Here is a 57,438-nt window from a genome sequence, read left to right on the forward strand (position 1 = left end):
TATGCCTTTCCCTGTGGGGCCTGGCTTGCCAGCGCTTGGTTTGGCCTGGGCACCTTGCGGTGCCATTCGCCGGCAAGCCGGCTCCCACAGGTGTTGAGGCGCTGGTATGCCTTTCCCTGGGGGGGCTGGCTTGCCAGCGCTTGGTTTGCCCTGGGCACCTTACGGTGCCATTCGCCGGCAAGCCGGCTCCCACAGGTGTTGAGGCGCTGGTATGCCTTTCCCTGTGGGGCCTGGCTTGCCAGCGCTTGGTTTGGCCTGGGCACCTTGCGGTGCCATTCGCCGGCAAGCCGGCTCCCACAGGTGTTGAGGCGCGGGTATGCCTCCCCCTGTGAGACCTGGCTTGCCAGCGCTTGGTTTGCCTTGGGCACCTTAAGGTGCCATTCGCCGGCAAGCCGGCTCCCACAGGTGATGAGGCGCTGGTATGCCTTTCCCTGTGGGGCTTGGCTTGCCAGCGCTTGGTTTGGCCTGGGCACCTTGCGGTGCCATTCGCCGGCAAGCCGGCTCCCACAGGTGTTGAGGCGCTGGTATGCCTTTCCCTGGGGGGCTGGCTTGCCAGCGCTTGGTTTGCCCTGGGCACCTTACGGTGCCATTCGCCGGCAAGCCGGCTCCCACAGGGATGAGGCGCTGGTATGCCTTTCCCTGGGGGGGCTGGCTTGCCAGCGCTTGGTCTGGCCTGGGCACCTTACGGTGCCATTCGCCGGCAAGCCGGCTCCCACAGGGATGAGGCCCTGGTATGCCTTTCCCTGTGGGACCTGGCGAAGCCAGGGAACAGGGCCACAGGCGCCTGCGTCGCGGAGGCTTACCGCGTCTGCACAGGCTTGGCGTCGATCTTCACGCGCATCAGGCTATAGGGTTTTTCGCGCAGGTCCTTGCCGCCGTGGAAGAGGGCCTGGCGGTGGAGCTGGTTGGCGATAAAGTACAGGTAGCCGTCAGCACCCACCGACAAGGTATCGGGCCACAGCACGCGCGGGTCGTGAACAATGGTCTGCCAGCTGCCGTCGGCCAGGCGCTTGCGGATGCTGTTGTCTTCATAGTCGCCTGCGTAAACGGCGCCCTGGCTATCAGCCTCCAGCCCGTCGGAGGGGCCTTTTTCGCCTAGGTCCTGCACGGCGGCGGCGAGCTGTTGCTCGGTGGCTTTCGGGTCACGCAGCAAGGCCGTAGGCACTGAGAAGAGGTGGCGGCTGGACAGCGGGCAGAAGTACAGGGTTTGGCGGTCCGCCGATAACGCAATGCCATCCGCGGCGACGGCAAAGGGTTTGGTACTGCCATCGGCCCCACGGATCTTCAACACCTGGCCTTCTACCCTGGGCACGAAGCCGGGGTCTGCCGAGGTGGACGCTGCACCATTCAGGCGCCGTACGGCCGTGCCCGTGGCCAGGTCCAGCACGATGATCGCGCCGGGCCCGCTCAGGGACGAGTCGGTGACGTAGGCCACACCCTCTTTGCCGGCGCTGAAGTCAAAGCGTACGTCGTTTACGTAGGTGCTGGGCAAGATCACATTCTTGGGGAACACCACGGTCTTCACGACTTTGTTGGTCTTGAGGTCCACCGCAATCAGCTTGGCGCCGCCGGTCACCGGCTCGGAAAATTGAGGCGCGGCGGTGTCCAGTATCCACACATGCCCTAGCCCGTCGGCGACCACACTTTGTACGCTGATAAGCCCTTTTTCCGGGTGCTCAGCGTTGGCCTGGTTTATCGCCAGGTCAGGGTAGGGTACTACCTTGCCGTCACGCAGCTCACCCACGGTAAAGGGTACGTCATCGCCCCAGCGTGGGAAGTTGACGAACAGGCGGCCCTGTTCACTCACCGTCACGCCCGTGGGCATGGCGGCAGGGAAAGCGAATACCTGTTCCAAGTGGCCCACCGGGGTGTCTTGAGGCAGGGTGCTCGACGCCGCAGCGGCTGCCGTCTGGCTGCCAAGCGCTACCGCTAATGCCAGAGAGGTGAGCGGTACGAAGTGTTTAAACGACACAGCAAGTTTCCTTAGCCCCAGATCGTGAGGCGGCTGTCATAAATAGGCGAAACCATCGGCTTCCGTGTACTGGCGGCCAGCTTGAAGGCTTCGGCTAGGTTCTGACAGCTACAAAATGCGATAACGCTTTCACTGCCACAGAGAAAGCCGACGGTTACGGCGAAACCTCGTTCAGAAACTCACGGATGACCGGAATAATGGCCTGCCATGGGTTTCCAGCGCCAAGTGCCCATTCAGGATGTGAGCAAATCCCACCGCCGCCGCTGGTGCAGCATGGCCACGTGTGGCAACCGCATGAAGGTGGCGGCGTTTCGCGCTCGCAAGAAACCTGAATAACGAGCAGTGCATGCCGCCACCGCCTTCGTCAGTGCCCCACCTGCAAATCCATCGCCCCAGGCTTGTCATGCACACCAAACCGGTCCACTAGGGTAGTGGTGGCGCGGTTCATGCCAATGACATCTACCGTGAGCCCGGCCTTGCGCAACTTCAGCACCACCTTGTCCAGGGCCGCCACGGCGGTGATATCCCAGAAGTGAGCCTCTCGCAGGTCGATGGTGAGGGTGTCCAACGGTTCCTTGAGGTCGAACGCGGTGCTGAACCGGTCTGCCGAGCCAAAGAACACCTGCCCACGCACGTAGTAGGTGCGGTGGCTGTGGGCCGGGTCGCGTTGGGAGCTCACGTCCATGAAGCGGGCGATCTTGTTGGCGAAGAACATCGCAGCCAGGAGCGTGCCGGCGATCACACCATAGGCCAGGTTGTGGGTGGCGACCACCACTACCACGGTCACCACCATCACGATGTTGGTGGACAGCGGGTATGCCCTCATGTCACGGATCGACGCCCAGCTGAAGGTGCTGATGGACACCATGATCATCACAGCGACCAGGGCCGCCATGGGAATACGCGCCAGCCAGTCGCCCAGGAACAGCATCATCACCAGCAGGAGCACCCCGGCACTGAGTGTGGACAGTCGAGTTCTGCCGCCAGACTTCACGTTGATCATCGACTGCCCGATCATGGCACAGCCTGCCATGCCTCCGATCAGGCCAGACGCAATGTTGGCAATCCCCTGGCCCTTGCATTCGCGGTTCTTGTCACTGGGGGTATCGGTAAGGTCATCCACGATGGTAGCCGTCATCATAGATTCCAGCAGGCCCACCACTGCCAAGGCCGCTGAGTAGGGCAGGATGATAACCAGGGTGTGCAGGGTGAGCGGCACACTGGGCCACAGGAAGATCGGCAAGCTGTCTGGCAGCGCTCCCATATCACCCACCGTATGAACGTTCAGGCCCAAATACACCGCAATGGCCGTAAGTACAACGATGCACACCAGCGGCGATGGCAGAAGCCGGCCTAGCACCGGAAGGCGCGGGAATAGGTAAATGATTGCCAGGCCGCCGGCTGTCAGGGCATACACAGGCCAGGTAACCCCAGTCAGTTCTGGCAGTTGTGCCATGAAAATAAGAATGGCCAGCGCATTCACAAACCCTGTGACCACCGAGCGCGACACAAACCGCATCAGCGCGCCCAAGCGCAAGTAGCCAGCCAACAGCTGAAACACACCACACAAAAGCGTCGCGGCCAGCAGGTACTGAAGGCCATGGTCCTTGACCAGGTTTACCATCAGCAAGGCCATGGCGCCGGTGGCGGCAGAAATCATGGCGGGTCGGCCGCCGACGAAGGCGATGACCGTGCAGATACAAAACGAGGCATACAGGCCCACTTTAGGGTCCACGCCAGAGATGATGGAGAAGGCGATGGCCTCGGGAATAAGGGCAAGGGCTACCACTAAGCCGGCCAGTACGTCCGCGCGGACGTTGCCCAGCCAGTTTGATTTCAGGTTTTGAAACATTGAGTCACCCATAGCAGGCGCACCACGGCACAGAGCGCTACGCGCTGCCCGATGCAGGTACGTCTGTTCGATAGTGTTGGAGAACGCTGTGGGCAAATACAGGCGCACAGAAGGGTGCGGCTTCCCCTAGGGGGCCGGCTGAGGTGTGGCGAGGGGGGGGAGCGCTATGGCGGCGTAGGCAGCCAGTTGGAACGAGGCAAGGCGATTATCCAAGGGTCGGTTTAGGTTCAACGCGGTCATTCTAGAAAGGCAGCAGTACAGGATCAAGTCAGGGCGACGAGCGTACCTGCGTGGGTAAAAAATAGTTCAGCCGACAGGCCTTAATGAGAATATTTCTCTGTATCATCCGCGCTGATTTTGACCTTGTAGCTGAACGAGACCTTTACATGCGTTATGCGTTTGCTTCGCTGTGCGTGCTACACACCTTCTCGCTGAGTGTCTGGGCGGACAGCCCGGCAGCAGTCGACCTGCCTTCGATCGACGTGCAGGCCAGCAGCCTGGAGCCTGAGGGCGATGAAGCAGGCTATCGAGCCACGCACACTTCAAGCGCCACTCGCACCGACACGGATCTGCACGAGGTACCGCAGTCTGTGTCGGTCATTTCCGCCCAAGTGCTGAAAGACAGCAATGTTACCCGCTTGCAGGATGCCCTGGACTATGGCGGCGGCATTGGCAGGGCCAACAACTTCGGAGGGCAGGGCCTTACCACGTATACCGTGCGCGGCTTCACCACGGGTGAGTTCTACCGCAATGGCTTCCCGGTCAATCGTGGTTATCCCAATGCACCTGATGCCAACACCCTCGACCATGTGGATATCCTGCGAGGCCCGGCAGCGACAATGTATGGTCGCAGTGACCCCGGGGGGACGTTCAACATTGTCAGCAAACAGCCACAGGCCGAGCAGAAAACCACCGTGGGTGGGCAAGTGGACAATGAGGGCTTGTACCGGGGGACTCTAGACACCACCGGTGCCGTGAATGCCACCAAGACGCTCACGTACCGCCTGAACCTGATGGGCGAAGGCGGCGATACTTTTCGAGACTCTGTGGACACCGAGCGCTATGACCTGGCCCCGGTCATCCAGTGGCAAGCCACAGACAGCACCCGTGTGACCTTCGAAGGTGACTACCTGCGCAACAATCATCCACTGGACCGAGGCAATACCCATTACCCAGGCCAGTCGGTAACTGCCGGTCGCCATACCTATGTCTGGGAAAAGGGCGCCGACAACCTGTTGCACAATGATAACAACATGACGCAGTTGCGCTTCGAACACCTGCTCAATGACAACTGGACGCTCAGCGGTGGGGTGCAGTGGATAGACGGTCGGCTCAAGGGCAATGCCGTGGAAGCTAATGGTATTCAGGTGGATGGGCGTACCCTGGACCGCAACTTCAACTGGCGCCAGTTGGACTGGAAGGACCAGGATATTCAGGTGAACCTGTCCGGCCAGTTCAACACTGGCCGTATCGAGCACACCTTCCTGGCTGGTTTGGAGTATGAAACCTACGACTACACTTCGATCATCCGGCGCTCCAACCCGCTGAGCCCCTACCCGATTGACCTGCTCAATCCGGTGCTAGGCCAGCCGCGGCCGGCGCTCACGCGCACCACTACCCATGACCATGAGCAATTGAACAGCTTGGCAGCGTTCGTTCAAGACCAGATGCGCCTTACCGAGCGCCTGAAACTGCTGGTAGGTGCACGTATCGAACGCGACGACCACGATTACGACAACAAGCTGCCCCAAAGTGTGGATTGGAACAAGACCGAAAGCGCCATCACGCCCCGCTACGGCCTGGTCTACGATCTCACGCCCCAGGTGGCGGTGTATGGCAGCTATTCCAAGTCCTTCAAGCCAAACACAGGTGCGGCCCGCGAGGGCAGTGGGTTCGATGCAGAAAAAGGCGCGTCCTATGAGCTTGGCGTAAAGTGGAAAGCCCTGGATGACCAGTTAAGCGTGGACGCGGCGATTTTCCACACCGTCAAAGACAACGTGCTCACCCTGGACCCAGTGGACCCAACCTACAGTGTGGCAGCAGGACGTGTGCGCAGCCGGGGCCTGGACCTGAACGTGGCAGGCAACCTCACAGCACAATGGCGCATACTCGCAGGTTATTCCTATGCCGATGCGCAAGTGGTCAAAGACAATTCACTGGCTACGGGTACCCGCCTGGCCAACATTCCCCGCAGCAGCTACAACCTGCTCAACGTGTATGAGTTCCACAATGGGGCCCTTAGTGGTCTAGGCCTGGGGCTGGGCGTACGTCATGTGGCCGAACGCGCCGGGCAAACCGCCAATGCCACCTATTCCATGGCCAGCTACACCGTAGCGGATGTACTGAGTTTCTATCAAGTTACCCCCAAACTGCGCGTTAACCTGGACCTTAAAAATCTCTTCAACGAAGATTACGAGGAGGGTGCGTTCAACCTGTACGCTTACCCGGGAGCGCCACGCACCGTCCAGACAGGGTTTACATACACATTTTAAGCGGGCGGGATGTCGGGCGCAGGGGCTACCGAGCTACTGGAAAGGGTGTAAAGGATGAGCCAGGGGCGACCCTTCACAGTCAGGGACGCCGTGGCATCGGACGCCCTGTGTATTGCAGCACTTGGCCTGCAGGTATTTCTGGATACCTATGCCACCGAGGGCATTCGTACCGCCCTCGCGCAGGAAGCGTTGGAAGCGTTTTCGCTGGAAAACGTGGCAAGCCTGCTAGGCACGCCTGGCGTCATGCTGCTGGTCGCCGACTACAAAGGCCATATGGTGGGCTTTGCACAGCTGGCCTTGAACACTGCTCACGACCTGATTGCCTGCCCCCACGCCTGCGAACTTCAGCGCCTTTATGTTCAGGAGCGCTTCACAGGAAAGGGCGTAGGGGCTCGCTTGTTAACCCAGGCCGAAAGGCGGGCCCACGCCGAAGGTGCCTCCTCGCTCTGGGCGACAGTGTGGGTCGAAAACCAGCGAGCCCTGGCGTTCTACCCTCGCCAGGGGTATGAACACCGGGGGTCGCCCTCTTATACCTTTCAAGGGGAAACCCACGGGAATGTGCTGTTTGCAAAGCGCCTGCTTGTTTAGTGGCTGGCTACGTTCGTAGGCAAAGACATGCGCAGCAGCACCAAGAGCCGCGCACGGCTGGGTTGGCAGCCAAGCGGCCTTGGCCTGCTGGCCGATATCCACCAAGGCCTCAACCCTTGATCAGGACCCGAGGGCGTCAGGGCCTACGAAGGCGCGCCATGCTCAGCGCATCCACATAGGTTCCATCGCGCACAGCGTAATCGCGCAGCCGGCCTTCATGCTCGAAGCCGAACTTTTCGTACAGCCTGATGGCAGCCTCGTTGTCGGCAAACACCGTCAGCTCCACCCGCCGCAGGTTCATCCAGTCATCGGCCACGGCCAAGGCAGCGGCCATCAGCCGGGTACCGACACCCTTGCCCTGCCAGGCAGAGGCAACGCCCATACCAATGGTGCCCACATGGCTCTGGCGGATACGTGAGTACTGTTCAAGGCTGATGTTGCCCACTACTTCACCTTGGTGCAGCGCCACCAGCGGTATGCGCCGGTCGGTCGTGGCTTCCAGGCGTTTGCGCCACACGTCAATGGATTGATAAGGCATTTGCAGCACCTGGCGGCACACCGCTGGGTCGCGGTACAGCTGGGTGATGCCGGCCAAGTGCACCGCTTGGAGGGGTTCGATAGCGATATGGGGCAGGGAAACAGACACTGCGGTTCATCCTTTGAAAGGGCAGATGGGCCAGCATACCCTTGGTAGAGCCCGCCAGTCTTCTGGATCCTTTCTACAGCCGTTGCTAAAGCCCAGCGCCAGGCAGTCGATACACCTGTTCATGACTAGCCTCGCGGCACTGGCACGGTGCCTGGGCCGCGTCATTTCAGGGAACAGTGACTTGTGATCATCGGCATCGACCTGGGTACTACCAATAGCCTTGTATGCGCCTGGGATGGCGAAAAAGCCCGGCTTCTCCCCAATGCTCTGGGCAACGCGCTTACGCCTAGCGTGGTAGGGCTGGACGACGATGGCCAGTTAGTAGTAGGTGACATTGCACGGGAGCGGCTGCCTACCCACCCGCACCTTACGGCAGCCCTGTTCAAACGCTACATGGGCAGTGACCGGGAAACCCGCCTGGGGGGGCGGGCCTATCGCGCGGAGGAGTTGTCCGCCATGCTGCTGCGAAGCCTTAAAGACGACGCTGAACGCGCATTGGGCGAGCCGGTTACCGAAGCGGTGATCAGCGTACCGGCCTATTTCAGCGACGCACAACGCAAAGCGACCCGTATCGCCGGGGAACTGGCCGGGCTCAAGGTAGACAAGCTGATCAACGAGCCTACCGCAGCAGCCTTGGCTTACGGGCTGGAGCAACGTGGGGAAGCCACTTTCCTGATATTCGACTTGGGGGGCGGCACGTTCGACGTGTCCATCCTGGAACTGTTCGAAGGCGTGATGGAGGTACGTGCCAGCGCCGGAGACAACTTCCTGGGAGGGGAGGATTTCGACGATGCGATCGTGGCGCATTTTATCGCCAAGGTGGGCGCTTCAGACCTGCCGGACACTCAGCAGCCTGCCATTGCCCAACGCTTGCGCCGCGAAGCCCAGCGCGTGCGCCATGCCTTGGGGCAAACCTCACAGGCGCGCTTTACGCTGCGTGAGCAGGACCGGGAATGGCACCTTGAGCTGACCCAGCAAGCCATGGCCGACCTGATGCAGCCCTTGTTGGAACGCCTGCGAACCCCTATTGAACGCGCGCTGCGCGACGCTCGCATCAAGGTTGCCGACCTGGATGAGATTCTGCTGGTGGGCGGTACTACCCGCATGCCGTTGGTGCGCAAACTGGTAGCCACCTTGTTTGGACGTATCCCGGCCATGCAACTCAACCCAGACGAAGTGGTGGGGCAGGGTGCAGCGATCCAGGCGGCGCTGCTGGCGCGTCATGCGTCTCTGGAAGAAGTGGTGCTCACTGACGTGTGCCCCTACACCTTGGGCATTGAAACCACCGTGCAGCACGGGGCTAACTTTCAGGATGGCCATTACCTGCCCATCATCGAGCGCAATACCGTGGTGCCGGTCAGCCGGTCTCGTACGGTCTCTACTCTGCGTGATAACCAGAAAGTCGTGAGGCTCGGTATTTACCAAGGTGAAAGCCGGTTGGTGAAAGACAACATTTTTCTAGGTGAACTGGAGATCCCTGTACCGCTGCGCAAGGCCGGTGAAGTGACCCTGGAGGTGCGCTTTACCTACGATAACAACGGCTTGCTTGAAGCCCAGGTGCATTTGCCGATCAATGGCGAAACACGCCGATTGGTGATCGAAAACAACCCAGGCGTGCTGGCGCCCGAGGAGATTGCCCGCCGCCTGGCTGCTCTGGAGGCGCTCAAGGTGCACCCGCGAGACCAGCAAGCCAATACCGTGCTACTGGCGCGGCTGGATCGTCTTTACCAGGAAACACTCGGCAGCGGGCGCGAATATATCGCAGGGCTGGCCAACCATTTCCAGCAGGCGCTCGATAGCCAGGACGAGCGGCTGATACGCGACGTCCGTGGCGATGTGCAGCTCAGGCTCATGCACCTTGAGCAGGAGGGTTAAGCCATGACAAACCATTGGCAACTGCTGGAACTGCCACCTGACGCCGACGAACGCAGTATCAAGCGCGCCTATGCCCGCTTGCTCAAGACGCACCGGCCTGACGAAAACGCCGACAACTTCCAGCGCCTGCGCGAAGCCTATGAAGCATCGCTGGCGGAAGCACGCTGGCGAGCTGAAGGCGAAGCGGAAGAACCCGTCAATAACATCACCCGTGATTGTTCATCGGTGCAGGCCTCGGCGGCTGAGTGGTCTCATGTTCAGCCTGCTGTTGTGCAAGCAAACACCTCGGTTGCTAGCCCGCCCACGCCCAGCCTAGATCAGATGCAGCAATGGCTGGCTGACGGCCAGGACCGACGGGTGCTTGAAGGATTACGCCACTGGCTGGCCAGCGACTGGCTGCTGCCCTTGGAGCGGCGGCAACAGTTCGACCGCTCAGTGTTCGATTGGCTGGAGGCTGCCGAAGGGTGGTCGCCGGCGTTCTTCGATGCTGTGTGCCAGATGATGCAGTGGGACGATACCCACGGCGATCTGCCGGTAGAGCCCTGGCGCTGGCGTGGGATGATCCGGCGGTGTGAAGTACAGGCCATGGCCGATAGCTTGCGCCTGGAGCTGGAAAGCTACAACGGTGACACGGCCGTGGGCCGAGCGGCGACCCTATTGCTAAAGCCCCTTACAGACTGTCAGCGCCGCCTGTTGGCCGACCGCTGTACTCCACAGGACTGGCAGCGCTTTACCGAACTGGCCAAGAGCATTGAATACTATCCCGAACTACCAGGCCTGTTAGGGTTAGAACCTCTCAAAACGTGGCGTAACTGGCTGCCAGCCGGCAATTACTGGGAGTTACGGGTGTTTCTATGGGCGGCCCTCACTAGTGTGCTGGTGCTGGGAAGCTTGATGCATGCGGGGCTGCGCACGGATCTTCTATCGGTAGCCATCCTGTCATCGATGACCTTCGGAGCAATTATCTTTGGCCAGAAAGCGTACAACGTCTGGGCCAGCGCGGCGATGGGGTCAGCCTCCATGGACATTACCGTCAGCCAGCGGTTGATACCGGCGCGCTGGTACCGGGGTGGGGCAGGCCTGCTGGTTTTCCGCCACGTGATACCGAGTGTAGTGCCGGCGTTGCTGTTGTACCTGATGTCAGGGTCATGGTTGGGTCTCAAAGTGATCAATGCGTTGGTAGCCTACCTAGGCACGCTGTACCTCACTGACATGGCCCTATGTGGCAAGGTGTCAGTGCTTGGTCGTGGCCGCCTTATCATCGAGAAACAGCTTCAGCGGTTGCCGTGGCACTGGCTTCGAAGAGACGCCCTGCTTGGCATAGCTGCCGTAGTAGGCGCTGCAGCGGCCATGTACCTAAGTGTGCGAGGCTAGCGGCTGACAGTGAAACCACTGAAACCGCGGGTGGCCGATCACTGATCCCGCGCTTCACTTGGCGCGCCGCAGGGCCATAACCGACCTGTGTACGTCACGATAGGCCCAAGCAGTGGCATGTTGATTTCTATATTGAAGCAAAAGGCGCCTGCGGCCTCCGCCTCGTAGCTTCTGCCCGAAGGCAGCAGCGCGCGGGGCATTGGAATGCCAGCCAGGTACCAGTGGGTTGGAACGAATAACAGCGTGTCGCCTTCGATCACCAAGGCCAGTGCAAAGGTCGCCAGGCCGAAGCGTTCCATCAGCCAAATGCGGCCCTGTTCCTGTTTGACCCATTGCACCGTGGCCAGGGTGTTTTCGCCGAAACACCGTACCCACCGCTCGATACCCGGTTCTGGCGAACAGGTAAGGGTGACTGGAATGTCACTGCCGGCCTTGGGAAACCTGAACAGGTTAGCGGCCAGCCGTGCGACCAGGCCCGGACCACGGGACACGTTAGCGGTGCCCTCCCATTGCTGGGCTTTCTCCCCTTGATGCATAGCCTTCAGGCAGGGCGACAGGGTATCGAACGCCGGCCCGAGTACCTGCCGGTACAACGCAGTGGCTGAGCCGTTTGAAGACATGTGCATACCGTGTGTGGTGCGTTTAGCCATTGGCCAGTTCCTTTGCTCAGTATTCCTGCGCACGTGCCCGTGAAGTTAAACCCATACACCCCTCAAGATTGCTGTGCCAGGCCGATACCACCACAAACAGGCCCTTTTTCTCGCACAGGAACGTCGAGACATGATTATCCGTCGTCTTAAGCTCGCCCCTCGGGCTTTCGTTTTCTTCTCGGCCATCGTAGCGATCGTGCTGGCCTTGGGCACGCTTTCCATTTTCGAAATGAAAAAGCTCTATGACGCGGAACAGGATGTGGAAACCAATTGGACCCTGGGCATCCGCTATGCCGGCCAGATGCACAGCGGGCTGCTAAGGTTGCGGCTGGAAAGCCTGCGCGGCGCAACCACGTCGGATGAGGGGCTGCGTCAGCAGACGATCGCTGCCTTTGCAGGGTATCGCGCGGCTTTTATGAGTGCCATCAAGCAATATGAAACCACGGTGTCTGGCGATGACGACCAGGCCCTGTATAACGCTATACGCACCAGCGCTACAGGTTACGACCAACTGCTGAACCAGCTTGAGCCGCTGCTGCGCAATGGCGATGGTGCCGCAGCGGTCGCACTGATCAACGGTACCATCCGCCCCCTGACTAACACACTGGAAGGCCAGATCGACAGCCTGGTGGCTTTGAATGACAAAGGTGCCGCCGCTGCAGGCAAGGCCGCGGGTGCCGTGTATGCCTCCAGCCGCGCCTGGGTGGTAGGGTTGATTGCCGCAGCGGTGCTGGCGACCATTGCGCTGGCGCTGTTGCTGATCCGTAGCATCACTCAACCCATCGGAGAGGCTGTTGCCATCGCTCAACGCATTGCCCGCAAGGACCTCACCGAACAGATCAATGCGGTGGGGCAGGACGAAGCGGCCAGCATGCTAGCCGCACTGGCCCAGATGCAGGGCAACTTGCGCCAGACCATCACTCACATTTCGGACAGTTCGGCCCAGTTGGCCGCTGCTGCGGAAGAAATGACAGCGGTCACCGAAGATGCCAGCCGCGGCCTGCTGCGGCAGAACGATGAAGTCGACCAGGCCGCCAGCGCTGTTACCCAGATGAGCTCGGCGGTCGATGAGGTCGCGCGAAATGCTGCAGAGGCCGCGAGTGCCTCGGCCCATACCCAGTCACTGACCAATGAAGGCCTGGGCAAGGTGGCGCAGACCCTTACCGCCATTCAAGCGCTAGCCACTAACGTTGGGAGCACCAGCACCCAGGTTCAGATGCTGTCCACACGTGCCAAAGAGATCAACACCGTAGTGGAGGTGATCCGCTCCATTGCTGAACAGACCAATTTGCTGGCTTTGAACGCGGCCATTGAGGCAGCGCGCGCCGGTGAACAGGGTAGGGGGTTTGCCGTGGTAGCGGATGAGGTGCGTGCGCTGGCTCACCGTACACAGCAGTCTACGCGTGAGATCGAGCAAATGATTGGTTCCATTCAGGCCGACTCCGTACAAGCGGTTCAAGCCATGGAACACAGTCAAGCGATGGCTACCAGCTCCTCTACTGTGGCTCAGCAGGCCAGCACTGCCTTGGCCCAGATATCGGATTCCATCAACCTTATCAACGAACGTAACGTGCTCATTGCTACGGCGGCCGAAGAACAGGCCCAGGTGGCCCGTGAGATTGACCAGAACATCATCAGCATTCGCGATTTGTCTACGCAGAGCGCCGCGGGCGCTAGCCAGACAGCCGTCGCCAGCGGTGAGGTATCTAACCTGGCTACCGGCCTGACCCGCGTGGTGGGTGAGTTCAACCTCTAGACGGTGGACCACCCTGTTGGAGGCCCAGCTTCAGCGCTTCTGAGACGTACTGCTGGAGCTCGGCCGGGTGGCGAATCGCTTTTTCCAAGCCATTGATCCCAGCAATGACCTGGCGCCCAGACCGGGCGGCTATCCATGCGGTCAAGGTGTCGCCTACCAGAGGGTGTGCAAACTGCACCAGTGGAATACAGAGGCGAGCCGCGGCACCTTCGTGCCTGTTGCCCTCAGCGGCTGATGAAGGCGCTGAATAGGTAAGGCCTGCTTTGTCCAATGTGTCGGTGATGTGCCGTAGCTCCGTGCGCGTGCTTTCAGTGGGCGTAGGCTCGTCAGGGCCCGGCATCAAGAGGAGAGTCACCTGGGTTTGATCGGACATCGGGATGCTCCCTATAGGGCATGGTAGGGTCTGGCTAGGGTAACAGACGCCGGCATACGAAAAGCTGAACTGCCGTCGGGATGGTGTACCTAACGTGTGTATACCAATAAGCGTTTCGCTAACAGCCTGCCCGTCAGCTTGAAGCGAGCGCTGCTCCCTACGATGAAAAAGGAACGTCGCCATGACAGACCCACGTAACGTTGCACACGATAAGAAAGTACAGCAGGAAAAGAAGAATCACGGTGAGGAAATTGCGCCAGGTGCAGAGCATGCGCCACAGCCTGGGCACAAGCCTGCCCTGAAGCATGATGAAGACAAGCAAGGCGACGACGAGTAAGCGAAGGGGCAAGCGCCTGTCACGGGTGGGGCTCAGCGCCCCGCCTAGCTGACGTGCCTATTTATCCAAGTTAGCGGGTATCAGGCGGGCTGCTTATGCAGCAAGTGGTTTACCTTGGCCTCGAACACATCCAGTAGCCAGGGTTTGGGGAGCACATGCGCGCCTGGGGGCAGGCTGTGCTGGCTGGTACCTAGGTAGCCGCTGCATACCAGCACAGGCACTTCAGGCGCATTGCTGAAGGCGTCCCAAGCCAAGTCGTGACCTGTGGATTGGCCTGGCGTTGTGAGGTCGGTCAGTACCAAGTCCCAGTGCCTTCCAGGCTCTGCAAACAGGACGCGGCCTTCGTCAGCTGTGGAGGCCGAAACAGGGTGCAGGCCGATGTCCGTCAGTACGTCACAGATAAGATCGCGCAAGACAGGATCGTCCTCTACAACCAGCACGTGATTTAAATGTGTCATAAGCGTCAGGTAATGTTCAGGGCGTGGTACAGCTATGGAGTCTCGTTTGGCTTAAAAGGTCGCCAAGATCTGCCAAACGGGCGCTTTGTAGAGGAAATAGCTGATTACTTGTACGTCTGAATTCTTCCTGTACAGCTTTGGCAGGGCGAGTTGACCGTGGTTTGAGGCAGGGCACTAGCGCTCAGCGAGCGTGTACCCCATCGGTGACGGTCCTCAAGCGCTGGGCTTGTACGGCCTTAGTCGGCGGCCTGGCTGGAAAACTGCTCCACAGCTGCCACTACACTGTTGGCACCTTGCTGGATCTCCTTGATCACCTCATCGGCATCACTGGCCAGCGCCAGCGCGGCCTCGGCCTGCTGCTTGCTGTGCCCGATCATGCTGACTGCGTTGGAGGCCAGGGCCTGGTTTTTCTTGACCACATCCACGATCTCGCCGGTGGCCTGGGTCGTTCGGGAGGCCAACTGCCGTACTTCGTCTGCTACTACGGCGAACCCGCGGCCTTGTTCCCCGGCGCGCGCCGCCTCGATAGCCGCGTTCAGCGCCAGAAGGTTGGTCTGGTCGGCGATGCTGCCAATGGTCTTGACGATGGTACCGATCACTTGGCCTTGGGCGTCCAGGGCTTTGATGCCTTGGGTAGCATCTTCCATCAGCGTAGACAGCTGGTTGAGCACAGTGACCGTGCTCTGGATGACCTCACGCCCTTGGCGGGCGCTGGTGTCGGTGCGCAGCGAGGTGCCGTGGGCCATGTCTGCCGCTTCCGAAACAGCACGCTCCCGGTTCACCTGGTCCGTAATCACAGTGGCGAACTTGACGATTTTATATAAGGTGCCATTGGCATCCAGGATCGGGTTGTAAGACGCCTCCAGCCAGATCTCCCGGCCACTTTTGTCTACCCGGCAGAACCGGCCTGCGACATAGATACCGCGCCGCAACGTGTCCCAGAACTGCTCGTACTTGGCCGACTGGGCTTCCTGCGGCAAGCAGAACATGCGGTGGTGCTTGCCCTGAATCTGCGGCAGCGTGTAGCCCACCCCGTCCAGGAAGTTCTGGTTGGCCGTGAGCACGATACCGTCCAGGGTAAATTCAATCACTGCGGTAGAACGCATCAAGGCGCCCACCAAGGCTTCGTTTTCCCTGGAGGCTTCGATGGTGCGTGTCAACACGCTGGAGTACAACATGACCCGTTCGGCACGCCCGTCCTTGCGCGAAAACGGTATCACCAGGGTCCTCAACCAAACGTGGCCACCTTCACGGCGGCATAGCCGCAGGGTGCCGCTGAAATGCTTGCCCTCGGCAATGGCATCCAGTGCCCGCCGCTGGTGAACGTCATTGGCCAGCTCGGGGGGTGTAAGTTCGCGTAGGGGCCGCCCGCTCAATGCCGCCTTGGTATAGCCCAACTCCTGCTCGAACAGAGTGTTGGCGTCCAGAACGGCGCCGTTCTCGTCCAAGGTCACAGCAACTGTTTCACGGTCCAGGGTTTCCTTTACGTGCTCCAGTGCTGCAAGCCGTTGTTCCAGGCTGTTGATCTTGTCTTTAAGGTGAGCATTGAACATGACGGCGGCTCAAGGGAGGGTGATGTCTAGCTATCGGCCCGGCTTCGTTTACCTTGAGCGCAATCTACCTATTCAGCCAAATAATGTACTCATGCCGCAGTACCCTCTGCTGTGCTCTGCCCAATCAGCTCCACCGCCTGTTCATGGTGCACCGGTGCGAAGTAGAAACTGTTTGGCGTAAGCCCGGCGACCTGGTCGCCCACCAAGGTGACCTGGAACGAGCGGCCTTGGTCATCCGCCGTAAAGTTGCGCACATAGGTGCGGTCCACTGCGGCGTTGTAGCTGACGTTAAGCGTGGTGCCGGTGCCGTCGCCCAGGCTGGTAAAGCCCAGGTCTCGTACGTAGAGCGCGTCCATGCTCTGGCTGTAGTCGGTGATCAGGTCCGAATGGCTTTGGGTGGCGGTGCGGTAGCTGTCTTCCAGGCGGTTGAATATGAACAGGTCGCCACCGCTACCACCTGTCAGCCGGTCGGCCCCGGCACCCCCTGTCAGCTGATCCATGTTGGCACCACCGTCGATACGGTCATTACCAGCACCGCCATTGATCACGTCCCGGTTGTTGCCGCCTACCAGTACATCGTTACTGTCAGTACCGGTGAGGGTGTCACGGTAAGGGGGCAGGCTGTCCACCACCTTGGCGCCGGGAACCAGGGCGAAGTCGATGCCGGTCAGTTGCAGGCCATTCACTTGGTTGCCGTTCACCGCCACTTCAAAGTGGCCCCCCTGGCTGTTCTGTTCCTTGGAGTAGAGTCGAGTCAGGTCGTGAGCGCTGTCGTAGGCCAACGTAAGCGTCGTGCCGGTGCCGTCCCCCAGGCCGGTAAATCCTAGCCGGCTGACGTCAATGCGGTCGGAGGCGTTGAGGTCGAAGTCAGTGATAAAGTCCCGGCCTTGGGTACCGCCAGATCCGGTCACGGTACTGTCCGCCAGCGCACTGAACAGGAACGTATCGGCCCCTGAGCCACCGCTCAAGCGATCACCACCAGCACCACCATCCAAGCGGTCATCGCTGCCCAGGCCGGAGAGGGTGTCACGCCCAGCACCGCCCACCAGGGTCTCTTCACCGTGAGTAGTGCCCTTGAGCGTGTCGGCGCCGTCTGTGCCCGTGATCAAGGTCTGGAAGTTGGCCGCTGTAAGCTGCCCACGGTAATCGCCTTCCAGGCCCACTTCGAAGCGATGGCCTTGGGCATCGGCGTCATAGTTCTTCAGGTAGGTGATGTTCTTGGCCGCGTTGTACACCACGGCCAGGGTGCCGTTGTGACCGTCGCCTAAACCCGTGAGGCCCAGCCCGGCTACGTCGAACTTATCCGTGGTCACGTTGAACTGGGAAATTCGGTCGGCATGGCTGCTGGAGGCGTCGCGATAGCTGTCGTCTACCGTGTCGTAGCGGAAGGTGGTTGTGGTGGTGTAACGCACGCTTGGCAAGGTACCTGACAATAGGTCGATGCCGGCACCCCCTACCAGTACACCATGGCCCACACCCGAAAGCAGGCGGTCATTGCCGTCTCCACCATAGATCACCCGGTTGTTGTAGTTGAAACCATTGTAATAGTCGATGTAGTCATCTCCGGCGGTGCCACTGGTGTAGATGGTCCGCTCGTTCGCCAATAGTCGACTGTCTTCCCCTGTCAATTGAGGGGCGGTGAGGCTCGCGCCAATGTAATTGTCTTCTATACGCGTAGCGTTGCTGCTGCCGGTTTCCTGTACCACAGGCCCCAGTACGGATTTTTCGCCGGAACGCTCGTCCAGGAATTGGTTACCGCGCACAAGCGTGCCCGTACTGTCTTCCAAACCTATGGCCTGCAACTGGTCCTGGTTGCCGCCGTAGTTCAGGAACGTATTGTCGATGACCTGCGTGCCTTGGGCATCTACGGCTTGCAACGCCGCCCCGCGCGCGCTGGTGTGCAGGTCAACCTGCTCAACTACGGCACCCACCGTACCTTGCAGGTGGACCCCATCAAGGCCGTTGGACGATACCTGGCCACCAATCAGTGAACCTGCCGCGCCGGTGGCATCGCCTTCGAAGGCTACGCCATGGCCTTTGTTAGCTGTGATGTAGGTGTCCTGTACGTTGAGCGGCCCGATGACCGTCACCCCGTTCCCACCATTGTCCCTGCTTGTGATGTCAGTGACTTGGCTGTTTACCAATCCAGAAGCAATGATGCCATCGAGTTTATTGTCGGAGATGTACCCGCCGTTGACCGTCACTTGGCTGCCGTTGCCCCGCAGGTCCAGCCCATAGCCGGACATCTGTGCAGCTTGCACCTGCTCCAGGCTTACGTCAGTACTATCGCCCAGCACAAAGCCGCTGACTTCACCCGTGTTATGGGCGCGGTTGCCATCCAGTCGCAGGAAGGCCACACCGGTATGGTCGCCAACACTGCGTACCAAGGCGTCGGTGGTGCTGGCACCGCTGGCCAGTTTCAGGGTGGACGGGTTGGCATAGCCACGCGCCCCTTCCAGGGTGACGTTGTCCTTGAGCAATAGGGCAGCGCCACCTTCGACAGCACTCACCAGGTACTTGCCGCCTGTAAGGTAGACCGTTCCGCCACCGGACGCAGAAGCAGCGTCGATCGCCGCCTGAAGGGCCTGGGTGTCGTTGGTGCGTCCATCACCACGTGCGCCAAAATCACTTGCATTGAAATCGGTCATCGGTTGTTCCTGGTAGGTGTTAGCAAAAGTGCTCAGGTTTAGAACGCGTCATTTGCCAGCAGGCGCCTTAACGATTCAAGGCTTGTCGCCCAAGGGTAGCAACGGATAAACGAATCGGCGCTCTCGTGTGGCGATTTCGCTGGCATTCGTCATCGCCTCATGAAAACCGCAGCGCTCCAGCACGCGGCGTGAACCTCTGTTTTCATCGAAGACCCAGGCCACGAGTGCGTGCAGCGCCCAGCGCACCCGGGCCTGGTACATCAGATGTTCGAGCGCTAATGTGGCCAACCCTTGGCGGGTGGCTTGCTGGGCAATGCGATAGCCCACTTCGGCTTCACCAGCCGCTTGGTTGATGGCTTTGAGGTTGGCGCGGCCCACAATGTCGCCCTTAGGGGTACAGAGCACGAAGGGGTGCCAGGTGCCTGCAGCTAGCCCCTGAAGGTAGGTGTCGATATGCTCGGCCACGCCGTCGAGCGAATAGAACGAAGGCGGGCGGGCCTCGATATGGGCGTCGAACCAGGCGCGGTTGGCCTGTTCGAACGCCAGCAGTGCCGGTGCGTCGGTGTGTTGCAGTTCGCGAATGTAAACGTTCTCGACCATCCCTGGACCTCTCTAGAATCCCCACCTTTTCGCAGGCGCGTGGCATGGGGTACATTCCCGGCCGTGCGCAGCAGGGCCCCTGTAGGAAGCTGGCGAAGCCTGCGAACCTGGCCAAACAGGTGACGCACTCTACCTTCCCGGCCTACGCCTTCGGCTACGACCAGTCCCACAACACGCGGCGTGCAGCGGGGCCTCTGTAGGAAGCTGGCGAAGCCTGCGAACCTGGCCGAACAGGTGACGCACTATACCTTCCCGGCCTACGCCTTCGGCTACGACCAGTCCCACAACAGGCTGCGTGCGGCAGGGCCCCTGTAGGAAGCTGGCGAAGCCTGCGAACCTGGCCAAACAGGTGACGCACTATACATTCCCGGCCTTCGCCTTCGGCTACGACCAGTCCCACAACGGCCGTGCGCAGCAGGGCCCCTGTAGGAAGCTGGCGAAGCCTGCGAACCTGGCCAAACAGGTGACGCACTATACCTTCCCGGCCTACGCGTTCGGCTACGGCCAGTCCCACAACACGCGGCGTGCAGCGGGGCCTCTGTAGGAAGCTGGCGAAGCCTGCGAACCTGGGCCAACAGGTAACGCAGGATACATTCCCGGCCTTCGCCTTCGGCTACGACCAGTCCCACAACAGGGCCCCTGTAGGAAGCTGGCGAAGCCTGCGAACCTGGGCCAACAGGTAACGCAGGATACATTCCCGGCCTTCGCCTTCGGCTACGGCCAGTCCCACAACAGGGCCTCTGTAGGAAGCTGGCGAAGCCTGCGAACTTGGCCCAAGACCTAACAGGCTCCTCTTTTTAGACGGCCAGGTCGCTGGCATGCAAGGCGGTTACACCTACCAGCTTGATTTCGAACTCTGGGGTGGCGTCGGCGTTCACGCTGCCATACAGCACCCCGTTCTCGAAGCGGAGCTGGCCGGTGGCGTCGCTGGTGCTGAAGGCCTCAGTGCCAATGAACGTGAAGCTTTCATGGGCATCGGTAGCGCTATTGGCATCCACACCAGACAGGTCCAGGGTATCGCCCTCCACAGACTTGAAGCCGTACACAGTGTCCGCCTGAATGCCCAGCCCTAAATCACTCAGCGCCTTGAACAGATAGGTATCGGCACCGCTCCCGCCGGTCAGCGCATCTGCGCCGCCACCGCCGATCAGTACGTCATTGCCAGCACCTCCGTTGAGGGTATCGTTGCCGTCGCCGCCGTCCAGGGTATTGGCGCCACCGCTGCCGGTGAGGGTGTCACCGAACTGGCTGCCGATCAGGTTTTCGATGTACTTGAGCGTGTCCAACCCAGCACCCTGGGTATTCTGCTGGGCGGTGGTGCTCAGGCCCACGGTCACCCCGGCCAGGGCGGTGGCATAGGACACGGTGTCGATGCCATCACGGCCATCGAGTACGTTATTGCCAGCGCCTGACACCAGCAGGTTGTCCAAGGCATTGCCGATGCCGTTGGCGGCCAGGTCGGTATTGATAACCAGGTTTTCCACGTTGGCTGTCAGGGTATAGGTGGCCAGGCTGCTGTACACCGTATCGTTCCCGCCAGTGATCATATTGGTATTGGTTTCGATCACGCTGTCGTCGGCGTTGTCCACGTAGTAGGTGTCCGAACCGTCGCCGCCAGTGAGGCTGTCTGCGCCAGCGCCGCCGTCCAGCACGTTGGCAGCCGCATTGCCGGTGATGAAATTGCGCAGTTCGTTGCCGGTGCCGTCGATGGCCGAAGGGCCGGTGAGCACCAGGTATTCCACGTTGGCGCCCAGCGTCCAGCTCACAGACGCCTTAACCGTGTCGATCTGAGCGCTGGCGCTGTTGGTCTCGATCACCACGTCCAGTGCGTTGTCCACGATGTAGGTGTCTTTGCCGTCCCCGCCGCTCAGGGTGTCCGCGCCCAGGTCACCGTCCAGGGTATCGTTCTGGGCGCTGCCTACCAGCGTATCGTCCTGGTCAGTGCCGCGGATGTAACCACCCACTTGGCTGGCTGCCTTGTCATAGATGTCCTGGACGGTGGTGTTGTCGTTAGGGTTGCCTTGGTAACCCAGGTCGCCGGCAATATAGTCAGCCAGGCGCTGGCCCACGATTTCAGCAGACCCTTCATGCAGGTGCCACACATCATCCGGGTAGGTGATGGGGTCCACTTCCTGGCGCAACGGCAGGTCGCTGTAGTCCACGGCCAGCAACACGTCGCTGCGCTCGGCGGCGATGGCCTGTTGGGCGGCACGCACGGCCTGCACGCCATTGAGCACAGAGGCGATGGTGGCCTCGTCGAAGCCCCGAACCCGTGCGCCATCAGCGTCGTAATGGCCGGTTTCCATCAGGTAGATCTTGAAGTCGCCCAGCTGCGCGTGCAGGTAGTCGAACACGTGGAAAGTAGAGGCCTTGTACAGCTCAGCCTGAGCCACCGGGTCAGCGGCGCGGGAGATTTCCTGGGCGGCTTCCTCACCCTGGCCCCAAATGATGCCCATGGTCACCTTGTCGACCGCCTGCAAGGTGCTCATCTGCTCTTTGAGCAGGCCTACGGCACGCAGCAGCGCAGGCCCTGGCTCATTGGTATCGGTGAACCACCAGGACAGGCGCAGTTGTTCGGCAGTGCCGGTGGACACGCCACACACGGTGCTGCCGCCCACGGCCACGTCGATGCCGTTGCCGTCGGCATCGGTGAACTGGCTGCGCACGTCATAGTCGGTGTACTTTTTCAGGTCATCGACCATCTCGCTGATGCCTGAATGGCCATCGTCGTTGATGGTGCGCATCAACCGGGCATTGGACTGGCCCAAGGTAGGCAGAAACAGAATGTCCTGCTGGGCACGGTCGGCGAACACAAAGTCGCTGTCGGTCAGCTTGCCGAGATAGTTGCCGTCCAGGCTGATTTCGAACCGGTTGCCATCGGCGTCGGTTTCTGGCGACTTGATGTAGGTTTTGGTGCCCGCCGAGTTCAGGCTGATGGTCAGCGTGTGGTTGTCGCCCTTGCCCAGGCCAAGGAAGCCCAGTGCACTGACGTCAATCTTGTCCTGGCCTTGGGTAAAGCCATATACCGTGTCCGTGGCCGTGATGCCGCCACTGTCGTAATCACGGTAACTGTCGAGCACGTTGCTGAAGCGGAACACGTCGTTCCCCGCGTCGCCATACAACGCGTCCACGCCGGCACCGCCGTCCAGTACATCGTTGCCTGCACCGCCGCGCAAGGTATCGTTGCCGCCCAGGCCTAGCATCTGATCGTCAAAGGCCGTGCCAGCGAGGCTTTCACCGGCGTCGGTACCGGTCACGGCATGGATTGGGGCCTTGGCGATCTGCAGCGCGAACACATCGCTGACCGACGCGCCGCTCGGGTCTTTGGCGGTGACCAGCAGGTTGTATTCCCCTGCCTGGTTTTCCCCAGGGGTACCGCTGAACGTACGGGTGGCGGCATCGAACGTCAGCCACGAGGGCAGAGGCGTGCCGTTCTGAAGGGTGGCGGTGTACACCAGCCGGTTACCGTCGGCGTCGGTAAAGGCCGTGATCGGCACTACATAGGTGAAGGGTGAGTTTTCGGTTGCGGTGGTGTCCAGCAACGGGTCGCTCACCACGGGTGCGTGGTTCCCTGGCACCCCACCTGCTGTAAAGAGAATGCTGGAGCCGTCCAGCGTGCCTACGTAGTTGCCTTTGAGGGCCAGCTCGAAGCGGTTGCCATTGGCGTCCGCGTCATAGCTTTTAAGGAAGGTCTTGCCGGTGTTGGCGCTGTATTGCAGCAACAGCGTGCCGTTGTAGCCATTGCCCAGGCCACTGAACCCCAGGGTAGACAGGTCGATCTTGTCCTGGCCAACGGTGAAATCCACCAAGGTGTCGGAGAAGCTGGCCGTAGCGGTACGGTAGCTGTCGGTCAGGTTGGTGAAGCGGAACACGTCGTTGCCCGCGCCGCCGGTGAGCTGGTCGATGCCGGCTCCCCCTACCAGAACGTCATTGCCATCGCCCCCATTGAGGGTGTCGTTGCCTGCCAGGCCCAGCAACTGCTCGTTTGCGTCAGTACCGGTAAGGGTGTCCTTGCCGGCAGTGCCGGTGAGCACAACGGTAGGGGCGCCGGGGGTGTCCTGCACGGTGAGGGTAAAGGTGTCGCTGGCCAGGCCTGAGCGGCCATCAGCGGCGGTGACTGTCACGCTCAGGGTGCCCGCCGCGTTGGTGTCCGGGGTGCCGCTGAACGTACGGGTGGCGGTGTCAAAGGTTAGCCAGCTGGGCAAGGCGCTGCCATCGGCCAATGTTGCGGTGTAGGTGAGCGTATCGTTGTCCGAGTCGGCAAAGCTGCCTGCCGGCAGCGTATAGCTGAAGGGCTGGGTTTCCTTGGCCGCCTGCTCATCCAGCGGCACCGCCAGCGTGGGCGCGTGGTTCGCCGGTGGGGCCACGAAGATAAAGTCCGAGGCGTGCAGGGTGTTCAGCAGGTTGCCAGCCAGCGCCAGCTCCAGGCGGTTGCCATTGGCGTCGGCATCATAGTTCTTGATGTAGGTCTTGTTGGCGCTGGCGCTGTACTGCAGGAGCAGCGTGCCGTTGTAGCCGTTGCCCAACCCGGTGTAGCCCAAGCCGGCCAGGTCGATCTTGTCCACGCCCACGGTGAAGTCGGTGATGGTGTCGGCATAGCTGGTGCTGGCGGTGCGATAACTGTCGGTGACACTGGTGAACCGGAAGGTGTCAGCACCTGCACCGCCTGTGAGTTGGTCTGCACCAGCACCGCCGATCAGCACGTCGTTGCCTGCACCACCCACCAGCGTGTCTTTACCCGCCGTGCCGGTGAGCACCTGGGGGCTGGTGTCAGGTGGGCCCTGAACAGTCAAGGCAAAGCTGTCGCTTGCCAGGCCTGTGCGGCCATCGGCTGCGGTAACGGTGACATTCAAGCTGCCGACCGCCGTGGCGCCAGGTGTGCCGTTGAAGGTGCGCGTTGCCGCATCGAAGGTCAGCCAGGCGGGCAGGGCGCTGCCGTCTGCCAAGGTGGCGGTGTAGGTCAGGGCATCATTGTCGGCATCCGTGAAGCTGCCGGCCGGGAGGGTGTAGCTGAAAGCTGTGGCCTGGGTGGCCGCCTGGTCTGCCAGGGGGGTAGCCACCACGGGTGCATGATTCACCACAGCGGGGGTGGCAAAGACAAAATCCGTAGCCTTGAGGGTGTTGAGCAGGTTGCCGCTCAGGATCAGCTCGAAGCGGTTGCCGCTAGCGTCCGGCTCCAAGGATTTGATGTACGTTTTGTCGCCTGCGCTATTGACGGTGGCATACACGGTGCCGTTGCGACCATCACCCAGCCCGGTGATGCCCAGTGCCGACAGGTCGATGCGGTCCTGGCCCACCGTGAAGTCAGTGATGGTGTCCACGCGTATGGCGCCACCGCTGTTGTAGTTGCGGAAGCTGTCCGAGCGGCTGTTGAACACGAAGGTGTCCGCACCGGTGCCGCCGGTGAGGGTGTCCACGCCACTGCCGCCATTGAGGATGTCATCGCCCGCACCACCGCTCAAGGTGTCGTTCCCTGCCAAGCCCTGCAGTGTGTCGTTGCCATCGGTGCCGGTGAGGGTGTCATCGCCGGTGGTGCCTTGGGGGGTGCTAGGGAGAGGGGGCGTATCCTCGGAGGGTGTAGTGCCCACGGTAGTGCCGTCGCCGTACGTCAAGGTGCTGCCTTTAGTGGTGTGGCTGATGGTGTTGTCCAGGATTGTGTTGCGGTCAGTGCCGTTTTCGTCGCGCTCGGCCACGCCATAGGTGGAGTTGGCGCCACCGGTGATGGTGTTGTCGAGAATATGGTTGTCGCTGCCGGAGAAGAACTTGCCCGACACGCCCTTGGTGTCATCAAAGCTCTGAATGATCACTTCCGGCACCGGTGCATTCAGGCCGTTGTTGGTCAGGGTGTTGCCTGTGACGGTAACGTCGCTGCTGCCGTAGATACGCACGGCTGCGCCGCCGTTGTCGTGAATGTCCACGCCGGTCACGGTCACGCCGCTGGACAGCTTCACCAGCACGCCTTCAGCGCCGTTGTCATACACGGCGCCGCCTTCGATGGTGACGTTGTAGGGCGACGGAATGTTCTCGCTGCCGCGCTGCACCACGATGCCACCGGCGCCATTGCCGTAGGCCACGTTGCCGGTCATGGTGAAGTCGTGGGTGCTGGTCACGATATTGAACCCGTGGCGGTCATTGTCGTAGGCCACGTTGTTCACGTACTTGGTGTCGATCATGTAGTCCGCGACAAAGCCGTCCAGGCCGTTGCCATGGGACACACAATTCTCGATGAGCATGTTCACGGTCTGCTCGTGCGGGTCAAAGCCGTACCCCGAGCAATCCTTGATCTCGACCCCACTGAGGGTCACGTTGGTGTCCTGGCCGTCCTTGCCGGGAATGTAGCCGTTGAACCAGCCATCGATCTTGCCGGTGGTGTTAGCCCGGTTGCCGTCGATGGTGAGGTTGCTCAGGCCGAAATCATGGGTTTCTTCACCGTAGGCTGAGCGAATCACGCCGGTAATCTTGGTGTTGGAGCCGTCGGCGACTTTCACGGTGGTAAGCCCAGCGCCTGCACCCTCCAGGTAGACGTTGCTCTTGAGCATCAGGCAGCCATCTCCTGGCTCTTCGCGAGCAGACACAATAAAGGTGCCCGTGGGCACGAATACCGTGCCACCGCCGGCAGCTTGAGCTGCATTGATCGCTGATTGAATGGCTGCCGTATCGTCCGTGATACCGTCCCCGACCGCGCCGAAATCCTTAACGTTGAAAATCATGTGGTTGTTCGCTCGCATAGAGAAGGTGAAGGGCGTTGCCAAGAACTCGGCGCAGGTAGCGACGGTGTATGACAGCGGCTTCAGTAAATCGCTGAGCGTGTTAACGGAAACGTCAAAAAAACCGTTGGAGGCGAGGTAAAGTAAGCTTTATTGGCGGTTTGTTGGCGGTGGTTCTTTAGCTTAAACGTCACACCTCCTTTTAACGTCAAAAAAAAGGCCAGAGAGCCTGTTCTTTGACGGTAAGAAGGATCCAGGTTATGGGTGCTGCCTGTTGGGCAAGCACTTGCCTGTGCCAGGTGCCCTGTACCAGCGTCCTAGCGCTGAACTGCCATCGCAGTCACCTCCACTCGCATGCCTTCCACCGCCAGTGCGGCCACGCCTACCGCTGCGCGCACGGGCCAGGGCTTACTGAAAAACCGCTGATACACGGCATTGAAGGCCGGCCGGTCGGCCATGTCGGTGAGGTAGATGGTCAGGTGCATCACCCGGTCCAGGGAGCTGCCAGCCTTTTCGAGCGCCACCTTCAAGGCCGTCAGGGTACAGGTGCTTTGTGCTTCGATATCACCCAGCTCCAGGGCGCCATCGGCCCGTACTGGGATCTGTGTGGTGACCAGCAGCCCTTGGAAGCCCGCTACATCCGAAGAGATAGAGTCCGGGTCCGGGTCTGGCAGAAAGTCGATAGCGGTGGTGCTCATAGTAGGTGCTCCTGAATGAGTGAGAGGCAGACGCTAGGGGTAACGCATCGTTTTCGTTTCCCTGCGCGCCGAGACGGTGCATCGGGTGGTTTGGTAGCAACCCAATAACGCGCAATAGCGTCCGTCGCCAGCAGGTAGGCTACTGACAGATCAGGGGTTTTTTACGTGATAAACCTGGGCCAAGCAAATGGCATGCTTTCTGCTGCGTATTCCGTTGTGGCAAACACTGTTCCGCTATAGCGGAAAACTCTATCGACGGAGAACAGCTTATGCAGCGTGTGACGTTTTCAATGAAGGCCCTGACATTCGCCGCCTTGTCGGCCATGGCCTGCGCAGCCACGGTTCAAGCGGCTGAAGCCAGCAAGCTGGACAGCGTTCTGGCCCGTGGTCACCTTGTGGTGGGCACCGGCAGCACCAATGCACCCTGGCACTTCCAGGGAGCAGACGGCACCTTGCAAGGTTTTGATGTGGACATTGGCCGCATGGTTGCCAAGGGGTTGTTCAATGACCCGGCCAAAGTGGAGTTCGTGGTGCAGTCCTCTGACGCACGTATTCCCAACCTGCTCACCGACAAGGTGGACATGAGCTGCCAGTTCATCACCGTCACCGCGAGCCGGGCGCAACAGGTGGCGTTCACCTTGCCGTATTACCGGGAAGGGGTAGCACTGTTGTTGCCAGAGGCCAGCCGGTACAAGGAGATCGATGACCTGCGCAACGCAGGCGACGACGTGACCGTGGCCGTATTACAGAACGTGTATGCCGAAGAACTGGTACACCAGGCGCTGCCCAAGGCCAAGGTGGACCAGTACGACAGCGTGGACCTGATGTACCAGGCGGTGAACTCAGGCCGTGCGGACGCAGCCGCTACTGACCAATCTTCGGTCAAGTACCTGATGGTGCAGAACCCTGGCCGTTACCGTACCCCGGCCTATGCGTGGAGCCCGCAAACCTATGCCTGTGCGGTGAAGCGTGGTGATCAGGACTGGCTCAACTTTGTAAACACCGCCTTGCATGAAGCCATGACCGGCGTGGAATTCCCCCTGTACGCGGCATCCTTTAAAAAATGGTTTGGCGTTGACCTGCCTACCCCGCAGATCGGTTTCCCCATGGAATACAAGTAAGCCGGGGTTGCCGCCATGAGCTATCAGCTCAACTTCTCGGCCGTATGGCGCGATTTCCCTAGCCTGCTGGCAGGCCTGGGGTTAGGCCTGGAACTGGCACTGGCCTCCATCGCCATCGGCTGTGTGATTGGCCTGGCCACGGCGTTCGCGTTACTGTCGCGTCGCCGGGCCCTGCGTAGCCTGGCCTCGCTATACGTCACTGTGATTCGCAACACACCGATCCTGGTGCTGATACTGGGCATCTATTTTGCGCTGCCCAGTGCGGGTATACGCCTGGACAAGCTGTCATCGTTCGTGGTCACCCTGTCGTTGTACGCCGGCGCCTACCTGAGCGAGGTGTTTCGCTCCGGCCTGGTGGGTATTCCCAAGGGGCTGCGAGAGGCTGGGCTGGCCATTGGGTTGACCGAAGGGCAGATTCGTACGTCCATCCTGGTGCCGGTAATGCTGCGCAACGTGTTGCCGGCCCTGTCCAACAATTTCATCTCTCTGTTCAAGGACACCTCCCTGGCCGCCGCCATCGCGGTACCGGAGCTGACCTACTACGCCCGCAAGATCAACGTTGAAAGCTACCGGGTCATCGAAACCTGGCTCGTCACCACGGCGCTGTACGTGGCCGCCTGCTACTTGATTGCGCTACTGCTTCGCGTGGTGGAGCAGCGCCTTGCCATCCGCCGATAGGGGCTACACATGTACCAACCGCCAAGCTGGTTTCATGAACTCTGGGCTGCTCGCAGCGCCTTTTCTGCCGGGTTGTTGACCACGGTGCAGTGCTCGGCGCTGGCTATCCTGTGCGGCACCGTGCTGGGTGTGTGTGCCGGCCTGGTGCTCACCTATGGTCGCTGGTGGGGACGGTGGCCGTTTCGCATATATGTGGACCTTGTGCGCGGTACGCCGGTATTTGTGCTGGTACTGGCCTGCTTCTACATGGCTCCCGCCCTGGGCTGGCCGATCACCGCCTTTGCAGCGGGGAGCCTGGGGCTGAGCCTGTTCTGCGCCTCCCATGTGGCAGAAATCGTTCGCGGGGCCTTGCAGGCCATACCCGGAGGGCAACTGGAAGCGGGCAAGGCCATCGGGCTGACCTTCAGGCAGTCGTTGGCCTATGTGTTGTTGCCCCAGGCGCTGAGGCAGGTGCTGCCCACCTGGGTGAACGCTGCCACTGAAATCGTCAAGGCGTCCACGTTGCTGTCCGTCATTGGGGTGGCTGAGCTGTTGCTTAGCACTCAGCAGGTCATTGCCCGCAACTTCATGACGCTACAGTTCTACCTGTTCGCCGGTGCGCTGTTCTTCCTCATCAACTACGCCATCGCATTGCTGGGGCGCGCTATTGAAAAAAGGGTGGCCTTGCCATGACGCCTAACGTTACAGACACGTCCCAACCCTTGCTAAGCATTGAGGGCCTGCACAAAGCCTATGGCACCACCGAGGTGCTCAAAGGCGTGGACCTCACCTTGCAGCGGGGTAACGTACTCACGCTTATAGGCTCCAGTGGCTCAGGCAAGACCACCTTGCTGCGCTGCGTGAACCTGCTAGAAGACTTCCAGCAGGGGCGCATTGTGCTGGAAGGGCAAAGCATCGGTTATCACGAACAGGCGGGCAAGCGTGTGCGGCACCCAGAGAAGGTAGTGGCTGCGCACCGGGGAATGACCGGTATGGCGTTTCAGCAGTTCAACCTGTTCCCACACCTCTCAGCCCTGGAAAACGTTACCTTGGGCCTGCGCAAGGTCAAAAAGCTGCCCCGGGACCAGGCCGTGGCCCTGGCCGAAACCTGGCTGGACCGTGTAGGCCTGCTGGCCCGCAAGGACCATCACCCCGGCCAATTATCTGGCGGCCAGCAACAGCGAGTGGCCATTGCCAGGGCCATCGCCATGAGCCCCAGCCTGATGCTGTTTGACGAGCCGACCTCGGCACTGGACCCTGAGCTGGTAGGGGAGGTGTTGGCGGTGATCAAGGGGCTGGCAGAGGAGGGCATGAGCATGCTGCTGGTGACCCATGAAATGCGCTTTGCCTACGACGTGTCGGACCAGATCGTGTTCATGAACCAAGGGCGCATCGAAGAGCAGGGCGCGCCTAAGGCCCTGTTCGATCACCCAGTGTCGACACGGCTGAAGGATTTTTTGAAGAATATTCGCTTTTAGTGATGAGGACTTTCACATGAGCATTACCCGTTACGGCACCGGCAGCACCGCTGCGGGTGGCACCCCCCGCCCTTTCGCCCGCGCAGTGGAAGCCGACGGCTGGCTACACGTTTCCGGCCAGGTGCCGGCAGAGAATGGCGAAATCGTCAGTGGTGGCATTGTGGCGCAGACCCACCAGACCCTGAAAAACCTGATGGCGATTCTTGAGGAAGCGGGGTATGGGCTCGAAGATGTGGTGCGTGTAGGCGTATGGCTGGACGACCCCCGCGACTTCACCAGCTTCAACAAGGTGTTCGCCGAGTATTTCAGCCCTGAACATGCGCCCGCCAGGGCGTGCGTGCAGGCCAGCATGATGGTGGACTGCAAGGTGGAGATCGACTGCATTGCGTACAGGCCTAAGGCCTCGGTGGCATGAGCGAGGAAGCCATCAAGCGGCGGGCAAGGGGCCTGGACCGTGCGTTCGACATACTTGACCATCTGAAGCTGGCCGGCGTACCCCTGCGCCCCAGCGAAATCGCGTTGAACATTGGCAGCCCCAAGTCTACGGTGTACGAACTGGTCGCCTTGCTGCTGGAGCGCGGTATTCTGCAGCCTATGGGCCAGGAAGGGCAGGTCTACCTGGGCCGCCAGTTGTATTTTCTGGGCCAGGCGCACCTGCGGCACTTCGACTTTACCCGTGAGGCTGAACGGGCCTTGGGGGACATCGTTGAGCGAACACGGGAAACTGCCCAGTTGTGTCTGCTCAACGGCCGCAAGTACACGGTGGCGCTGATGAAGGAAGGTGCGCGGCATTTCCGTATTTCATCAGACATTGGCGAAGACGCGCCGATTCCTTGGACAGCCTCCGGTCGGCTGCTGCTCGGGCATCTGAGCGACCAGGCGATCCTGGACCTGATCGACCCCCAGGATTTTGTGCTGCCCGATGGCCAGCGGCTGCCTGAAGGCAACTTTATCGCCCAGGTACGTGCGGCCAGTGCCGAGGGCTTCTTTTCGTTCGACAGTATCGCTGACACCTTCACCCATTGTTTTGCCGCACCGGTACGCGACAGCCAAGGCACCTGTGTGGCCACGCTGTGTATCGTGGCGCCCCGCGAGGATGCCAAAACGCACTACGAGGTTTATCGGCAGGTACTGATCGACAACGCCGACCAGTTGGCCCGGCGCACACAACAGTAGGACAACCCCATGAATAACGCTTCGGTAGAGAAAGGCGCTGCCCAGGCCGGCGACCATGTGCTGCACCATGTGAGCCTGCCTGCCCTGGTGTTGCATCAGCACGCCCTTGAACACAACCTGCGCTGGATGCAGGCCTTCGTAAGCAGTGCCGGGGCCGAGCTGGCGCCCCACGGCAAAACCACCATGATGCCGGGCCTGTTCCGGCGCCAACTGGCCCACGGCGCGTGGGGCATTACCCTGGCTACCGCCACCCAGGCCTGCGCTGCCTATGCGCACGGCGTGCGTCGCGTGCTCATGGCCAACCAGTTGGTGGGTACGCCGAACATGGCGCTGGTCGCAGACCTGCTTCAAGACCCCGCGTTCGAGTTCCATTGCCTGGTGGACCACCCCGACAACGTGCGTGCCCTCGGCAACTATTTCGCCCAGCGCGGCCAGCGCCTGAACGTGATGATCGAGTACGGTGTGGCAGGCGGGCGCTGTGGCTGCCGCAGCGGGGAGGACGTACTGGCGCTGGCCGATGCCATTGCTGCCCAGCCGGCCTTGGCCCTGACCGGTATCGAGGGCTATGAAGGCGTGATTCATGGCGCCCAGGCCGTGGTAGGCATCCGGGCGTTTGCAGCCTCCCTGGTGTACCTGGCCATTACCTTGCAGAACAAAGGCCGCTTCGCAGGGCCCAAGCCTATCGTGACGGCCTCCGGCTCAGCCTGGTACGACCTGGTGGCCGAAGAGTTCGACCGCCAGGCGGTGCGTGACCGTTTCCTGGCGGTGCTTCGCCCTGGCAGCTACGTGGCCCATGACCATGGGATTTACCAGGACGCACAGCGAGGTGTGCTCAACCGCCGCCACGACCTGCCCGAAGGGCTGCGCCCGGCCTTGGAGGTGTTTGCCCACGTGCAATCGATGCCCGAACCGGGTTTTGCGGTGATTGCACTGGGCAAGCGCGACGTGGCCCACGACGCCGGCCTGCCCAACCCATTGCGGAGCTACCCCGCCGGTGGCACGGCGGCCGACGCCCAGGACCTTGGCGCCTGTGAGGTCACCGCCATCATGGACCAGCATGCGTTCATGCGTGTGGCACCTGGCTGTCGGCTTCAGGTAGGCGATATTGTCGCGTTCGGCACCTCCCACCCTTGCCTCACCTTTGACAAATGGCGCACCGGGTGCGTGGTGGACGAGCAGTTGAGGGTGGTGGAAACCTTGGCGACCTGTTTCTAGGCTTTGTACCAAAAGTGGCTGCACTCGGCCATGCTGTGTCAAAAGCCAGCTGGATTGCCAGCCCAGTCGGAATGCTCATTTACAACCAGTAAACCCGAGTGCGGGCCCAGTCCGCTTCCTCGCTGACTTTTTCCTTGCCTGCGCGGCCCGGCCTGGCCTTCGCTCGCCGACTTTTCGTACAAACCCTAAGCAGGCGCTCTTCCTCCCTAGGAGGCAGCCGTTTGCATGGGCAGCGCCTCAGCACCCTGTGCCGCAGCGCGCAGGGCCTCCGATGACATGGGGCGCCCCAGTAGGTAGCCCTGGGCTTCGTCACAGTGGATTTTTATCAGGTCGTTCAGCTGGCCATCGGTTTCCACACCCTCTGCCGTGACGGTCATGGTCAAGGCCTTGCCCAGGCCGATGATGGATTCGATGATCGCGATACCGGCCCCTCTCGCCGCGCCGTGAAGGTCGGCGATAAAGCTGCGGTCGATTTTCAGGCCGTCGAAAGGGTAGGTACGCAGGTAGCTCAAGGACGAGTAGCCGGTACCGAAGTCGTCCATGGCCAACCGTACACCCAGGCACTTGAGCTGGTTCATCGCCACCAGCGCGGCGGTGGAGTCTTCCAGCAACACCGTTTCGGTGATTTCCAGCTCCAGGCGCGCCGGGCGCAACCCCGTAGCTTTCAGCACGGCGGCTACACGCTGTACCAGGTTGCCGCGCTGGAACTCCAGTGGCGACAGGTTCACCGATACTAGGAGGGTGTCTGGCCACGTGAGGGCGGCTTCACAGGCCCTGCGCAGTACCCAGTCACTCATGTCAACAATGATACCGGTCTCTTCGGCGATACCGATGAACTGGTCTGGCATCAGCCGACCGCGTAGGGGGTGGTTCCAGCGAACCAGGGCTTCGGCACCTGACAGCGTCGCGCCATCGATGGCGAAACGGGGCTGGAACTCAAGGAACAGCTCATCCCGGTTCAACGCTATGCGCAAATCGGTTTCGGTCTGGCGGCGCTCAAGGACACGCTCGCTCATGTCCGCCACGTAATGTTGCCACGTGTTTCGCCCTGCATCTTTGGCTTCGTAAAGGGCAATATCTGCAAACCGCAGCAGGTCGCCTGGCCGCTGGCCGTCCTGAGGGGCTGTCACTACACCGATACTCACGCCGATGCACAGGTCGTGTTCGCCATGGCGCATGGGCAATGCAAGTGTCTGGCACACGTATGTGCATACCTGCGCAAGGTCCTGGCCAGCGGGGAGGCGGTCCATGACCAGTACAAACTCGTCTCCGCCCAAGCGTGCGACCAGGTCCCCTGGCCGTGCGCAACGGCGTAGGCGATCGGCTACGGTGCACAACACAGCATCCCCGGCCGCATGACCCAACGTGTCATTGATGGGCTTGAACCGGTCCAGGTCCATGCTCAGCACGTACAGGGGTTGAACGCGGCCTGCCAGCCTGTCCTGCAGATACGCCTGCAAGTAGCCTCGGTTGGCCAGGCCGGTGAGGGCATCGTGCTCGGACATGTGCTTGATCCGGCGCTTGGCCTCCACCTCCTCGGTCACGTCGTTCACCGTACCCCGGTAACCGGCCAGTACTTCACCCTCGTGAACAGGCCTTACCGACAGCCGACAATGGCGCAGCGCCCCATGGGCGTCGTGGTAGGCGCACTCGGCCTGGTGCTGTATGGAAGCTGCATGGCGTTCCACGGCTGCGAGGCGTTGAAAGGTGTCACAGCCGATGTTCACCAGCTCGCAGAAATGCCGGCCAAGCCATTGGCTTGTTTCAAAGCCTGTAAGAGGTTGGAAGCGGCCGGAGAGGAAGGTCAGCTTGCAGTGGGGGTCGGTTTCCCACACCCAGTCGGAGGCTGATTCGGTAATGGACCTGAAGCGCTCTTCACTGTGCGCCAGGGCGGCCTGACTGAGGTCGAAATCCCGTCCAGCTTTCATCAGGCCCCGTTCGAGCACCGCCAGGAGCAACCCGAACAGCACTACGATACCCGCCAGCATGGGAAGCAACGTGTGAAGAAACGCATCGCCTGGCTTTTCAGCCGTCCATTGGAGCCGGAACGTGAGGCCGCTCTGCGCAGTGAGGTCCAGGAAGGGTTCCACGCCAGGTAGCGCGCCGACTGGGGCGATATTCAACCCTGGCGCGCCGAACACTTGGCTCAGCCGAGACACCTCAAGCACGTCCACAAACAGCATCACCGGCAGGCTTGCCAGTATGGCTTCATCGCTCTCTTGCGTAGGTTTCACCACCGCGGCGTACACCACGGCAGGCTGACCAGCCACCAAGTAGTAGCCATACACGGTCTGGTCCTGAGCCGCTGCTGTACGGGCCCGTTGGGCCAGTTGGGCCAGGTTTGCCGTGAGGTACTGGCTGGCGGCCAGTGGGCTCAAGCGTCCTTCGATCATTGCATAGCGCGTGTCCAGCTGTGGCCCAAGGATAAACACCCCGTCGATGGAATAGTCCGTGTACAGGGAGGGACCGATATTGTCCTGGGTAAAAGCCCAAGAGGTGTCCACTGGCCCGCGGCCCACCTTGCTCCAGGCTTCATTCCAGAAGGCATAGTCCTTCATTGCCGTGTTGATCAGGCGAGTGCTGGCGTCGAGGCTGCGCACCATTTCGACCTTGCTGTGCGCCTCCATCAGGGCATTCTGGCTGCGCGCGATTGAAATCAGCGCAACGGCCACGACCAGAAACAGGCTCGCCATCAGCGCGGCGAAACAGAACGCAAAGCGGCGGGTGATCCTGCTGTGATTTGGGGTGCGCTGAGGGGTTGGGAACATGACGTGGCCGCACGTGAAGGGATGAAGGCATGCACACAGTTTAGTGGCGTACCTGGGTTATCGGCGCACTGCCCAAATACATAAGCAGCGTGGGTGCTGCAGCATTGATGAAAGTTGCGCATCAATCGATGCGAAAACAACGCTTATTCTCCGTGGACGATTGACACAGAATCCTTGCAACAAGCGCTTACAAACATTTTAAGAAAACGCTGGAGAACAAAATGAGTCAACCGTCTACCCTGACGCCTACGGGAAAGTCCAGAGCAGGAATGGTGTTCCGGGTCACGTCCGGAAACTTCCTCGAACAATTCGATTTCTTCCTCTTTGGTTTCTACGCCACCCAGATCGCGGGTGCGTTTTTCCCGTCCACCAACGAATTCGCTTCCCTGATGATGACCTTCGCCGTGTTTGGCGCAGGCTTCTTGATGCGCCCATTGGGCGCCGTGATACTCGGCGCCTACATTGATGACGTGGGCCGCCGCAAGGGCCTGATCGTGACCCTGGCCATCATGGCCAGCGGTACGTTGCTCATTGTGCTGGTGCCGGGGTACGCCAGTATCGGCTTGTGGGCGCCCGCACTGGTATTGCTGGGGCGATTGCTCCAAGGGTTCTCGGCCGGTGCCGAACTGGGCGGGGTGTCCGTTTACCTGGCCGAAATGGCCACCCCCGGGCGCAAAGGTTTCTATGCCAGCTGGCAATCCGGCAGCCAACAGGTAGCGATCGTGGTCGCGGCGGCCTTGGGCTATGCGCTGAACCAGTGGTTGAGCCCGTTGGATATCGCAGCGTGGGGCTGGCGTGTTCCCTTCGCCATCGGCTGCTTGATCATTCCGTTCATTTTCCTGCTGCGCCGTAACCTGCAGGAAACCGAAGCCTTTGCGGCCCGCTCCCACCGCCCCACCATGAAAGAAGTGTTTGCCATCTTGGTAAGCAATGCACCGGTAGTGTTACTGGGCATGCTGATGGTGGCCATGACCACCACAGCTTTTTACATGATCACGGTGTATGCCCCAACCTTCGGCAAGACCGTCCTTCAGCTCAGCACCAGCGATGCGTTGATCGTGACCCTGCTGGTGGGCGTCTCGAACTTTGTATGGCTGCCCATTGGTGGCGCGCTCAGCGACCGTTTCGGGCGTAAGCCGCTGCTGGTGGCCATGTCCTTGCTGACCGTGCTGACGGCTTACCCCGCCTTGTCGTTCCTGGCCCAGGCGCCTTCCTTTGCCCACATGCTGGAAGTGCTGCTGTGGTTCTCGTGCCTGTATGGCCTCTATAACGGTGCGATGATCCCGGCACTGACCGAAATCATGCCCGTGGAAGTGCGTGTGGCCGGCTTCTCCCTGGCCTACAGCCTGGCCACGGCAGTGTTCGGAGGCTTTACCCCTGCCATTTCCACCTGGTTGATTCATGTGACCGGTGACAAGGCCGCCCCGGCCTACTGGATGATTGTGGCAGCCCTGTGCGCCTTCACCGCGACGTTGGTGCTCTATCGCCGCCTTGCCGCTCAACCGCTTGTTGCTGCTGTTCGATAAGGAAACACATTTAATGAATGCATTTTTGAAACCCCTGTCGGTATTGGCCTTGGCCTGCACCGCCTATGCCACCCAGGCCCAGGCCGAGCAACTGACCGTAATGACATCGGGCGGCTTCACGGCGGCCTACCAGAAGCTGGGGCCTCAATATGCGGCCAGCAGTGGCGACACCCTTACCACCGTACTGGGCCCTTCCATGGGCAAGGCACCGGAGGCAATCCCCAACCGCTTGGCCCGTGGCGAGCACGCTGACGTGGTCATCATGGTGGGCTACGCCCTGGATGAGCTGATCAAGCAGGGCAAGGTAGACCCGGCCTCCCGTGTGGAACTGGCCGACTCGCGTATTGGCATGGTGGTAAAGGCCGGCGCCGACAAGCCCGCCATTGGTACGGATGCCGAACTCAAGCAGGTGTTGCTCAACGCCAAGTCCATTGCGTATTCCGATAGCGCCAGTGGCGTGTACATCGAGAAAGAGCTGTTCAAGAAACTGGGTGCACAGGACCAGCTTGGCCCCAAGGGCAAGATGATCGAGCGTATTCCGGTCGGCTCAGTAGTCGCCAAGGGCGACTACCAGGTGGGGTTCCAGCAGGTGGCCGAACTGTTGCCCGTACCAGGTGTAACGTTCGTGGGCAAAATCCCGGAAGACGTACAGTCCGTGACCCGCTTTGCTGCCGGTATCCCCAAGGGCGCCGAACATCCGGCTGAGGCCAAAAAGCTGCTGCAGTACCTGGCGTCACCTGAAGTCCAAGACCAGGTGAAAGCCACTGGCCTGGACTCAGTGCCCCGGTAACCGCTCGGGCAATGCCCGGACCAACCGTTCCAGCTCAAGGGCCGCGGGCGTCAGCGTGCGCCCACGGCGCTTGAGCAGGCCCATTTCTCGCACCACCTCGGGTTCTACCAGCGCAATGCTGGCTAAAAAGGGGTGGGGCGATACGGGCATGGCGATCGAAGGCACGGCAGCAATGCCCAGCCCTGCCTCTACCAGCCCTAGCGCCGTGGTCACATGGCGTGCTTCACAGATACTGTCTTTTACCTTGTCCACCTTTGCTAAAGCGCGATCCAGCACCAAGCGGTTGCCCGATGAGCGGCCCAGGGTGATGTGGTCGTAGGTGTAGGCCTCAGCCCAGGTCACGCTTGTACGGGCAGCCAAGGGATGGTCGCGGCGACACGCGATTACGTAGCGCTCTTGCATCAAGGCGCTGAACTCGATTTCCGGGTCCAGGTTACCGGTGAAGCTCACGCCGAAATCGGCTTCACCACTGGCGACGGCCGCGCTGACTTCGTTGGCTGAGGCGTCGATGAGCCTGATCTTGATGCGCGGGTATTGCCCATGGAAGCTACGGATGGCGTGGGGCATGAAGTAGTAGGCAGCTGACGGTACACAGGCGATGGTCAGCGAGCCCCTGCGCAAGGCGCCGCCGTCTCCGACACTCAGCAAGGCCAAGTCCAGGTCGTCCAGCAAGCGCTCCACCTGGGGCAGGAAGGCGCGGCCTACATTGGTCAGCGACACTTTGCGGGTGGTGCGCTCGAACAGTTTCACCTCCAGGGCAGACTCCAGCTTTTCCACCCTGCGGCTAAGCGCCGACTGGGTAATACGAATGGCTTCGGCCGCTCGCCGGAAACTGCCGTGCTCCACGACGGCCCGAAAGGCCTGAAGGTCATTGAGGTCGAACTTGATGCTCACATGGTTGCCTGCTGGAGTGATCGTTCAACGGCATCGGAAGGCATGCCGTTCGCGGAGTGTCCCATAGCCAGCGGCCGCGAGGGAGCCTGTCGCAATGTTCACCTGGCTTGGAACGATAAAAACAGGGCGGCTAATGCCGACGCCGCGTCAAACACAGGCCTCGGCTGCCGCCACGATCTGGTTGCGCCCTTTGTGCTTGGCCGCATAAAGGGCGTTGTCGCTGGCCCGTATCCAGTCTTCCGGCGTAAGGAAGCTGGGTTTGAACGTAGCCGTACCGATACTCATGGACACCTGTGGCAGGTCCGGGCGGGCGACGAGTTCGGCTTCTAGCGCAACCTGCATCCTGGCCAGCCGGCGCGTGGCTTCTTGGGCATCGATACCGCTGAACACGACTGCGAACTCATCACCTCCAATACGCCCCGCTTTGTCCAGAGGGCCGGTGTAATGGTGAATGATGGCGCCAAAAACCTTGATCACTTCATCGCCAATCAGGTGGCCGTGCTGGTCGTTGATGCGCTTGAAGTGATCGATGTCCAGCAAGGCCAAGGTGGCATTGGCGTCTGACCCACGCAGGTGTGAGAAGGCGTCATCAAGGGCGCCGCGCCAGGCACCTTGGTTCAACAACTGGGTGAGGCTGTCCTTGCGGCTGAAATCCTTGAACGCCCGCTTGTGCCGGGCCAACTGCTCGGCCAGCCGGTAAGCGGCATTACCCACGGCAAGGGGGTACACGGCCAGCATGGGCAGGCAGGCATACACCTGCAGGGCTGTGGCCTCTGGAGAGAAACCAGGCCTGAGCACTGCGATGAAGACCCCTAACGATACGCCCAGTGTGACCAGGCACGGGCGTAATAACTTCGGGCCGCCTACGGCCATGCAGTTCATGCTTAACATGGACACCAGCAGGATGGTAGGCAAAGGGTTGAATTGCATCGCCGCCACCCACAGCCCGCCAAAGGCCGCTTCCATTATCATGTTGCGGCGCTCGACCAGGTAAGGCACGGCCACCCGGCGGGCCAGCAGAAAGGCCACGTGAGGCCAGATAAACCCATGGAACACCAGCACCGCCCACACCCATGGCGCTGCAACTGCTGGCTGCAGCGCAGCACCTACAGCCCAAAAGCCGATCCCGGAGCCGATAAAGCGGGGCAGGTACATGCGCTTGGCGAACGAACCGGGTTTGGCTGGCATAGTGGGTTGGTATCAATGGCGGAGGAGATAAGGGTAACGAAGGTTGGATGGCTATGTGCCATCTTTGTTCGGGCGCTCGCCATTCCGTCGACGGCTGGTAGTCAGCAGGCCACGCATCCCTGCGCGGCAGTCAGGCGAAATCAGGTCTTGAAACGCGCCACCATGCGGTCGAGGTCCAGTGCCAGTTGGGATAACTGGTTGCTGGCCTCTAGGGTTTGCTGAGTGCCCGCGCCACTCTGTACGGCCAGGTCTCGAATGCTGACCAGGGCGCGGTCCACCTCACGGGCTACGTGCGCCTGTTCTTCCGAGGCGGTAGCGATCTGCTGGTTACGGTCATCGATCACCTGAACCGAATCGCTGATCACCTGAAGCGAGCGGCCAGCCTCATCGACGGTACGCTGTGTGTGGTGAACTTCCTCGGTGCTGCTGCTCATGGAGGCCACCACCTGGGCTGTACCGGCCTGAATGGCCGAGATCATTTCGTCGATCTCCTGGGTCGAGGTCTGAGTACGGTGTGCCAGCGCACGCACTTCGTCAGCGACTACCGCAAAACCACGACCTTGTTCGCCCGCGCGGGCGGCCTCAATGGCGGCGTTCAACGCCAGCAGGTTGGTTTGCTCGGCGATTCCACGGATGACACTCAATACCTTGCTGATGTCCTGGGCCTGAGTGGCCAGCCCCTGCACCTGCCCGGAAGTGGTTTCCACTTTCGCCGTAAGGCTGCGCATGGCGTCGACAGTTTCCAGTACTTTGACGTTGCCCGTAGCGGCAGCCTGGGTGGAGTCCTTGGCCGCTTCGGAGGTGGACGAGGCATTGCGTGCCACCTCATCCACAGCAGCGCTCATCTGGTTGACGGCCGTGGCGGCCTGCTCGATCTCTGAGTTCTGTTGTAGCAGCGTACGGTTGGCGGTTTGCGTAACGGCGTTCATATGGCTGGACGCTTGGTTCAACTGCGCTGACGACCCTGCAATCTGCCCAATGGTGGTACGCAGGTTGCCCTGCATCTGGTGTAGCGCTTGCATCAACTGGGCCGCTTCGTCAGAGCCTTGGGTGTCTACGGTGCCTGTGAGGTCGCCCTTGGCGATCTCCTGGGCCACGAGCAGGGACGCTTTGATAGGCCGCGTCACGCTACGAATCAGCAGGGTGGACACCAATACGGTAAGGGCCAGGGCCACCAGCACCACGATGATCACCACCTGCACGCTGTGGCTGTAAACCGTCGCCGACGTGAGCCCGGCCTGCTGGGCCTTGAGGTTGTCCGCATCGCGCAGGGCGGTGAGTTTCTCTTGGTAGGCTTTGGCGTTTTCGGCTTGGGTGGTGTTGGCGAAGTTGACCGCCTGCGCGTGATCCGCAGCGTCCAGGCTTTCGATCTGGTCGAGGCCATTGAGGTAGCGGCCCATCAAGTTGGCCGCCTCGTTGAATTTGGCCAAGTCGTCGGGCGCCGTGATGAAATTGGTGCGGTAAACATCCGTTTCCTTATTCATCTGCTGTTTGGCAGCGTTCAGGTTGCGCTGGGCCAAGGCGCGGCCTTCCTCATCCTGGGTCGCCAGCAGGCGAATGCTTTCCAGGCGGGCGTGGAGCAGCGCAATCTGCAAGTCATCGCCGACCTGAATGCTGGGCAGCAGGTCTTTTTCCAAGTGCTGCTCGCTCTGGCGAAGCTGCTCAAGTTGAACGTATGCAAATCCTCCCAAGGCAAACAGCAGCAGCGTGATCGCTGCGAAACACAGCGACGCCCGAGGTGCGATGGTCATGGAACGGAGATTCATAAGAAGGCCTAAGCGCCGGTCGGCGAGTGGTGGGAATGTATACCGCCTATCGGCTGGCGCAGTGCCAGCTTGAGCGCTTCGTTACACCATTGGTCGCCCTTTTTTTCGGCAGTTTAGGGAGAAACGCTTCAGCACACGGCATGCGCCCTTAGAGCGCGCTTACCTGGCCCAAGGCGGCGAAGCGATCCTTCAAGTGTTCGTACAGTTGGTGCACGGCCGGGGAAAACTGCCTGCGGTGGGGGCACACGAAATGCAACGGCAGCGGTTCGCCTGGGATACCGGGCATTACCCGCTCCAGGCGCCCGGTAGCCAAGTCTTCACTGACGTCCAGCCAGGATTTATAGGTAATGCCTTCTCCGGCTACCGCCCAGCGCCGAACGATTTCCGCGTCGTCGCAGAACAATGGCCCGCCCACAGCGACCGTGGCGGCGCCGATACGCCACCGGTCATAAGCGCGTCCGTTCAACGGGTACAGCAGGCAGGCATGGTGTTGCAGGTCCTCGGGGGCCTGAGGGCGGCCATGGCGCGACAGGTAGGCCGGGGAGGCCACCAGCACGCGCCGGTTCCAGGGCGCCAGCGGGCGAGCGACATAGTTGGCATCCTCCAGCACCCCATAGCGCAAGGCCACGTCGACGGGGTCCCGGAACATGTCGGCCACTTGGTCGGAGATGAACAGGCGTACGGACAGGCGCGGGTGCTGCCCCCGGAACGCACTTAGCCAGGGCAGCACCAGGTTGCGGCCGATGTCTGAGGGGGCCGTGAGCTGCAGCACCCCTTGCAGCTCTGTGCTTTGGTGCCGCAGCTTGTCGTAGCCTTCCTTAAGGGTATCCAGGGCGGCCTGAGCATTGGGCAGGTAATGCTCGCCCTCAAGGGTGAGGCGAAGGCTGCGAGTAGAGCGCGCGAACAGCCGTACATCTAGTTCGCGCTCCAGCCGTTTGATGGCGGCCGCTACCTGACCCGGCAGCAGATCCACCTCCCGTGCCGCATTGGAGAAACTCCCAAGGGCTGCGGTGCGCACGAACAGGGCAAGGTCATCCAGGCGAATCATTTTCACTCCACGGGTGAAAGTGTTGGGTGAATCAACGTGTTTTTCTTTTTATCAGGCAAGGCGAGTATGCCGTCACTGCGCTCCATTTCCATCACCTGCGAGGAATTTGAATGAAAGCTGTTGCCTTCACCCACCATGGGCTGCCCCTGGACGATCCCCAGTCGTTGATGGACATGGACCTGCCAACCCCAGTACCCGGCCCCCGTGACCTGCTGGTAGATGTGTGCGCCATTGCCGTGAACCCCGTTGATACCAAGGTGCGCGCAGGCAACGCGGCCACGGACCCCAAAGTGCTGGGCTGGGATGCGGTGGGGGTGGTACGGGAAACAGGCGCCGACGTGACCTTGTTTCAGCCGGGTGACCGGGTGTACTACGCCGGCTCCATTGCGCGGCCTGGTAGCTACAGTGAGGTCCATGTGGTGGACGAGCGCATTGCGGGCCGCGCGCCGGCTTCGCTGAGCAATGCCGAAGCGGCCGCGTTACCCCTCACCTCCATCACGGCCTGGGAGCTGCTCTTTGATCGCCTTGGCGTGCCGGAAGGGGGTGGTGAGGGCGACAGCCTGCTGATCATGGGCGCCGCCGGTGGGGTAGGGTCGATTCTGGTTCAGTTGGCACGCCAGCTCACGAAACTGACCGTGATCGGCACCGCCTCACGGCCGGATACGCAAGCCTGGGTCACCTCCTTAGGGGCTCACCACGTGATCGACCATCACCAGCCGTTGCTTCCCCAGTTGGAAGCCATAGGGGTGGGCCAGGTCAGCCATGTGGCCAGCCTCACCCACACGGACAGCCACTTCACCCAGCTGATAGAAGTGCTGCGCCCCCAGGGCCGTCTTGGGTTGATCGATGACCCGAAAACCTTGGACGTGATGCCTATGAAGCGCAAGGCGCTGTCCCTGCACTGGGAACTGATGTTCACCCGCGCACTGTTCGAAACCCCGGACATGATCAAGCAGCACGAATTGCTTAACCGCGTCGCTGGCCTGGTGGATAAAGGCGTACTGCGTACCACCTTGGGCGAGCACTTCGGCGTGATAAACGCCGCTAACCTGCGCCGTGCCCATGCGCTGATTGAAAGTGGCAAGGCCCGTGGGAAGGTCGTGCTGGAAGGGTTCGGCGAGCCCCAATAAAGCACTGCCCCACGTAGGCCGGGGGTGTGCACTGAAACCGACCATTAACATCCACAGGGGCTTCAAAAACGCAAGGCGGTGCCGATAGCAAGGGCAGGGCTGGCTGTTTACCTAGGTAAACGCTTGCCCGTTCAGATGAAACAATGGGACGCAGGTACGGTCCGATGTCACAATGATATCATTTCCTGCCTGCTTCCATCCTTTGGCCCGTACCGCGGCCTGTGCCGGCACTGTTCGAGAACCTTTAATGCACACCCTTTATACGCAAATCGAGCAGGAGCTTGCCCAGCCGGCACGTGACGCTCCTTTCTCGCCCGCCTTGGAACAGCGCTATCAGCTGGACATTCAAGCTGACAGGCGCCGCCACCTGAGCATCTGCCTGCTGATCGGCACCTTGAGCTTCAACAGTTTTCTGGTGTGGCAGCTCATGCTGGCAGAGGACAACTTGTGGAAGGTGGCCCTGCAAATGATGGGCACCTCCGTGCCTTTCGCCACCCTTGCCTATGTGCTGCTGCACAAGGTACCGCTACGGTGGCGTGAAACCGTGGCCATGCTGCCTTCGTATACCGGTTTGTTCGTGGTGTACCTGATCATCGTGGAAGGCGCGAAGATCCGGGCCATGGACCAGACCCTGTTCATTTTCTGCTGGCCCTTGATGCTGGTATACACCAATACCTGCATGAAAAGCCCTTTCAGGGTGGCGCTGGCGTACAACCTGTTTGGCCTGGCTCTGACGGCTGTTGCGGTCGCCCAAACCTCAGTGAACATCAGTACGGGCGGCCTGATGCTGACCTCGGCCTATTGCTCGGCCTTTTTCTCTTTGCTGGGCAATTACTGGGCAAACCGCGAGGGGCGGCGTACCTACCTGTACCGCCTGCGCGAAGAGTTGCGCACCGCCTCACTGAGCAGCGCCAACCAGGACCTGAGGCTGCTGTCCCAGACCGATGCGCTCACAGGGTTGGCAAACCGCCGCCAGATGCAGCCGCACCTGGATCGTTTGTGGGCCCGACAGGTACGTGGCGATGCGACTGGCGCAGTGCTGCTGGTGGACATCGACCATTTCAAACGCTTCAACGATTTCTATGGCCACCTGATGGGCGACAGCTGCCTTCAGACCGTGGCGACCACCCTTCAGCAGGCCTTGAGGCCCGAGGATACCATTGCCCGCTTCGGCGGCGAGGAGTTCGTGGTGCTGCTCAATGACGTGGGAGAAGCCGAAGCACGGCAGATTGGCGAGCGCCTGCTAGTGAGCATTCGAAGCCTTAACTTGGTACACCTGGGCCGGGAGGACGGTGTCGATCACCTTACTGTCAGTATCGGTATGGCCCCTAGCAGCCTGGCGGGCGTAGCGGACAGCGCGGCGCTGCTGGACCAGGCCGATCGCGCGCTCTACAGCGCCAAACGGCGGGGGCGCAATTGCCTGGAGGTGGCCCAAGACAGTACCACCCACCCTGCGCGCACCTTGCCTACCCCTGAAGACCTGCGAACGGCCATGGCTGAAGGGCAGTTCGAGTTGTACTACCAGCCCATTCATCAGTTGCCCAGCCAACGCCTCACGGGCTATGAGTGCCTGCTGCGCTGGCGAAGCAGTGAACATGGGACCGTGCCGCCGGATATCTTCATTCCCATGGCCGAAAGCAGTGGCTTGATCGGCGCATTGGGAGACTGGGTGCTGGAGCAGGCCTGTACGGCCGCCACCGGCTGGCCCATGGCCCTGAGCTTGTCAGTGAACATCTCGGCCCTGCAACTCGCAGACCCGGAGATGCCTGGCCGCCTGCAACGTATTCTGGTGCGTACCCACTTCAACCCAAGGCGGTTGGTGCTCGAGCTTACTGAAAGCGTGCTGTTGGACATCGGGCCGGATGTGAAGGCGAACGTTCAATGGCTGGCAGACAAAGGCGTGAGGCTGGCACTGGATGACTTTGGCAGTGGCCACGCCAACTTGGCGTATCTGCTGCAATTGCCGTTTCAGTTGCTAAAACTCGATCGGCGCGTTCTGAGGATCGAGGTGGCTGGCCAGCGCAGGGAAGTGCTTGAGGCACTGTTGAAACTGGGCCGGGCCTTTAGCCTTGAGGTGGTGGCTGAAGGCGTCGAAACGGCTGAGGACCTGGCCTTGCTGTGCGAAATAGGCATGCACCAAGGGCAGGGTTTCCTGTTTGGCGGCCCCCAACCCCTGCCCATGGCCCACTCGCCTGAAGTGACGCTCATGGCCTCGGCCCGTTAGTGCTGGAGCACTCAATTACGGCCAAGGCAGCGTGCCCATCGCTCATTTACCCGCTGTGCGAACCAGGCGGTAGTGAGGTGGCGGGTGATTTTCGGGCTTTCCAGCGTAATGCCTGGCAGGATCGAGCGCGGCAGGGTTTTGCCACTGACCTTGTCTGCCAGTTCGAACACCCGTTGGTACACCCTGGTGTCTTCAAACGCCAGTTGGTCACCCTGGGACAGCGCCTGATGAATGTCGTTATCGCTCATGCTCAAGCGGCTGCCTAGGGAGCGCACTGCCAGCTCGGTCTGGCCAGGCTCATTGCTGCTGTAATTCACCAGGTCCCCATCAAGCTTCAGGCGCACCCGCACCAACCGGTTCAGCGCTGCCTGAAACGCTGCATTACGGCTGGCATAGTGGCCTGCATTGTAGTCAGCGAAGCGGTACAGGGGCTTGGGGTAGTGAGCTGGGTAGCCCAGCAGGTGCGCCGTACCAAAATATACGCCACCCCGGCGGCTGAACACTTCCTGCCGGACGGTGCCTTGGCGGGTATAGGGGTAGTTGCGGGCATTGCGCTCGGCGAAGGCGATGGCCACTTGCATCGGCCCGCCGGTGTGCACCGGGTTCAAGGTGCCGAACAACTGCTGGCCGAGGGGCACCATGCCGATAAGGTCATCGAACACCTCGCTCAGTTCCCGTTCCGATCGCACGCTGTCAATGCGCTGGGCATAGGTTTTGCCCGTAGGCGAACGGATGCCCAGGGCGGCGTCTACCAGAAAGCCAGGGACGTGAACGGCACTGGCGCGCCGGTCTATTTCCTGGCGGGCAATACGTCCCAGCCCTGGCACCTGCGGGTCGGCAGTGAAGTTGGACTCTTGCTCGATAACCGCAATCACTGCACAGAGGTTATCTGCCGTGGGGTCGAGCTTCTGGGCCTCGAACGCCACCTGGATATCCGTGGCCCAGCCTTGCCGGTCGTTGGCAGACGCGGGCAGCAGGCGCCCAAGGTCTGCACGTACCTGCTCAGGCGTAGGGGCAGCAGGCTGAGGTTGGTGGCTGCAGGCGGCCAACGCCAGTGCAGCCACTACCGTTGATAGTCGTTTCAACACGGTCAATTCAATGGGCTCAATGTAAGTGAACAATTGCGGTTTATGCAGGCCTGAGCCTCTGGAACGCCGTTCAATGGCACAATGCACCTTACTTTACCGCTTCGGAGACCACTATGCTCCGTTCATTCGAACGACGCCTGGACCCTTTCCCGCCTGATGAGGCACCACCACCGCCAAAAGGCCTTGGCCGCTTCCTGTGGGCCTGCACCCGCGGCGCGCGAGGTTATGTGGCCGCCATGGCCGTATTCAGCGCGGCCGTGTCCATTTATGAGGCTTGGCTGTTTTCCTTCCTGGGGCAGGTGGTAGACCAGCTTTCCACCTGGCAGGCTGGGGCGCCCATTGGGCCCGAGGAGCAACATGTGCTCTGGGGGATCGGGCTGGTGCTGCTGGCCAGTATCGGGCTGGTGGCCGTGCGCACCATGCTTCAGCACCAGGTATTGGCTATCAACCTGCCGCTGCGGTTGCGCTGGGATTTCCACCGGTTGATGCTGCGGCAAAGCCTCTCCTTCTTTTCGGACGAGTTTTCCGGCCGAGTGACCACGAAAGTGATGCAGACCGCCCTGGCTGTGCGGGAAGTGCTGTTTACCCTGATCGAAATCGTGCCGGGTATTGGCGTGTACTTCATTGCAATCATTGCACTGGCAGGGGGCTTCGACCTGCGGCTGATGCTGCCCTTCATCGGGTGGATCGTGCTGTTCGGGCTGGCCATGCTGTACTTCGTGCCGCGCTTGGGAAAAGTGGGACAGGAACAGGCCAATGCCCGGTCCTCCATGACCGGGCGCATCTCGGATGCCTACACCAATATCACCACGGTAAAGCTGTTCTCCCATACCAAGCGCGAAGCCCACTTTGCGCGGGCGGCCATGGAAGACTTCAAGGAGACGGGCTTTCGCCAGATGCGGCTGGTCAGCCAGTTCGAGATCGTGAACCAGTCCTTAGTGGTAGGGCTGATTCTGGCGGCAGGCGGGTATGCCTTGTGGCTATGGCACTTGGGTGAGGTGGGTACTGGTGCAGTGGCCGCCATCACCGCCATGGCGTTGCGGATCAACGGCATGTCCCACTGGATCATGTGGCAGATGACGTCCTTGTTCGAGAACATCGGTACGGTGCAGGACGGCATCTCCACCCTGACCCATGGCGCCAAGGTTCAGGACGCACCCAACGCCGGTACATTGACCACCCGTGGCGGCGAGGTGGTGTTCACGAACGTGTCCTTCAACTACAACGGCGAACGCCAGGTGCTCGATGGCCTGGACCTGACCATACGTGCAGGTGAGAAGATCGGCCTGGTAGGGCGTTCAGGGGCTGGCAAGTCCACACTGATCAACCTGCTGCTCCGGTTCTATGACGTGGACAGTGGCCAGATCCGTATCGATGGCCAGGACATTGCCAAGGTGACCCAGGACAGCCTGCGCAGCGCCATCGGCATGGTCACCCAGGACACTTCCCTGTTGCACCGGTCCTTGCGTGACAACATTGGCTATGGCCGGCCGGATGCCACCGACGAGCAGATTCACGCTGCGGCCGTGAGCGCCCAAGCCGACGGTTTCATCAGCCAGCTGAGCGACAAGCAAGGCAATACCGGCTACGACACCCTGGTGGGCGAGCGGGGCATCAAGCTGTCAGGTGGCCAACGGCAGCGCATCGCCATTGCCCGTGTGATGCTCAAGAATGCGCCCATCCTGTTGCTGGACGAAGCTACCAGCGCACTGGATTCTGAAGTGGAAGTGGCCATTCAAGAGAGCCTGGACGACATGATGCAAGGCAAGACGGTGATCGCCATTGCGCACCGGCTGTCCACTATCGCGGCCATGGACCGTTTGATTGTGATGGACCAAGGGCAAATCATCGAGCAAGGCACGCACGCTGAGTTGCTGGAGAAGAACGGCACCTATGCGCGGTTGTGGCGTCACCAGAGTGGCGGCTTCCTGGGCGAAGAGCAGGCCGTGGCCGAGGCTCTTGAATAGGCGAAACGCGAGGCAACCGTGGGAAGGGGCTTAGTGCGCCTTCCCACGCACGCTTGAGCCTCAGCAAACCAGTGTGTGGTCAGCAGTATTTGAGCCAGCCAATGTCCCGGCGGCGTTGCTTGAGCTCAGCGAACCATCGGGTTGGCAGGTAGAGTGCAACGGCTAGCCCGGCGGACCACAACCAGACACTCGTCAGGGTGTCGAAGCCGTAGTAGGCACCCTGGTTGAGGCCCCACACCTGGACGGCTGTCAGATAAAGCGCCTTGAGCACCAGCAGGTGCAGCAGGTAGAAAAACATCGGGGCACCCCCGTACTGGGACAGCACCCTCAAGAATCGACCCCCCTCAAGCCGCTGAAAACACGCCAGCAACACCAGGCCCACGCCGAGGGTCGGCATCAGAAAGAGCAGGGAAGGTGGGTACTTGGTCAAAGACAAAGCGCTCATGAGCGTGTGCAGGCTGCCCTCTAGGTGTTGCCAAGGCTTGTCTCCGTATACGTTCAGGTAGCGTACCAGCACGAAGCCTGCGATCAGTGCGAGGCCCCACGTCCACAGCAAACGGTGACGTTGCTCACGGTCAACGCTGCGGGCGAACCAGGGGCCGGCGCAATAACCCAGTGCTATAACGCCGATCCAAGGCAGCACGGGGTAGGTGGTACGGGCCCGGGTGTACTCGGTAATCTCAAGGAACGCCCGCTGGTGGAGGATCGACCAAGCCTCGAACCAGGGGGATTGCGGGGTGAGTACGATACTGTCCAGCAGGTTGTGCCCCGCCACGATCACTACCCCTAAGGCTATAAGGCCGGGCCGAGGGAGGTGAATCAAGGCCGCCAGTACCATCATGCTAAGGCCGATGGCCCAGATAACCTGTAGCCAGAGTGTGGCGGGAACAAAGGTCGCATTCCAGGCGAAGTTGACCAAGGTCAGTTCCAGAATGATCAGAAACAACCCACGCTTGAGCAAAAACGTGGATACCTCGGCACGGCTGTGGGTTTGGCCGTACAGGCAGGCGGACAGCCCCGTCAGAAACACGAACACAGGGGCGCACACCATGCTGCTCAGGCGAGTGAAAAACAGGTCAGGGGGTGTAGTGAGCGGGTTCATGGGGTCGCTGACCTGAACATGCAGAAAGAAGGTCTCGCGCACGTGATCGATCAGCATGAACAGCATTACCAAACCGCGAAGGGCATCAATGGCCAACATCCGTGAGCGAACCTGGGGGGTGTCCTGTAAAGCAGCGGGAGCGTTGAGTTGGGGCAATGTGGCAAGAACGGCGACCATGCAGACAGCCTCCATGAGTACGGATAATGTTAGTGTTATACCATAACATTCAAGGCGTGTAGTGTTCGGTGGCCTCACCTCACTCAACGATGGGTTTTCCCTTGTAACCCTCGGCCCGATACAATGACGGCTTTTCCCAGAGCACGCTCCAATGACCGACACACAACGCCTGTCCCGCCGCCTGATCGAACAGGTGGGCTGCTCTCGCCGCGAAGCAGAGCTGTATATCGAAGGTGGGTGGGTCACGGTGAATGGCAACGTGGTGGACACCCCGCAGTTCCAGGTGCAGGGCGAGCAGGTGGCGCTGCTGCCAGGTGCCAAGGCCGAGGCGCCGGAACCGGTCACGCTCATTCTCAACCAAGCGCCTGGGCTCGATGAGGCCGGTGCCTTGGCGTCCATTACCCCGCTTACCCAGGCGTCGGCCTTTGACACGGGCAAGCGTGTGCTCAAAGGGCATTTCAGCCGGCTTCAATGCCTGGCCCCGCTCCAGCCTGGCGCCACTGGCCTGCAGGTGTTCACCCAGGACTGGCGCACCGCGCGCAAGCTCACGGCCGAGTTCGGAAAGCTGGAGCAGGAGTATGTGGTGGAGGTGCAGGGCACCCTGCGCGCCAATGGCCTTGAATTGCTCAAGCGCGGGATCATCGTCCGCAAGCAGGCGCTGCCCGCGGCCAAGTGCAGCTGGCAGAACGAAACCCACCTGCGCGTGGCCCTCAAGGCGCCGACGCCGGGGCTTGTCGCGCAGTTGTGCGAGGCCGTGGGGTTGAGTGTCATCTCCATGCGCCGCCTGCGCCTGGGCGGCGTGCCCATGGGTAAGCTGCCCGTGGGGCAGTGGCGGTATGTGGCGGTGCCAGAACGGTTTTGAGGTGTTGCACCATTCCAACAGGCGCCCCTGTAGGAAGCTGGCGAAGCCTGCGAACCGGGCTCAACAGGTGGTGCTGCGGTACGTTCCCGGCCTACGCCTTCGGCTGCGACCGGTCCAACAGGGGCCGTGTAGGAAGCTGGCGAAGCCTGCGAACCGGGCTCAGCAAACGGTGCTGCGGTACGTTCCCGGCCTACGCCTTCGGCTGCAACCGGTCCAACATGGGCCCGTGTAGGAAGCTGGCGAAGCCTGCGAATCGTGCTCAACAGGTCGTGCTGCGGTATGTCCCGGGCTACGCCTTCGGCTGCGACCGGTCCAACAGGGCCGGTGTAGGAAGCTGGCGAAGCCTGCGAACCGGGCTCAGCAAACGGTGCTGCGGTATGTTCCCGGCCTACGCCTTCGGCTACGACCGGTCCAACAGGGGCCCGTGTAGGAAGCTGGCGAAGCCTGCGAACCGTGCTCAACAGGTGGTGCTGCGGTACGTTCCCGGCCTACGCCTTCGGCTGCGACCGGTCCAACAGGGGCCCGTGTAGGAAGCTGGCGAAGCCTGCGAATCGTGCTCAACAGGTCGTGCTGCGGTATGTCCCGGGCTACGCCTTCGGCTGCGACCGGTCCAACAGGGGCCCGTGTAGGAAGCTGGCGAAGCCTGCGAATCGTGCTCAACAGGTCGTGCTGCGGTATGTCCCGGGCTACGCCTTCGGCTGCAACCGGTCCAACAGGGGCCCGTGTAGGAAGCTGGCGAAGCCTGCGAACCGGGCTCAACAGGTGGTGCTGCGGTACGTTCCCGGCCTACGCCTTCGGCTGCGACCGGTCCAACAGGGGCCCGTGTAGGAAGCCTGCGAGCCGGACTCAACAGATAGTGCTGCGGTATGTTCCCGGCCTACGCCTTCGGCTGCGACCGGTCCAACAGGGGCCGTGTAGGAAGCTGGCGAAGCCTGCGAACCGGGCTCAACAAACGGTGCTGAGGTACGTTTTCGGCCTAGGCCTTCGGCTACGACCGGTCCAACAGGGGCCCGTGTAGGAAGCTGGCGAAGCCTGCGGACCGGGCTCAACAAACGGTGCTGCGGTGCGTTCCCGGCCTCCGCCTTCGGCTACGACCGGTCCAACAGGGACTCGTGTAGCACGGCCCCGCTTGGTGAGCTAAGCTCAGGCGCGCTTGGGCAAGGTCCAGTTCGGCCGGATGAAGTGGCAGGTATATCCGTCTGGAATGCGTTCCAGGTAGTCCTGGTGCTCGGGTTCTGCCTCCCAGAAGTCGCCCGCCGGTTCGATCTCGGTCACTACCTTGCCAGGCCAGAGCTTTGAGGCGTCCACGTCAGCGACCGTATCCTCGGCCGTGGCACGTTGCGCCTCATTGAAGTAATAGATGGCGGAGCGGTAGCTCGGCCCCAGGTCATTACCCTGGCGGTTGGGGGTGCTAGGGTCGTGGATCTGGAAGAAGAACTCCAGGATCTGCCGGTAGCTGATTTGGGCCGGGTCACACACAATCTCGATGGCTTCGGCGTGGTTGCCGTGGTTACGGTACGTGGCGTTCGGCACTTCGCCGCCCGTGTAGCCCACGCGGGTTTTCAAAACGCCTGGGTAGCTTCGGATCAGGTCCTGCATACCCCAGAAGCAGCCGCCTGCCAGCAGGGCGGTTTCGGTTTGGCCAGTCATCGTGGTTCCTTTGGGTCAAATACGGTCAATAGTGGCAGAGTTATCAGGGCGCTTTGGCGAATTCCAAGGGGAAGGATGCCGGTCCCCGATAATTGGAGTGATAATAACGCTATCGCTTGCTCATACCTTCATCCCTCAAGACGCCTTGAAATCATGCTCACCCTGACCTGGCTTCGCAATGCGATGCGCTACAGTGGCCTCTATGCCCAGTGGTTGCACGAGCAATTTACCTACGAATTCTTCGACCAACCTTTGGAAGGCTGGCAGCGTGAATTCGCCGAGGGGCAACATAATGGTGACTGGCAGTGCCTGATTGCAACTGAACACGGCCAGCTACTGGGGGGCGCATGTCTGGCTACCAAGGACTTGCCTTCAAGGCCGGACCTGGGGCCCTGGCTGGCCTGTGTGTTCGTGGCGCCATCGGCGCGCAACCGTGGCCTGGCTAACCAGTTGATCGAGGCCATATGCACTGAGGCCAAGGCCCAGGGCATGCACCGGTTGTACCTGCATACCCAGGACCGCCAACAGTACTACACCGACCGCGGTTGGGCGGTGGTGGAGCACTTCGAGCAGTGGGGCAAGGCCCACTGCTTGATGGTCAGAGCATTGGGCGCCTGAACAGGGGGTCAGCCCACCGTTTCCGTGGCCGGTGCGTACACGGGGTAATCCGTAAAGCCATGGTCTGTGCCGCCGTACATGGTGGTGGGGTCCACGGGCGTCAAGGGCCAGCCGTTCTGAACACGGCGGGGCAGGTCCGGGTTGGCAATAAAGGGCCGACCGAACGCGATCAGGTCCGCTAGGCCCGCCTCGATCAGGCGCTCACCTCGCTCTGCCGTGTAGCGGCCTGCGTAGATGATGCGGCCTGTGAAGGTGTCGCGCACGGCGCGGCGGAAGGTTTCCGGCAAATCAGGCGCGTTGTCCCAGTCGGCTTCGGCGATGGACAGGTAGGCCACACCCGCCTGCTCCAACACCTTGATGGCTTCCAGGTAAGTATGGTGCGGGTCGTCCTCAACGAAACCGATGTATACCCGGTCCTCATCTGTGCTGGTGAACAAAGGGCTGAAACGCACACCCAAGCGCTCAGGGCCTACCGCGTCCACCACCGCTTCAACCACTTCCTTGAGGAAGCGCAGGCGGTTTTCCAGGGAGCCGCCGTAGGCGTCGGTGCGCTGGTTGGCGTGAGCAGAAATGAACTGGTTCACCAGGTAGCCGTTGGCGGCGTGAATTTCAACACCGTCGAAGCCGGCTTCAAGTGCATTTCGTGCGGCCTGGGCATACATCGCTACCAGTTCGCGGACCTCTTCGGTACTCAATGCACGAGGCAAGGGTGGCTCGACCAGCACGCCCGCACCGGGGGCGGTCTCGATAAACGCCTTGACCTTCTGAGGCAACAGCGCCGACGGGGCTACTGGCGCGGCATCTTCTGGTTGAAGGGCGCTATGGGACACACGCCCCACGTGCCACAGCTGCGCGAAAATCACCCCGCCCTCGGCGTGTACGGCGTCCGTGACCACGCGCCAGCCAGCCACGTGTTCAGCGCTGTAGATGCCCGGCGTCCAGGCATACCCCTGCCCACGGGGCTCGATCTGGGTACCTTCCGTGACGATCAGGCCCGCGCTGGCACGCTGGGCGTAATAGCGCGCCATGGTCTGCGTGGGCACGTCTCCAGGTTGCGCACTGCGCTGGCGTGTCAAAGGTGGCATCACGAAGCGGTTCTTGAGGGTCTGGTGGCCCAGAGTAGTGGGTGTGAAGAGGGCAGGGTGTTTCATAAACATGAATCCTTAATCGGTTGAGCGAATTGCACTGAAGCAGTACAGATGGAAATCTGAATAGACCGGTCGTCTATAAGTGTTACGCAAAAAAAGCACTCCTTGGAGTGCTTTCACACGCGGTCTAACGTGGTGGCAGGCCCAGCAGTGCCCGTGTGGTCACCATGGCTGTATCAAAAGGCTGCAGGCTGCGATGGATCTTGACCATCACACTGGCCCCCATCCACAGCTGGTACAGGCTTTCGGCAACGGCGTAGGGCATGCCGTTGATGCGCAGCAGGCCTTCGCCTATGGCCCGTTCGATCCCGCCAGCCAGCCGCTCGATCACGCCGGCTGTGCCTCGTTTGAGGGCCAGGCGCATGGCTTCGGACAAGTCAGGTACTTCGGCACCCAGCTTCACCGCCAGGCATTTGCCCTGGCACTCCTCGAACGATTGGTTCGCCTGCCATTGGCTGAAATAGTCCAGCACCTGCTCGACCGGGTTTTTCCCTGGCGCGTTGAGCGTGGCGTCTACCTCGGCCTGGTAGGCTGTGAAGTAGGTGTCCAGCATCGCTTCACCGAACGCGTCCTTGGAGCCGAAATAGTGGTAGAACGATCCCTTCGGGACACCCGCAGCGGTCAGGATTTCATTGAGGCCTACCGCGGCGAAGCCCTTGCCCGCAATGATGCGCTGACCATTGGCCAGGATGCTGTCACGAGTGTCGCTGCTCTGAGCGGGCGCTGAAGTTTTCATGGGCCGTACCATAACGTTGATTAGACCGATCGTCTAGGCTTTATTGATGGGGTTGGTCCTTCTTGCCAACCCTTTCACATTTCATGATGCGTAATGGCCTGAATAGACGCTACCCTTGTGAGTCGGCATGAAAGTCAGCCCCACAACTAAGGTCGCGCGTACTTTCGATTTCCGTGAGCCGTGCTTTCAGGTCCGTCACCACTGCCTCATGGCCCCAGGCGCCGAGCACCAGGTGGCGCGGGGGTGACGCCATTTGCGTCAGGGCAATCATGGCTTCACCTGCGCGTACAGGGTCGCCCTTCTGGTTGCCGCTACCCTCGCGCGTGGTGGCCATGCGTTTGCCCGCCGTCTCCTTGTAATCCTCCAGGGTGGAGGGCGTCTGGTGGAGCGAACGGCCTGCCCAGTCGGTGCGAAACGGCCCCGGCTCCACGCAGGTCACGGCGATGCCCAGTGGCTTCACTTCCACGTTCAGTGCGTCGGAGAAGCCCTCGACCGCGTGTTTGGAGGCCGCGTAATAGCCAGAGCCAGGGTAGCCGATCAACCCGGCCACGGAGGTGATGTTGATCACATGCCCGCTGCGCTGGGCGCGCATAGTGGGCAGCACGGCGCGGGTCATGGCAAACAGGCCGAAGACGTTGGCATCGAACTGAGCACGGATCTCAGCGTCCACGCCTTCTTCGATGGAGCTTTGGTAGCCGTAACCGGCATTGTTGACCAGCACGTCGATACGCCCGAACCGTTCAAGGGCGGCTTGGGTGGCAGCACTTACTTGCTGGCTGTCACAGACGTCCAGGCTGAGCGTGAGCACACGGTCTTCGGCGCCTTTTGCCAGGTCGGCTACCCGCGCCTTGTCCCTGGCGGTGGCCACCAAGCGCCAGCCGCGCTGCACCACCTGCTGTGCGAGTGCCTGGCCGAAACCGGTGGAGCACCCGGTGATGAACCAGACCGGGCTGTTAGAGGTATCACTTGCCATTGTCGTTCTCCGTCGTGTAGCCGTGGGGGTGAAATGGGGCGCGTGTAAGTGCGACTCGCTACGCGCCGCCTGTGTTCAGTCAAATGCCCCAACGCGACTGGCGCAGGGTAGAATCCGCCCCTTTTCACCATTGGGCCCTGCCATGCAACCGCTTGATACGCCTGTACCACCTGCCCCTAACGGCAGTGAGCTGATCTACGGCCTCGAAGACCGACCGCGCCCGCTGGTGGCCCTCCTGGCTGCTCTGCAACACCTGCTGGCGATCATCGTGCCCATCGTGACGCCGGCCTTACTGATTTGCCATGCCCTGGGTGTGTCGCCGCGCGACACCAACCTGATTGTGTCCTTGAGCCTGATCGTGTCCGGCATCGCTACTTACGTGCAGTGCCGTCGCTTCGGCCCACTGGGTGCAGGCTTATTGATCGTTCAGGGCACCAGCTTCAACTTTGTGGGGCCGCTGATCGCCGGTGGCGCCCTGATGGTGAAGGAGGGCACACCTGTGGAAGGGGTGATGGCGGCCATTTTCGGTGTGGTGATCGCGGGCTCGTTCGTGGAAATCGGTTTGTCTCGCATACTCCCGTTCGTTAAACGGCTGATCACACCGCTGGTGACCGGCATCGTGGTGTTGATGATCGGCCTCACTCTGATCAAGGTCGGCCTCATCAGTATGGGCGGCGGCTTTGGCGCTATGGCCACGGGCACCTTCGCCAACGGTGAAAACCTGTTGCTGTCTGGTGTGGTGCTGGCGGTGATCGTGGTACTTAACAGAATCCCGCTGGTGTGGATGCGTAGCGGGGCCATTGTGATCGCCCTGGGGGTCGGCTACGCCCTGGCCGGCTACCTGGGCCGGCTGGACTTCACCGGGATGCACCAGGCCGCACTGTTTCAGGTGCCCACGCCGCTGCGCTTTGGGCTGGGGTTTTCCTGGAGTCTGTTTATTCCAATGCTGGTGATCTACCTGGTGACCTCGCTGGAAGCGATCGGTGATGTAACGGCCACCAGCAAGGTGTCCGGCCAGCCGGTGGAAGGCCCGGTGTGGATGCAACGCATCAAGGGTGGGGTGCTGGTCAACGGCGTCAACTCGCTGCTGGCGGGTGTGTTCAATACGTTCCCCAGCTCCGTGTTCGCCCAGAACAATGGCGTAATTCAGCTGACCGGCATCGCCAGCCGCAGCCTGGGCACGTGGATTGCGCTGATGCTGGTGGTGCTGGGGCTGTTCCCGACGGTGGCCGGCGTGATTCAGGCGGTTCCCGAGCCGGTGCTAGGCGGTGCCGCCATGGTGATGTTCGGTGCCGTGGCAGCCTCAGGCATCAACATCCTGGCGGGCGTCGACCTGGATCGTCGTGCGCTGCTGATCATTGCGGTATCCCTTGCCCTGGGGCTGGGCGTTAACCAGGTGCCGGAGTTTCTAGCGCACCTGCCCACTGCACTGCGCAACGTGCTGGAATCCGGTGTGGCGACCGGGGGCATCTGTGCGCTGCTGCTGAACTGGTTTCTGCCCCAGCACACACGCTGACAGGTAGGGTGTAGGTCGCCGTGTGTATAGGCTCATTGCGA

The 57,438-nt window shown here is 61.0% G+C and carries 45 protein-coding genes and 3 pseudogenes; 25 read left to right on the forward strand and 23 right to left on the reverse strand.

Features of this window, described 5'->3' with window-relative positions:
• Positions 1 to 799: 799 nt before the first annotated feature.
• Entirely contained in the window at positions 800 to 1,972 is a 1,173-nt protein-coding gene (locus HBH25_RS20960; RefSeq protein ID WP_168085882.1) for an L-dopachrome tautomerase-related protein, read from the reverse strand.
• A 237-nt stretch (positions 1,973 to 2,209) separates the two neighbouring features.
• On the opposite strand from HBH25_RS20960, the pseudogene HBH25_RS20965 reads away from it, so the two are divergent.
• Positions 2,210 to 2,308: pseudogene (locus HBH25_RS20965) on the forward strand (CGNR zinc finger domain-containing protein); the annotation flags it as partial.
• 28 nt (positions 2,309 to 2,336) lie between these two features.
• On the opposite strand, the gene HBH25_RS20970 reads toward HBH25_RS20965, so the two are convergent.
• Positions 2,337 to 3,824: a SulP family inorganic anion transporter gene (locus tag HBH25_RS20970; RefSeq protein ID WP_168085883.1), complete on the reverse strand. Its 1,488-nt coding sequence runs from the start codon at positions 3,822 to 3,824 to the stop codon at positions 2,337 to 2,339.
• A gap of 386 nt (positions 3,825 to 4,210) precedes the next feature.
• Here HBH25_RS20970 and HBH25_RS20975 point away from each other — a divergent pair, with 386 nt between their 5' ends.
• Together HBH25_RS20975 and HBH25_RS20980 are read left to right on the forward strand one after the other, a co-directional pair.
• A complete protein-coding gene (locus HBH25_RS20975) occupies positions 4,211 to 6,316 on the forward strand; it encodes a TonB-dependent siderophore receptor (protein ID WP_168085884.1) in 2,106 nt (701 codons plus the stop codon).
• Between the two features lie 54 nt (positions 6,317 to 6,370).
• Complete coding sequence (locus HBH25_RS20980; protein WP_168085885.1) at positions 6,371 to 6,904, forward strand: GNAT family N-acetyltransferase; 534 nt, start codon at positions 6,371 to 6,373, stop codon at positions 6,902 to 6,904.
• Between the two features lie 136 nt (positions 6,905 to 7,040).
• Here HBH25_RS20980 and HBH25_RS20985 read toward each other — a convergent pair whose 3' ends face one another.
• On the reverse strand, positions 7,041 to 7,550 hold the full coding sequence (locus HBH25_RS20985) for a GNAT family N-acetyltransferase (protein ID WP_168085886.1): 510 nt from the start codon (positions 7,548 to 7,550) through the stop codon (positions 7,041 to 7,043).
• Positions 7,551 to 7,733: 183 nt separating this feature from the next.
• Between HBH25_RS20985 and HBH25_RS20990 the strand changes: the two genes are divergently transcribed.
• Both HBH25_RS20990 and HBH25_RS20995 read left to right on the forward strand, forming a co-directional pair.
• Positions 7,734 to 9,425 (forward strand): Hsp70 family protein, encoded by a 1,692-nt coding sequence (locus HBH25_RS20990; protein WP_168085887.1) that lies wholly within the window; start codon positions 7,734 to 7,736, stop codon positions 9,423 to 9,425.
• A 3-nt stretch (positions 9,426 to 9,428) separates the two neighbouring features.
• Positions 9,429 to 10,799 (forward strand): J domain-containing protein, encoded by a 1,371-nt coding sequence (locus HBH25_RS20995; RefSeq protein WP_168085888.1) that lies wholly within the window; start codon positions 9,429 to 9,431, stop codon positions 10,797 to 10,799.
• Between the two features lie 38 nt (positions 10,800 to 10,837).
• On the opposite strand, the gene HBH25_RS21000 is transcribed toward HBH25_RS20995, so the two are convergent.
• Positions 10,838 to 11,449 (reverse strand): DUF4166 domain-containing protein, encoded by a 612-nt coding sequence (locus HBH25_RS21000; protein WP_168085889.1) that lies wholly within the window; start codon positions 11,447 to 11,449, stop codon positions 10,838 to 10,840.
• Positions 11,450 to 11,579: 130 nt separating this feature from the next.
• Here HBH25_RS21000 and HBH25_RS23860 point away from each other — a divergent pair.
• Both HBH25_RS23860 and HBH25_RS23865 read left to right on the forward strand, forming a co-directional pair.
• Positions 11,580 to 12,350, forward strand: a pseudogene (locus HBH25_RS23860) (MCP four helix bundle domain-containing protein); the annotation flags it as partial.
• Between the two features lie 66 nt (positions 12,351 to 12,416).
• On the forward strand, positions 12,417 to 13,205 hold the full coding sequence (locus tag HBH25_RS23865; protein ID WP_420708525.1) for a methyl-accepting chemotaxis protein: 789 nt from the start codon (positions 12,417 to 12,419) through the stop codon (positions 13,203 to 13,205).
• Here HBH25_RS23865 and HBH25_RS21010 read toward each other — a convergent pair.
• A complete protein-coding gene (locus HBH25_RS21010) occupies positions 13,195 to 13,578 on the reverse strand; it encodes a hypothetical protein (protein ID WP_168085891.1) in 384 nt (127 codons plus the stop codon). The two genes, HBH25_RS23865 and HBH25_RS21010, sit on opposite strands and share 11 nt — an antisense overlap.
• 181 nt (positions 13,579 to 13,759) lie before the next feature.
• Between HBH25_RS21010 and HBH25_RS21015 the strand changes: the two genes are divergently transcribed.
• Positions 13,760 to 13,915 carry a hypothetical protein gene (locus tag HBH25_RS21015; protein WP_168085892.1) on the forward strand — a complete coding sequence of 52 codons (156 nt, stop codon included), beginning with the start codon at positions 13,760 to 13,762 and terminating at the stop codon, positions 13,913 to 13,915.
• Between the two features lie 80 nt (positions 13,916 to 13,995).
• On the opposite strand, the gene HBH25_RS21020 is transcribed toward HBH25_RS21015, so the two are convergent.
• The 5 genes and pseudogenes from HBH25_RS21020 to HBH25_RS21035 form a co-directional block, all read right to left on the reverse strand.
• A complete protein-coding gene (locus HBH25_RS21020) occupies positions 13,996 to 14,328 on the reverse strand; it encodes a response regulator (RefSeq protein WP_168085893.1) in 333 nt (110 codons plus the stop codon).
• Positions 14,329 to 14,609: 281 nt separating this feature from the next.
• Positions 14,610 to 15,119, reverse strand: coding sequence for a methyl-accepting chemotaxis protein (locus tag HBH25_RS23870; RefSeq protein ID WP_420708526.1), 510 nt, complete (start codon positions 15,117 to 15,119; stop codon positions 14,610 to 14,612).
• 30 nt (positions 15,120 to 15,149) lie between these two features.
• Positions 15,150 to 15,926, reverse strand: a pseudogene (locus HBH25_RS23875) (PAS domain-containing protein); the annotation flags it as partial.
• An 89-nt stretch (positions 15,927 to 16,015) separates the two neighbouring features.
• Entirely contained in the window at positions 16,016 to 18,574 is a 2,559-nt protein-coding gene (locus HBH25_RS21030) for a calcium-binding protein (RefSeq protein ID WP_168085895.1), read from the reverse strand.
• A 75-nt stretch (positions 18,575 to 18,649) separates the two neighbouring features.
• Complete coding sequence (locus HBH25_RS21035) at positions 18,650 to 19,174, reverse strand: GNAT family N-acetyltransferase (protein ID WP_168085896.1); 525 nt, start codon at positions 19,172 to 19,174, stop codon at positions 18,650 to 18,652.
• Positions 19,175 to 19,218: 44 nt separating this feature from the next.
• Here HBH25_RS21035 and HBH25_RS21040 point away from each other — a divergent pair, with 44 nt between their 5' ends.
• Together HBH25_RS21040 and HBH25_RS21045 are read left to right on the forward strand one after the other, a co-directional pair.
• The gene (locus tag HBH25_RS21040; protein ID WP_168085897.1) at positions 19,219 to 19,374 is read left to right on the forward strand and encodes a hypothetical protein; all 156 of its coding nucleotides are present in this window, start codon (positions 19,219 to 19,221) and stop codon (positions 19,372 to 19,374) included.
• Between the two features lie 149 nt (positions 19,375 to 19,523).
• On the forward strand, positions 19,524 to 19,718 hold the full coding sequence (locus tag HBH25_RS21045; protein WP_168085898.1) for a hypothetical protein: 195 nt from the start codon (positions 19,524 to 19,526) through the stop codon (positions 19,716 to 19,718).
• Positions 19,719 to 19,971: 253 nt separating this feature from the next.
• Here HBH25_RS21045 and HBH25_RS21050 read toward each other — a convergent pair whose 3' ends face one another.
• Both HBH25_RS21050 and HBH25_RS21055 read right to left on the reverse strand, forming a co-directional pair.
• Complete coding sequence (locus tag HBH25_RS21050; RefSeq protein WP_168085899.1) at positions 19,972 to 25,884, reverse strand: putative Ig domain-containing protein; 5,913 nt, start codon at positions 25,882 to 25,884, stop codon at positions 19,972 to 19,974.
• A gap of 314 nt (positions 25,885 to 26,198) precedes the next feature.
• A complete protein-coding gene (locus HBH25_RS21055) occupies positions 26,199 to 26,579 on the reverse strand; it encodes a RidA family protein (RefSeq protein WP_168085900.1) in 381 nt (126 codons plus the stop codon).
• Positions 26,580 to 26,869: 290 nt separating this feature from the next.
• Here HBH25_RS21055 and HBH25_RS21060 point away from each other — a divergent pair, with 290 nt between their 5' ends.
• Genes HBH25_RS21060 through HBH25_RS21090 form a run of 7 tightly spaced genes read left to right on the forward strand, consistent with a single transcriptional unit; the run spans position 26,870 to position 32,226 of the window.
• Positions 26,870 to 27,700: a transporter substrate-binding protein gene (locus HBH25_RS21060; RefSeq protein ID WP_229631996.1), complete on the forward strand. Its 831-nt coding sequence runs from the start codon at positions 26,870 to 26,872 to the stop codon at positions 27,698 to 27,700.
• A 15-nt stretch (positions 27,701 to 27,715) separates the two neighbouring features.
• Positions 27,716 to 28,378 (forward strand): amino acid ABC transporter permease, encoded by a 663-nt coding sequence (locus tag HBH25_RS21065; protein WP_168085902.1) that lies wholly within the window; start codon positions 27,716 to 27,718, stop codon positions 28,376 to 28,378.
• 9 nt (positions 28,379 to 28,387) lie between these two features.
• Positions 28,388 to 29,050, forward strand: a complete 663-nt coding sequence (locus HBH25_RS21070; protein WP_168085903.1) for an amino acid ABC transporter permease — start codon at positions 28,388 to 28,390, stop codon at positions 29,048 to 29,050.
• Entirely contained in the window at positions 29,047 to 29,835 is a 789-nt protein-coding gene (locus tag HBH25_RS21075; RefSeq protein WP_168085904.1) for an amino acid ABC transporter ATP-binding protein, read from the forward strand. Before HBH25_RS21070 ends, HBH25_RS21075 begins: the two co-directional genes overlap by 4 nt.
• A gap of 16 nt (positions 29,836 to 29,851) precedes the next feature.
• Positions 29,852 to 30,250 carry a RidA family protein gene (locus HBH25_RS21080; protein WP_168085905.1) on the forward strand — a complete coding sequence of 133 codons (399 nt, stop codon included), beginning with the start codon at positions 29,852 to 29,854 and terminating at the stop codon, positions 30,248 to 30,250.
• Entirely contained in the window at positions 30,247 to 31,011 is a 765-nt protein-coding gene (locus HBH25_RS21085; RefSeq protein WP_168085906.1) for an IclR family transcriptional regulator, read from the forward strand. The genes HBH25_RS21080 and HBH25_RS21085 overlap by 4 nt, the downstream gene beginning before the upstream one ends.
• Positions 31,012 to 31,020: 9 nt before the next feature.
• Positions 31,021 to 32,226 (forward strand): amino acid deaminase, encoded by a 1,206-nt coding sequence (locus HBH25_RS21090; RefSeq protein WP_168085907.1) that lies wholly within the window; start codon positions 31,021 to 31,023, stop codon positions 32,224 to 32,226.
• A gap of 206 nt (positions 32,227 to 32,432) precedes the next feature.
• Here HBH25_RS21090 and HBH25_RS21095 read toward each other — a convergent pair whose 3' ends face one another.
• The gene (locus HBH25_RS21095; RefSeq protein ID WP_168085908.1) at positions 32,433 to 34,994 is read right to left on the reverse strand and encodes a bifunctional diguanylate cyclase/phosphodiesterase; all 2,562 of its coding nucleotides are present in this window, start codon (positions 34,992 to 34,994) and stop codon (positions 32,433 to 32,435) included.
• Between the two features lie 221 nt (positions 34,995 to 35,215).
• On the opposite strand from HBH25_RS21095, the gene tcuC reads away from it, so the two are divergent.
• Positions 35,216 to 36,520, forward strand: coding sequence for an MFS transporter (gene tcuC / locus HBH25_RS21100; RefSeq protein ID WP_168085909.1), 1,305 nt, complete (start codon positions 35,216 to 35,218; stop codon positions 36,518 to 36,520).
• A 13-nt stretch (positions 36,521 to 36,533) separates the two neighbouring features.
• On the forward strand, positions 36,534 to 37,310 hold the full coding sequence (locus HBH25_RS21105) for a substrate-binding domain-containing protein (RefSeq protein ID WP_168085910.1): 777 nt from the start codon (positions 36,534 to 36,536) through the stop codon (positions 37,308 to 37,310).
• Here HBH25_RS21105 and HBH25_RS21110 read toward each other — a convergent pair.
• The 4 genes from HBH25_RS21110 to HBH25_RS21125 all read right to left on the reverse strand — a co-directional run bounded on the left by HBH25_RS21110 (position 37,296) and on the right by HBH25_RS21125 (position 42,206).
• The gene (locus HBH25_RS21110) at positions 37,296 to 38,204 is read right to left on the reverse strand and encodes a LysR family transcriptional regulator (protein ID WP_168085911.1); all 909 of its coding nucleotides are present in this window, start codon (positions 38,202 to 38,204) and stop codon (positions 37,296 to 37,298) included. The two genes, HBH25_RS21105 and HBH25_RS21110, sit on opposite strands and share 15 nt — an antisense overlap.
• A gap of 147 nt (positions 38,205 to 38,351) precedes the next feature.
• On the reverse strand, positions 38,352 to 39,392 hold the full coding sequence (locus HBH25_RS21115) for a diguanylate cyclase (protein WP_168085912.1): 1,041 nt from the start codon (positions 39,390 to 39,392) through the stop codon (positions 38,352 to 38,354).
• Positions 39,393 to 39,532: 140 nt separating this feature from the next.
• The gene (locus tag HBH25_RS21120) at positions 39,533 to 41,158 is read right to left on the reverse strand and encodes a methyl-accepting chemotaxis protein (RefSeq protein ID WP_168085913.1); all 1,626 of its coding nucleotides are present in this window, start codon (positions 41,156 to 41,158) and stop codon (positions 39,533 to 39,535) included.
• 148 nt (positions 41,159 to 41,306) lie between these two features.
• Positions 41,307 to 42,206: a LysR family transcriptional regulator gene (locus HBH25_RS21125; RefSeq protein WP_168085914.1), complete on the reverse strand. Its 900-nt coding sequence runs from the start codon at positions 42,204 to 42,206 to the stop codon at positions 41,307 to 41,309.
• 110 nt (positions 42,207 to 42,316) lie between these two features.
• On the opposite strand from HBH25_RS21125, the gene HBH25_RS21130 reads away from it, so the two are divergent.
• Together HBH25_RS21130 and HBH25_RS21135 are read left to right on the forward strand one after the other, a co-directional pair.
• The gene (locus HBH25_RS21130) at positions 42,317 to 43,336 is read left to right on the forward strand and encodes a zinc-binding alcohol dehydrogenase family protein (protein WP_168085915.1); all 1,020 of its coding nucleotides are present in this window, start codon (positions 42,317 to 42,319) and stop codon (positions 43,334 to 43,336) included.
• A gap of 247 nt (positions 43,337 to 43,583) precedes the next feature.
• A complete protein-coding gene (locus HBH25_RS21135; RefSeq protein ID WP_168085916.1) occupies positions 43,584 to 45,560 on the forward strand; it encodes a putative bifunctional diguanylate cyclase/phosphodiesterase in 1,977 nt (658 codons plus the stop codon).
• Positions 45,561 to 45,571: 11 nt separating this feature from the next.
• On the opposite strand, the gene HBH25_RS21140 is transcribed toward HBH25_RS21135, so the two are convergent.
• Positions 45,572 to 46,654, reverse strand: a complete 1,083-nt coding sequence (locus HBH25_RS21140) for a DUF1615 domain-containing protein (protein WP_168085917.1) — start codon at positions 46,652 to 46,654, stop codon at positions 45,572 to 45,574.
• Between the two features lie 107 nt (positions 46,655 to 46,761).
• Between HBH25_RS21140 and HBH25_RS21145 the strand changes: the two genes are divergently transcribed.
• The gene (locus HBH25_RS21145) at positions 46,762 to 48,615 is read left to right on the forward strand and encodes an ABC transporter ATP-binding protein (protein WP_168085918.1); all 1,854 of its coding nucleotides are present in this window, start codon (positions 46,762 to 46,764) and stop codon (positions 48,613 to 48,615) included.
• 79 nt (positions 48,616 to 48,694) lie between these two features.
• Here HBH25_RS21145 and HBH25_RS21150 read toward each other — a convergent pair whose 3' ends face one another.
• Entirely contained in the window at positions 48,695 to 49,894 is a 1,200-nt protein-coding gene (locus HBH25_RS21150) for an acetyltransferase domain-containing protein (RefSeq protein ID WP_168085919.1), read from the reverse strand.
• A gap of 151 nt (positions 49,895 to 50,045) precedes the next feature.
• Here HBH25_RS21150 and HBH25_RS21155 point away from each other — a divergent pair, with 151 nt between their 5' ends.
• Entirely contained in the window at positions 50,046 to 50,756 is a 711-nt protein-coding gene (locus HBH25_RS21155; protein WP_168085920.1) for an rRNA pseudouridine synthase, read from the forward strand.
• Positions 50,757 to 51,899: 1,143 nt separating this feature from the next.
• Here the strand turns inward: HBH25_RS21155 and msrA are convergent.
• Positions 51,900 to 52,406: a peptide-methionine (S)-S-oxide reductase MsrA gene (gene msrA, locus HBH25_RS21160; protein WP_168085921.1), complete on the reverse strand. Its 507-nt coding sequence runs from the start codon at positions 52,404 to 52,406 to the stop codon at positions 51,900 to 51,902.
• Positions 52,407 to 52,559: 153 nt separating this feature from the next.
• Here msrA and HBH25_RS21165 point away from each other — a divergent pair, with 153 nt between their 5' ends.
• Positions 52,560 to 53,024 carry a GNAT family N-acetyltransferase gene (locus tag HBH25_RS21165; RefSeq protein ID WP_168085922.1) on the forward strand — a complete coding sequence of 155 codons (465 nt, stop codon included), beginning with the start codon at positions 52,560 to 52,562 and terminating at the stop codon, positions 53,022 to 53,024.
• Positions 53,025 to 53,032: 8 nt separating this feature from the next.
• Here the strand turns inward: HBH25_RS21165 and HBH25_RS21170 are convergent, their stop codons facing one another.
• From HBH25_RS21170 to HBH25_RS21180, 3 genes are all read right to left on the reverse strand, one after another.
• Positions 53,033 to 54,175, reverse strand: coding sequence for an alkene reductase (locus HBH25_RS21170; protein ID WP_168085923.1), 1,143 nt, complete (start codon positions 54,173 to 54,175; stop codon positions 53,033 to 53,035).
• A 124-nt stretch (positions 54,176 to 54,299) separates the two neighbouring features.
• Positions 54,300 to 54,908 (reverse strand): TetR/AcrR family transcriptional regulator, encoded by a 609-nt coding sequence (locus HBH25_RS21175; protein ID WP_168085924.1) that lies wholly within the window; start codon positions 54,906 to 54,908, stop codon positions 54,300 to 54,302.
• A 109-nt stretch (positions 54,909 to 55,017) separates the two neighbouring features.
• Positions 55,018 to 55,881 (reverse strand): oxidoreductase, encoded by an 864-nt coding sequence (locus HBH25_RS21180; protein WP_168085925.1) that lies wholly within the window; start codon positions 55,879 to 55,881, stop codon positions 55,018 to 55,020.
• A gap of 142 nt (positions 55,882 to 56,023) precedes the next feature.
• Here HBH25_RS21180 and HBH25_RS21185 point away from each other — a divergent pair, with 142 nt between their 5' ends.
• A complete protein-coding gene (locus HBH25_RS21185) occupies positions 56,024 to 57,397 on the forward strand; it encodes a nucleobase:cation symporter-2 family protein (RefSeq protein ID WP_168085926.1) in 1,374 nt (457 codons plus the stop codon).
• Positions 57,398 to 57,438 lie beyond the last annotated feature (41 nt).

The sequence above is a fragment of the Pseudomonas quercus genome (assembly GCF_012033695.1).
In the GTDB taxonomy this organism is placed as follows: domain Bacteria; phylum Pseudomonadota; class Gammaproteobacteria; order Pseudomonadales; family Pseudomonadaceae; genus Aquipseudomonas; species Aquipseudomonas quercus.

What these genes read in the sequence shown, in the direction of transcription:
- HBH25_RS20970 (WP_168085883.1), bottom strand. Translation starts at nt 3,824, where the DNA reads ATGTTTCAAAACCTGAAATCAAACTGGCTGGGCAACGTCCGCGCGGAC.
- HBH25_RS20975 (WP_168085884.1), top strand. Translation starts at nt 4,211, where the DNA reads ATGCGTTATGCGTTTGCTTCGCTGTGCGTGCTACACACCTTCTCGCTG.
- HBH25_RS20980 (WP_168085885.1), top strand. Translation starts at nt 6,371, where the DNA reads ATGAGCCAGGGGCGACCCTTCACAGTCAGGGACGCCGTGGCATCGGAC.
- HBH25_RS20995 (WP_168085888.1), top strand. Translation starts at nt 9,429, where the DNA reads ATGACAAACCATTGGCAACTGCTGGAACTGCCACCTGACGCCGACGAA.
- HBH25_RS21000 (WP_168085889.1), bottom strand. Translation starts at nt 11,449, where the DNA reads ATGGCTAAACGCACCACACACGGTATGCACATGTCTTCAAACGGCTCA.
- HBH25_RS23865 (WP_420708525.1), top strand. Translation starts at nt 12,417, where the DNA reads ATGACAGCGGTCACCGAAGATGCCAGCCGCGGCCTGCTGCGGCAGAAC.
- HBH25_RS21010 (WP_168085891.1), bottom strand. Translation starts at nt 13,578, where the DNA reads ATGTCCGATCAAACCCAGGTGACTCTCCTCTTGATGCCGGGCCCTGAC.
- HBH25_RS21015 (WP_168085892.1), top strand. Translation starts at nt 13,760, where the DNA reads ATGACAGACCCACGTAACGTTGCACACGATAAGAAAGTACAGCAGGAA.
- HBH25_RS23870 (WP_420708526.1), bottom strand. Translation starts at nt 15,119, where the DNA reads ATGGCCCACGGCACCTCGCTGCGCACCGACACCAGCGCCCGCCAAGGG.
- HBH25_RS21030 (WP_168085895.1), bottom strand. Translation starts at nt 18,574, where the DNA reads ATGACCGATTTCAATGCAAGTGATTTTGGCGCACGTGGTGATGGACGC.
- HBH25_RS21035 (WP_168085896.1), bottom strand. Translation starts at nt 19,174, where the DNA reads ATGGTCGAGAACGTTTACATTCGCGAACTGCAACACACCGACGCACCG.
- HBH25_RS21040 (WP_168085897.1), top strand. Translation starts at nt 19,219, where the DNA reads ATGGGGTACATTCCCGGCCGTGCGCAGCAGGGCCCCTGTAGGAAGCTG.
- HBH25_RS21050 (WP_168085899.1), bottom strand. Translation starts at nt 25,884, where the DNA reads ATGATTTTCAACGTTAAGGATTTCGGCGCGGTCGGGGACGGTATCACG.
- HBH25_RS21055 (WP_168085900.1), bottom strand. Translation starts at nt 26,579, where the DNA reads ATGAGCACCACCGCTATCGACTTTCTGCCAGACCCGGACCCGGACTCT.
- HBH25_RS21060 (WP_229631996.1), top strand. Translation starts at nt 26,870, where the DNA reads ATGAAGGCCCTGACATTCGCCGCCTTGTCGGCCATGGCCTGCGCAGCC.
- HBH25_RS21065 (WP_168085902.1), top strand. Translation starts at nt 27,716, where the DNA reads ATGAGCTATCAGCTCAACTTCTCGGCCGTATGGCGCGATTTCCCTAGC.
- HBH25_RS21070 (WP_168085903.1), top strand. Translation starts at nt 28,388, where the DNA reads ATGTACCAACCGCCAAGCTGGTTTCATGAACTCTGGGCTGCTCGCAGC.
- HBH25_RS21075 (WP_168085904.1), top strand. Translation starts at nt 29,047, where the DNA reads ATGACGCCTAACGTTACAGACACGTCCCAACCCTTGCTAAGCATTGAG.
- HBH25_RS21080 (WP_168085905.1), top strand. Translation starts at nt 29,852, where the DNA reads ATGAGCATTACCCGTTACGGCACCGGCAGCACCGCTGCGGGTGGCACC.
- HBH25_RS21085 (WP_168085906.1), top strand. Translation starts at nt 30,247, where the DNA reads ATGAGCGAGGAAGCCATCAAGCGGCGGGCAAGGGGCCTGGACCGTGCG.
- HBH25_RS21090 (WP_168085907.1), top strand. Translation starts at nt 31,021, where the DNA reads ATGAATAACGCTTCGGTAGAGAAAGGCGCTGCCCAGGCCGGCGACCAT.
- HBH25_RS21095 (WP_168085908.1), bottom strand. Translation starts at nt 34,994, where the DNA reads ATGTTCCCAACCCCTCAGCGCACCCCAAATCACAGCAGGATCACCCGC.
- tcuC (WP_168085909.1), top strand. Translation starts at nt 35,216, where the DNA reads ATGAGTCAACCGTCTACCCTGACGCCTACGGGAAAGTCCAGAGCAGGA.
- HBH25_RS21105 (WP_168085910.1), top strand. Translation starts at nt 36,534, where the DNA reads ATGAATGCATTTTTGAAACCCCTGTCGGTATTGGCCTTGGCCTGCACC.
- HBH25_RS21115 (WP_168085912.1), bottom strand. Translation starts at nt 39,392, where the DNA reads ATGCCAGCCAAACCCGGTTCGTTCGCCAAGCGCATGTACCTGCCCCGC.
- HBH25_RS21120 (WP_168085913.1), bottom strand. Translation starts at nt 41,158, where the DNA reads ATGAATCTCCGTTCCATGACCATCGCACCTCGGGCGTCGCTGTGTTTC.
- HBH25_RS21125 (WP_168085914.1), bottom strand. Translation starts at nt 42,206, where the DNA reads ATGATTCGCCTGGATGACCTTGCCCTGTTCGTGCGCACCGCAGCCCTT.
- HBH25_RS21130 (WP_168085915.1), top strand. Translation starts at nt 42,317, where the DNA reads ATGAAAGCTGTTGCCTTCACCCACCATGGGCTGCCCCTGGACGATCCC.
- HBH25_RS21135 (WP_168085916.1), top strand. Translation starts at nt 43,584, where the DNA reads ATGCACACCCTTTATACGCAAATCGAGCAGGAGCTTGCCCAGCCGGCA.
- HBH25_RS21145 (WP_168085918.1), top strand. Translation starts at nt 46,762, where the DNA reads ATGCTCCGTTCATTCGAACGACGCCTGGACCCTTTCCCGCCTGATGAG.
- HBH25_RS21150 (WP_168085919.1), bottom strand. Translation starts at nt 49,894, where the DNA reads ATGGTCGCCGTTCTTGCCACATTGCCCCAACTCAACGCTCCCGCTGCT.
- HBH25_RS21155 (WP_168085920.1), top strand. Translation starts at nt 50,046, where the DNA reads ATGACCGACACACAACGCCTGTCCCGCCGCCTGATCGAACAGGTGGGC.
- msrA (WP_168085921.1), bottom strand. Translation starts at nt 52,406, where the DNA reads ATGACTGGCCAAACCGAAACCGCCCTGCTGGCAGGCGGCTGCTTCTGG.
- HBH25_RS21165 (WP_168085922.1), top strand. Translation starts at nt 52,560, where the DNA reads ATGCTCACCCTGACCTGGCTTCGCAATGCGATGCGCTACAGTGGCCTC.
- HBH25_RS21170 (WP_168085923.1), bottom strand. Translation starts at nt 54,175, where the DNA reads ATGAAACACCCTGCCCTCTTCACACCCACTACTCTGGGCCACCAGACC.
- HBH25_RS21175 (WP_168085924.1), bottom strand. Translation starts at nt 54,908, where the DNA reads ATGAAAACTTCAGCGCCCGCTCAGAGCAGCGACACTCGTGACAGCATC.
- HBH25_RS21180 (WP_168085925.1), bottom strand. Translation starts at nt 55,881, where the DNA reads ATGGCAAGTGATACCTCTAACAGCCCGGTCTGGTTCATCACCGGGTGC.
- HBH25_RS21185 (WP_168085926.1), top strand. Translation starts at nt 56,024, where the DNA reads ATGCAACCGCTTGATACGCCTGTACCACCTGCCCCTAACGGCAGTGAG.